Consider the following 57,671-nt stretch of genomic DNA (forward strand, 5'->3'; position numbering starts at 1 on the left):
AATTCGGCAGCCAGCGGACCTTCGCCGAAGATGACAAGCCGGGCAGGGCGGCCGGCGCGCAGGGCAGCGAAGGCCCGCAGCAAAGTCCGGTGGTCCTTGACCGGCACCAGGCGCCCGGCGGTGGCGATGACCGGGCCATATCCCATCGCTGCCAATTTTGCCTGCCAGGCATAGGAAGTCCCCTGCGGTGCTTCAGCCGGCGGCAGCGGGTTGCTGATGACCACGACCTTGGATTCGGGGAAGCCGCGGGCGATGATGTCACGGCCGACACCCGCCGAAACGGCGATGGCTTTGGTCGCGCGCGCTGCAACCAGCGCGGAAAGCCAGATCGCCAGCCTCGCGCCGAGGCCGCTCGCAGGCAGCGAGGCGGCGGCGTGGAAGCTTGGAAAGAATTTTGCGCGGCTTCTGGCCAACATGAGTGACAGCGCCATGACCAGATTGGCGAATTCCGGGGCACTATAGACCGCATCAGGATCAAGGCGGCGGAACAAATTTGCGCTTCGCACGATGCCTTTTAGCGTCGCCGACTTGGCGTAACCCTCGCCGCGCAAGAGAAGGCCGAAGTCGACCAGATGCACGGCGGCGGAGCGCAGCGCCGCGTTAGGCCCTTGCGCGTTCCAGGTAAAAAGCGTGACCTCGTGGCCACGCGACGCCATTTCATTTGCCATCAGGACGAAGACACGCTCGGCGCCGCCGCCTCGCAGGCTGGCGATGTGGAAAACGATGCGCTTCGCCATGCCTTGCTTCAGGCTCGGCTGGCAGCAAGGTCTGATCTGTTCGGCGGCCGGCGCATGTCGCGGATAATGCCCATGCCAATGGCCAGCAGCATGCCCAGGGCAAAGCCTGCGAACGCTCCTGCGCCTGCCACCAGGGCAGTGCGCGGGGGCCATGAGCGCCCTGGCGGGGGCACCGCGGTCGAAATCACCTGTACGTTTGTGGTGTCGATCTGCTCGCGCTCACTGATTTGGCGCGCACGTGACAGAAAGCTCTCATAGACCGCTCTCTTCGAGGCCGCATCGCGTTCAAGCTCACGCAGGGCGACTTCGGACTCGCTGTCGGTGAAAACGTTGCTCTTCAGATCGTTCATCCTGGCGTTGAGAGAGGCCAACGAGGCCCTGGCCTTGTCCAGGCTGGACTTTGCCGTTCCGACGGTGCGGGAGAACTCGGCTCGGAGTTGCGAGTTGACGGTCTCGAGCTCCGTCCTCAGCCTGACAATCGTCGGGTGGCGCGGACCGAAGGTCATCGACTGTGAGTCGATCTGCTGTCGCAGGCTGTTTGACCTGTCGCGCAGCGCCGCGAGCGCTTCCGAAACCGTGGGGTCGGGATTGGCCCCATTTATACCGGAGGCAACCAGGGCGTCGTAGCTTGCCTGCGCGGCGATCACGCGCGATTGCGCATCGACGATTTCGCCGTTGAGCTGCGTCATCGTCTGCGAACTGACGAGCTGGCCATTGCTGGAGGACAGGTTGTGGCTGCGCCTGTAGCTCTCGACCTTCTCTTCGGCTGCCTGGACGTCGCTCTTGAGTTGGCCAAGCCGGCTGTCGAGGGCAGCCGCGGCACGGCCGGCACCGGCAGCTTCGGCCTTGGCCAGTTCTTCCTGGAAGTTTTTGACTATGGCCTGCGAGATCAGGATCGCTTTGGCAGTGGTTTCCGCGGATACCGAGAGGGTTGTGACAAACGAGGTTGGGTCCGCAGCGGCGTTTACCCGGTCCGCCAGGTTCTTCAAGGCGATAAGCTTCGGGTCGGGCTTCGCCACCGCGCCAGACGTAGACGTGCTCCGGTCTGGATCGAAAAACTCTGGATCGTGAGTCAGATTCAGTTCGTCCACCACACGGGAAAGCACGTTGCCCGAGGTCAAGATGCGCTGCTTGCTGCGTGTGTTGAGCAGCTGGCTATCGACCTGGCCCGGTTGTGAGTAGAGGTCGTTTTCCACAACCTGCAAATTGGAGGGGTTGATGAGTACCTCTGTCGTGACGGTGTAACGCTGCTTGCTCAGCAATGCATAGGCGCCGCCGACAATGCCGCCGATTACCGCCAGCATGAACGCCAGGGCGAGACCGGCCCGCAGCCAGACGAACAGGCGTCGAAAATCGAGCTCGAGGAAATCGCCGATCTTGTCCAGGGTCACCGTCGCGACAGGCTCGGATGGTTGCGGCGTCACCGGTGCGGAGCTGCGCGCCGCGACTGGGTCATGCTGTTGCAGCATCGCCCTGCGCCGCGCATTGGCGATACGCTCGAACGCACTGTTATTGGAAGCCGTCGCGGAGATCGGGGGTGTGCCGGAACCGGCAGACATGGTGACAACCCTTGTTAAATCGTTACGCTTGGCCTGCTCTACAGAAACATCGTTAATATCTTATTTTCCAAGCTGGCCCATTTTGCCGTTCATCCCCCCTTCCGTCCGGCGGACGTTGAAGGGATTCGTTGCCCAGAATTTGGCGCGCATTCTTGCCGTCGCCCGATTTGCGTCCGCAACCGGTGAGTGATTTTCATGAAATCGGTAACGCGCACTTAACGGCGCGGTTGTATTGAAAAGATGGCAATGCCTTTTGAATGACATCTGAAGCACTGACCGCGACCTGCAGGATGGCGTCAGTCGCCTGCAATTGCAGGAGAGGAACGTGACGAAATTCTATTCGGTCCAGTATCTTCGCGCCTGCGCCGCTTTGTTGGTTCTGTTCGCGCACGCTTTTTCCTACCAGATCGGCATAGATAATCCGATTATCGTGACTGCGGGCCGCCTTGGTGTCATTCTGTTCTTCGTCATTAGCGGATTCATAATGGTCTATATTACGGGGAGCGGTCCCTTCTCTGCTCCAACCTTCCTGAAACGCCGAGCGATCCGGATCATCCCCCTCTACTGGCTTTTCACAAGCGTCGCCGCACTTCTGGCAGCTCTTGCACCAAGTCTCTTCCAGAAGACCGTCTTTACGTGGCCCCATTATCTCCAGTCGCTGTTCTTCGTTGTCCACCAAGCGCCGGAACGAGATGGCGTCAGCCCAATTTTGTCACTCGGCTGGACGCTCAATTATGAGGCCTATTTCTATATCGCATTCGCGGTGCTCGCATTCCTATCGGTGACCGCGCGCGCATTTGTGTTGACGGTCTTTTTCATTGCGATGTGGCTGGCCGGGCTGTTGATAGCTCCCACCAACCCTGTTCTCCAGTTCTATCTGAACGCTTCGCCGGTGGCCTTCGTCGTCGGCATGTGGATAGGCCGGCGCTATCTGGACGGCGGCTTTGCTTCCGACACACGCCATGTCTGGCTACTCGGCCCTATGGCCGCTGCAGGCGTGTTGCTTGCATTCGTCGATGACGGCACGCCGCTGATGAGCCAGATCAGCTTCGCGGGGCAGGTAATGTGGGCCGCCAGCCTGCTTCACCTTGGCCTCATTCTGGAACCGAAACTGAAGCACTGGAGCCTGCTCGAAGAGCTCGGCAACGCCTCCTACGCGCTTTACCTGTCGCATATCTTCGTGATCGGCGCCGTAGCCTACCTGGCCAGGCGCACCATCGGCTACGACCATCCGGCAACAGTGTTGCTGGTCTCGGTGGTCAGCATCGTGACTGCCTGCATAGCCAGCCTGGTGATCCACCAGATGATCGAGAAGCCGATTCTTCTCATTCTGAACGGCAGAAGGAAGGTTAGAGCCACATCGCTTCCTTACGCTGCCACGGGGAACAAATAAGGAGACCGTGCAAACGTCCGGGCATCGAACTTAACGGTTGTGGCAAACGCATGGCCCGGCATATTTTGACAACACACACGCCGCATCCGTTCGGCAGTCTCTTGAATGGATCTCGTGGCCGGAATGCCGTTTGAATACCTTCACTTGGAGGGGCCATGAGCTATCCTGCTGCCGCATCGGAACGATTGTTGTCCAGCCAGGCGCGCCGTCAAAACGCGTTGTCGCTGCTGTTTTTCCTATGCGCCGCATTCGCGTTCCTGCTGCGCTTTACGGTGTCGCCGCAGGTGATGAACATGGTCGTCGACTATACGGCCCAGGGAGGCTCGTTCTACGAGAAGCTGCATTTCGGCACTTACGCGATCTTCCTGCTGCTTGCTGTCGTTCTTTTCAGCCGACCGTTTCTGCTGCAGGGCGACGAAATTGGAATATTCAAGGCGTTGATGCGCTATTCGGTGCTGATGTTCGCGCTGGTGCCTTATCTGTTCATTACCGGCCGTGCGGGCTCCTCCGGGTTCATCATCGATACCTATCTGGTGGCCGGCGCCACAGGCCTGTTGATGCTGGCATTAAACGCGGAGTCGCGGCGGGCGCTGGGCGACGTAGTGCTTGGAATGGCCATCCTGAGCGCCGTGATCGGCACTATCGAAGCGGTGACTCAACATCGATTCCTGCCTTACGGCATCAACGAACTGCAGTTCAGGCCGATCGGCCTAGCGGCCCATCCGCTGTCACTAGGCGCGCTCTGCGCCACAGTCATCGGATTCGTACCGCTGACGCGCTGGCGCATATGGGTGCGGGTGGTGGCGATTTTCGTATTGGTCGTCGGTTGTGCTGCATCGGGCGCTCGCGCCGCGCTTCTGCTCGCTGCCGGAGAAATCCTCATTCTGCTGCTGTTCGTGCCTTGGCCGGGCCTGTCGCTCAAGTATGAGCGGCAGGCCAAATTTGTCGTGCTGATGTTCACTATGACAGGCGGCGCGGTGCTTGTTGCGATGCTGTTTGCTGGCGGTCTGCTGAACCGGTTCAGCAACACCATTTTCGACCAAAATTTTATGGCGCGGGTGACGATCTACCAGGTGTTCGGACTTGTCAGCTGGAAAGACATCCTGTTTGGCATGAACGGCGACGAACTCCTGGCGATCGTCAACGAGAAGCTGCATCTGCCGTTCATCGAGAGCGCGCCGGTGGTCATCGTCATGCTCTTCGGCCTGCCCATAGCCGTGCTCTTTACGGTGCTGATATTCTGGTTCGTTTTTCGGCTGCTGCGCGGGGCGCCGCTGCCCGCATGGATAGGCATCATCACCTTCCTGCTTGCTGCGCTGTCGAACAACGCGCTCTCATCAAAATCGCCTGAAATCGCGATTATTGTGGTGTTGCTGCTTGCCTATAGGAAGCAGCCCGATAGAGGCCAGCTCGAGAGCATGCCTTCGGCCGCTGCATCCCACCCAAACCCGGCCGGGTCTCGTTAAGCACGGACCTCGGATCCGGTCAGCCGGCGCTATCCACGACCTCGACATCGCCGGCGCGATTGAGCGTGTGGATACCCGCCCGCGCCCATGCCGGCCCCGGATCGATTGGGCGGGGCAGTTCAAAACGGACGTCGAAATCATTAAGCCGATCCAGCCGCATCAACCCCAGGCCACCGCCATAGGCTCTCGAGCCGTTTTGCACCGGCAGCAGCAAGGCGTCGCCCTGACGGATGAAAGCGCCGCCCGGCCGAGTGGCCGAGTGATCGACGGCGACGGGATTGAGCGCATGCGCTACCCAAGGCCCACGCAGCGCCGTGGCGGAATAGACGGTCATCGTGTCCGACGCGCTGCCGTGACCGAACCGCTCCGTCCCCAGCAACCAGAAGCGGCCGTCGGATTCTAGCAGCGTGGCGTCGTTGAAATCCCTGTCCGCGATCAGCACCGTATCGCGTACCCAGCGATCCGGAAACTGCACGGCACGGTAGAGCACCAGTTCGCGTGCCGTAGCGCTTTCAGGAATCATGAAAATTTCGCCGGAGTGGGCGAACACCTGCGGATATGACAGGTGATGCGCTTCCTCCAGCACCAACCTCGGCACGCCGAAAACGCCGTCGTCGCCAAGTTCAGCGACGGAAATCACGCCGCGGCCGGTGGCGTAGGGGAACTCCTCGACAAAAAGATAGTGGCGGCCGTCGCGTTCGAGAACGAACGGATCGGCGTAGAATCGCTGCCCGTCATCGGCAAGCACGGTGAACGGCTTGCCATCCAGCTGTCCGGTTTCGGCGACGCCTGGACCGTCGATCAGCCGGTAAGCAACCTGCCAATAGAAGGGGCGCCGGCCACGTCGCAGTTTTTGCACGGCACGGTCGACCAATCCCCTGCCGAAAAAGGGCAGATAGTGCCGGATAAATCCGCCTTTCTGCAGGGGTGGCGCCGGGCTCTCGGCAATCGGCGCAAGTTTGCCCGTGGAAAAGCGGGCGACACATTGGGCAATCAGGGAGATGGCGCCGGCGAGTAGCTCGTTGCTGCTGCGGGACAGCCAGAGCCGATCGCTGATCATCGGCCGCGCCCTGGCGATGGCAACGCCGTCGAGGCGGGCGGTGAGTTCGGGTAGCCGCCCGCTCGCCAGTATCTCGGTCATGCCTGCGGCAAAGCTGCTGCGGCCACAAAATTCGAGCGTCAGGACAGGCGTGCCCCGTCGTGCGGCGGTAGCGGTGAGATCGACTATAAGGTCGGCGGGGCCGGTATCGCCGGACGGCAACGGCTCGGAACGGCTTGCCAGTGAGGGGCCGAAGCGCCGGCCCTCGAGCGCCAGCACATTATCCATCCCGCGCGCGTTGGCTTCAGGCGTCGGCGCGCGGCAACTCGAGACAACGTGTCCAGCCGCGCTCAACCGCACCAGAAGCTCATTTTCCCAGCGCCGGGATGCGTCGGCGTGGCCGATGATTAAAATATTAGTCAATCCAATATATTCTTTTTCAAGACTACTGCCATAGACTATTTGTCAGCCCGACCTTTCACAAGAGTTAACCCGGGAGAACGCGGCCTTGGTTGTTAATCATATATTAAGAATTGAGATCACGAAGGCGTTTTCCGGCGCTATTATGGCTGTTGCGGACAATAGTCGGCATGTTTCGAGTGCTGCAGGCGGCCAGGATCAGCAATGAACGTCCTTTCACGTCCAAAACTGCCGTCCAGGCGGAAACTGCTGATCGTGTTCGGCACGAGGCCGGAGGCGCTCAAATGCTTTCCGGTGGCGCGCGCCGCCCTTGCTCATCCAGGCTTCATCACCGAAATATGCATCACCGCCCAGCATCGCGAGATGGTCGACCAGGTTGTCGAACTGACCGGCCTGCCGGTGCATCACGATCTCAACATCATGCAACCCGGCCAGTCGCTGTTCGACGTGACCTCGCGCGTGCTCTTGGGCATGGCCGAGGTGCTGGACAAGGCGAAGCCCGATATCGTCATGGTACAGGGCGACACCACCACGGCGATGGCCGCGGCTCTGGCTGCCTTCTACAAGCGCATCCCGGTCGCTCATGTCGAAGCAGGATTGCGCAGCCACAACATCAACTCGCCGTTTCCTGAAGAACTGAATCGCAAGATTGCCGGCGACATCGCCACCTGGCATTTTGCGCCGACCGTTCAGGCGCGCGACAACCTCATCGCCGAAGGAAAAGCCGAAAGCACTATCTTCGTGACCGGTAACACCGTGATCGACACGCTGTTGCATTTTTCAAGCGCGATCGATGCCGACAGGTTGATGAACGCGAAGCTCGCCGCCCGTTTCCCCTTCCTCGACTCTACGAAGAAAATGATCCTCGTCACCGGCCATCGCCGCGAGAATTTCGACGGCGGCATCCAGCGCATCTGTACGGCGTTGAAAGGATTGGCGGCGCGCGGAGACGTGCAGATCGTCTACCCTGTCCATCCAAACCCCAATGTGCGCTCGGTGGTCAACGCAGAGCTGGAAGGCGTGCCGAACATCCATCTGGTCGAGCCGCAGGACTATCTGCCGTTCCTGTATCTGCAGAAGCAGAGCTATCTGGTGCTTACCGATAGCGGCGGCGTGCAGGAAGAAGCGCCTTCGCTCGGCAAGCCGGTGCTGGTGATGCGCGAGAATACCGAGCGACCCGAGGGGATCGTGGCCGGCACCGCCCGCCTCGTCGGCACCGATGTCGAGAAAATCCTGTTCAACGCCAATCGCCTGCTCGACGATCAGGCTGCCTATCGCGGCATGGCGGAACGACACAACCCATATGGCGATGGCCGGGCCAGTAACCGGATTGTTGAGGAACTGCTGCATCATGGCTGAAATCAAAACCGTTTCCGTAATCGGCATGGGCTATATCGGCCTGCCGACCTGCGCCATTTTCGCCAGCCGAGGGCTCGACGTCATTGGCGTCGATGTGAACGGAGCGGTCGTCGAGAAAGTCAATCGCGGCGAAATCCACATCGTCGAGCCGGACCTTGACGGCCTGATCCAGAAGGTCGTGGCGAACGGCAAGCTCAAGGCCTACAGCACGCCGCAGCCGGCGGATGCGTATATCATCGCCGTGCCGACCCCGATGACCCACGACCATAGGCCGGACGTGACCTACGTACTGGCGGCGGCACGAAGCATCGCCCCGGTGCTGAAGCGGGGAGACCTTGTGGTGTTGGAATCGACATCGCCGGTCGGCACGACACGCATCATGAACGGGCTGCTTGCCGAGTTGCGGCCTGACCTCAAATTTCCTGTCCTGCATGACGAAGACGCCGATGTGCTGGTCGCCTATTCGCCCGAGCGCGTGCTGCCGGGAAAGGTGCTGACCGAGCTGATCAATAACGATCGCTCGATCGGCGGATTGTCCCGCAAATCGTCGGAACGGACCGCGGCACTCTATTCAACCTTCGTCACCGGCGACCTGTTCATGACGACGGCCGAAAGCGCTGAGCTGGTGAAACTTACCGAGAACGCGTTCCGCGACGTCAACATCGCCTTCGCCAATGAGCTTGCCGCAGTGTGTCAGGACCTGTCGCTCAATGTCTGGGAAGTGATCGATCTCGCCAATCGGCACCCTCGCGTGAACATCCTCCAGCCGAGCCCGGGCGTTGGCGGTCACTGCATTGCGGTCGATCCATATTTTATCATCGACGCCGCACCCAACAGCACGCGGCTGATGGCTTCCGCACGCCGGATCAATTCCGAGCGGCCCATGTCGGTGGTCAGGGATATCGAGGCTTTGCTCGACCCCTCCCGCAAGCAAACGATCGCCTGTCTTGGCCTCAGCTTCAAAGCCAATATCGACGATTTGCGCGAGAGCCCGGCCGTCGAGGTGGTGAAGCTTCTGTCCGATAACCCCAATGTGAAGATCATTGCGGCTGAACCCAACACAAATGCGCTGCCGCAGGAACTCGAGGGCAGGGGCATCGTGTTCACCGACGCACTTTCGGCCATCGACAAGTCCGATATCGTCGTCCTCCTGGTCGACCATCGGCAGTTCAATCTGGTCGACCCCGAAGCGCTCAAGGACAAGAAGCTCGTCGATACAAGGGGCCTATGGACCTGGCGCAAGGCACGCAAGCCCGACGCCCGTATCGAAGGCAAGAAACCAGAAGTCGCACAAGTGACGCTCGCAAGGGAGCAGGCTGCATGAACGCGCACGACCCGGCTTGGGCGCAGCATTCCCTGTTGGCATCACGGCGCCGGGAGTTCCTTGGCGCACCGATCCATGCGCTGACCATGGCCGAGACGCTGGCCATCGCCGACGAGGCGATGACCGTGCGGCGGCCGCTGCATCATGTGGTCGTGAATGTCGCCAAGCTGGTGACCATGCGCCAGAATGCCGAACTGCGCGAGGATGTTGCAGGGGCGGACGTGGTCAATGTCGACGGGATCGGCGTGCTTTGGGGCGCACGTCTGTGTGGCGTCGCGCTGCCCGAGCGGGTGGCGGGCGTCGACATCATGATCAATCTGCTGAGCCTCTGCGCGAAGCGTGGGTTCAGGCCCTATCTGCTGGGGGCCGAACAGCACGTTCTCGACGCGGTTGTAGCGAGACTTGCCAAGGACCATCCGAGCCTGGTCATAGCGGGGATGCGCAACGGCTATTTCAAGCCGGAGGATGAGGCCGGGATCGTCGCGGCGATCAACGCGTCGGGCGCCGACTGCCTGCTGGTGGCCATGCCGACACCGCGTAAGGAGCGATTTCTCAAGCGCTACCGCGACGAACTCGCCGCAAGCTTCGTGATGGGCGTGGGCGGCAGTTTCGATGTCTATGGCGGCAAGGTTGCCCGTGCGCCGAGGCTGATACAAGCAGCCGGCCTGGAGTGGCTGTTCCGCGTGGTCCAGGAGCCGCGACGCTTGTGGCGCCGCTACTACGACACCAACACTGCCTATGCCGGGCTGCTGTGCCGGGAGTTCTGGGAGCGTCGCTGGCGCCGAAACGCCGGTTTATAGGTTCGCGTTCACCCATAAAACAGGCGTTGGCCGTGGGAGCGACGTTCGAACTCCCGAGACTAAGGCCGTGACTTGGAAAACGGCGCTTAACATTGGGTTATCTGAGTGTCACGATCGTAGATGCCGGTCTCCGAATCATGGCCTCTCAAATATCAAGGTAAGCGCCCGCCTTGCGGCATGTTGCAGCCGGGGGCGCGTCACCCTTTCGGACTTAGATTACGGGTTTAGGATCGCGAAGGCTGTTCCAGGCCGGAGCGCTTTCCAACGCCGCATAGTTCCCCATTGCGATCTCCTGGACTATTTTCATTGGTGCTCCGCCAGCCGCGCGCGCAAGTGACCCGCCCACGCTTATCCGCCGTACGCCCGCCCCGGCAATCTGCTCAAACGTGAGACCGGAAACACCTTGGCCGAGGACATGATTGACCGGCACGCTGACAGAGCTGCAAATCTGCTCGAGAGACGCCAGATCCGGGACACCCGGCGCATACAGCACCTCAGCGCCAAGAACCTTCGAAGGCCTTTAGGCGGCGAATCGCCTCGTCGAGACCATACACGCCTTTACCCACCCCATCGGCGCGGGCGGTGAGCACGATGTCGTATTTTCGAGCAGCTGCAACCGCCGCCGCTACACGTGCCACCGCAGCATCAAAATCGCGTATTGGCTGGCCAGGCTTTGGTTGTCGATCTTCGATCGAAAGTCCAGCCAATCCCGCTTCGGCGGCAAGCCGGACGGTTTCAGCCACGCCTTCTGGTGTGTCTTCATAACAATCTTCCAAATCGGCAGTGACCGGCACGGTCGTCGAGGCGGCGATCTCGGCGGCATATGCCAAGCTTTCGTCGCGGCCGACTTCCTTTGCTCCGTCCTTCTTTCCCTTCAAGAAGGCGTAACCCGAAGATGTTGTCGCAAGCGCCCTAAAACCCGGACCAGCCATCATTCGCGCGCCGGCTACGTCCCATGGGTTTGGGATCAGGAAGCAGCCGGATTTATGAAGAACGCGAAATTGTTCAACCTTCTTGGATCGGGAAATCACGCTGCCCCCTCAGACTTGGAAAAAAAGCCGGGTTCGACTAAATGCCGATGATTGCAGCTTTTCAATCGTCCGTTTTTCCGCCGAGCGCGACGTGCGGACCACTATGGCGCCCCCTCTCATGACCCGAACACCCGGAGATTGAATGTCCGGTATGCAAGAGCCCGTCTCCGGCAAGGTACACCATGTGTTGTAAGCCTCGGAAATACCCGCTTACAGATCGCTTATGCGCCTACGCGATCCGTAGCCGCGCCCGCAGCTGGGCGAGGAATTGCGTCGCTGCCACAGGGTGGAATAGCGAGGTCAGCCCGAAGAAAACCGCAGCTCCGGCGGTGCCGCCGGCGATGAGCGAGAAGATTGCCGGCACATCGCCGGCCACCATGCTGGCAAGCTTGGCGGCCACCCCTGTGCTGAGCGAGATGATTGCCGAAACGCCAATGTCGCGCCACGGCACCGGCACCGGCGTGAGCCGTTCGCTGATGATGATGCAGGTTATGGAGCCCACCACCGAGCCGCCCGCAAGCGCCAAAGCGGCGCCGATCTCCGCCATCGAAGGGATCAATAGCAGAGACAATGCGATTGTTGCCGCCGAGCCGAAGAGATTGGCGATGATCAGCAGCCACGGCCGTTTGTGCGCGTGCACCACGACGCCATAGACGAAGCTGGTGAGGTTGGCACACAGCACGCTGAAGGCGATGATCGGAAACAGCAGGCCGAAGCGGCCGTGATATTGCGAGGGCAGCATGAGCTCAGTGATATCGCTGCTGAGCGCGACCAGCATAGCTGCAATCGGCAGGCAAAGCCGCATCATCAAGGCCATCAACTGCGATAGCAACCGACCCGATGCGGCGGGCCCGTCCTCGTCGAACCGGCTGACCACCTCGGGAAAGGCGCCCATGTTGATGGCGTTAGCGACCATGTCGATCGGTTGGCGGGCCAGCGCATAGGCTGCGGCGAAGATCGCCACAGCGCTGGCATCGTAATAGAACTTGAGGAACAGACGCTCCGCGCTGTTGAGCCCGAAGCCAACCAGCGCCATGATGATCAGCGGCACACCGAGCGCAAAGAAGTCTCTGTGGGTGAAGCGCGGCGGACCGGTAACGACGCGTCGGGATGCCATGATGCCCGCCACGATGCCGGCAATCAAGGCGCCGAGGCTCGAGCCGAGCGATACCGTCAGAAAGCTATCCTGGAAGATAAGGATGGCGCCGATCGGCAGCGCGAGTTGCAGCAGGGCACGCAGGGCTTCGAGCATCGAATAGACCGAGTGGCGCTGCTGCATCTGCAGCACCGTCAACGCGAAGCGGCTGATGGATCCGGCGACGAGATAGCCGCAGACCGCGATCGCGAACTCGACCCAGCGTTCCGGCACGACCACCGCCGACGCGCCTACCGATATGACCAGCGCCAGTGCCGTGGTGGCAAGCAACACCTGCCCGGCCAGCATCAGGCTGCCGCGGCTGACTTCGCCCTTGCCGCCAAGCCTGAGCAACGCGATGCGCAGCCAGTTGGTGACGGCAATGTCGGTCATTTCGCCGACGGTCACCACCAGAGTGAGCAGGCCATACTCGGTCTGGTCGATCAAACGCGTCACGACGACCAGCAGGAGCAACGCCGAGATTCGCGTCAGCAGGATCGCCGGAGCATAAATGAGCGTGGAACGGAGCAGCAAAGGCGTGTCCCTGGAAAATTCACCTTCGACTAGCCGCCGATTGGCGGAAAATCCAGCGCGATGACGGCGAAGGGTGAACAGATTCAGTTTGAACTAAAAGATTTGCCGTAAACCTTATCGGGAACGTTTGCTTTGCAGTTACCCGGTCTGTGTTATTTAGAGTACCATGTTGCAGCGCCTCATATCCGATCGAAAAATACATGTCCTGGTCGCGACGCCGTCGGGCGTTTCGGGCCAGGGCGGCATCGACCGCATCATGGGGGCGCTGAAGCAGGAGTTCGAACGGCAAGAAGTCACCGACATCGATGTGCGCTTCCTTGCCAGTCGTGGCTCGGGGCATGTCGGACTTTCGATCTTCTATATGCTCGGCTTTTGCTTGCGGATGCTTAAAGCGCGTCTGGCTGGACGCGCCGATGTCGTTCATATCAACATCTCAGTCTCCGGCAGCACCTATCGCAAGATGGTGATCGCCGCCTGCGCACGGCTGCTGTCGATACCCTATGTCCTGCATTTGCACGGGGCGCAGTATCAGACATTCTGGAAAGACGATCACGGGTTCATAAGCCGCCGTATCAAAGCTCTGTTCGAGCATGCCGATCGGGTGATCGTTTTGGGCAGGCTTTGGCGCGATTTCGTCGCCAACCGGGCGCCAGGCGCTGCCGGCAATATCGTGATCGTGCCCAATGCGACCGAAGTCCCGTCGCTGGCGCATGTCGGTGGCGGCGGCCACGTGCATATCCTGTTCCTGGGTCGTATCGGCGACCGCAAGGGCGTACCGCAATTGTTGGACGCGCTGCATCGCATGAACCCCGTCAAGAACTGGCGCGCCACGATTGCCGGCGATGGCGAAATCGATGCGGCACGGGCAAAATCGGCCGGGCTGGGGATCGCAGACCGGATCGCCTTTCCGGGTTGGGTGGGACCCGACGATGTCGCGTCGCTGATCTCTTTCGCGGATATTCTGGTTCTTCCCTCCTTCGCCGAAAACCTGCCTATGTCGGTGATCGAAGGCATGGCAGCCGGTTTGGCGGTGGTGGCAACCCCGGTTGGCGCGGTCGAAGACATAATTACCGACGGGCAATCCGGGCTGCTGGTGCCGCCAGGCGATGTTACTGCGTTGACCGACGCGCTGGGCCGCCTCGTGGAGAGCCCAGCACTGAGGGCGAGGCTTGGTGCCGGTGCCATGGCCGTGCATCGGGAACGGCTTGAACTCGCCCCGTTTGTCGGCGCAATCTGCGATGTCTGGCGGTCGGCGGCGTCAAGCCGTCAACCGGTCAAGCGCTGAGGCTGATGATCGCGGCGGCGCCTCAAGCCCGAATTCGCGGTGGAATATCTCCAAATTCAACAGCGCCCATATCAGCTTTTCGTGGTCTGCGGCACCCGTGGTGTGTTCCGAGACGATTTGATCAAGCTGTTTCGGGCTCAAATAGCTGCGAATGACGGAGTTAGGCGAGCAAAGGTGGTCGTGCACGTAGTTCCTCATCGACCCCCGAAACCAATCGGCGACGGGCACCTTGAATCCGATCTTGCGGCGGTTGAGAATTTCCTCCGGAAGTATGTTGGCCATGCTGCTGCGCAAGATCAGCTTACCCTTCCGCCAACCCACCTTGTAGCGATCGGGCAATTTGCTGACGAACGCAACCAGATCGCGATCGAGGAACGGCATTCTTCCTTCGATTGAACCGGCCATCATCATCCGGTCGCCTCGTTCCAGGAGATTGTCGGGCAACCACGATGTCTGATCGAAAAATAGCGCGCGGCGAAGATGGGATGCTGTCGCGCTTGAGGAAAACGGTAAGTTGTTGCGTCCATTGCGGCAATTGGCCGGCGCACCGATGAGGCGACTGTGTTCCTGCTCTGTCATGGCTCCAAACCAGGAGATCATCCGGGTGGCAAAGTCCCTTTCACCCGCGCTTCGGGCAAATGTATCGAACTTGGCCGATGCGCCAGGCATGGCACGTATCAAAGGGGCGAGGAGGTTGTTGTGGAGCAAGGCTGGAACGAGCGACCGGTAGATTCCAGCCAGTGACTCTGCGCGATGTTTGGGATACCCGCCGAGAACCTCGTCTGCCCCTTCACCTGTGAGCACCATCTTGACGTCCTGTGAGGCTCGCTCCGACATCAGGTAAATCGGAATGTCCGAACTTTGTGAAACGGGCGCCCCCAGATGGCGAATCAACTTCGGCAGGTGGTCAATCAGGTCGTCCGCTTCTATGACCAGTTCGCAATGATCGGTCTTGAAATGATCGGCGACGCGTCGGGCGAATGGAAGTTCACTATAGGCCGGTTCGCTGAAACCGACCGAAAATGTGCGGATGGGCTTGTCGCTGTGCTTGGTCATCAGGGCGACGATTGCTGACGAGTCGAGGCCTCCGGAGAGAAAGGCGCCGAAAGGTGCATCGCTGCGCATTCTGATCTCGACGGAATGGTCGAGCAGTTCCAGAAATCGTCGCTTGGCGGTTTCGTGGTCGATGTCCTCGGTCAGGTCCGTTTGATCTGGAGGCGTATAATAGCGCGTTTCCGTCACAGTCCCTTGCGACCAAACGGCATAGCTTCCGGGGTTGAGCTTGCGGATTTGTTTAAAAAGCGTGCGCGGTCCAGGCACGTAACGCCAGCGCAGGTACTCGTGCACAGCGTCCAAATCGAGTTGCTGCGCATTTGGCTGCGATGACAACAACGCGTTGATCTCTGAGGCAAAGGACAGCAGTTTTTCGCTCTGCATGAGGTAAAGGGGCTTTTTGCCGAACGGATCACGGGCGAGGATCAATTCGTGCCTCTGAGCATCCCAGAGCGCAAAAGCGAACATGCCGCTCAACCGTTCGAACATGGACAAGTGCCACTGATCATAAGCTCTGAGCAGCACCTCGGTATCGGAGCGCGTTCGAAAATGATGACCGAGGCCGATCAGTTCCTGGCGCAGCTCGATATAGTTGTATATTTCGCCGTTGAAAGTTATTCTGAGATGGCCGTCCTCGATATGCATCGGCTGATTTGACTCTGGCGCTAAGTCAATAATCGCCAGGCGGCGATGGACCAATGCCAATTGTTCCTCGCCAGTATTCAAGTCCAAGAACTCGATGCCTTCGGCATCGGGACCGCGATGCCGCAATGCATTTGACATTCTGGCGGCCCGCTCTTGTGGATTCTCGGCCCTTCGGCCGATCCACCCGGCAATTCCACACATTGTTCCCCCTAGGCGCGCGTATTCCTCACTCCAGTACAACAAATGTATTAAACACTTCGTGGCTAACAGATCGAGCCGCGAGGGAAAACTGCCACAGGCCGTTCTCGATCCAACCTGGCGTTGAGAGGATCGAAGTTGACGGCTGCTCATCCGCGACGAGAACTGACGGCAATTAGGGCAGGCCCAGTGCCTGCAGCATCTCCGGGTCGGGCACCGGGGGGCCATCGGGCCGGATGAGGCTCATCCCATAGCGATTGGAGAACTCCCAGACAGACCATGGGATCGCGAAGCGTTCGGCCTCTCGGCGCACCGCCTTGAGATAGCGCGAACGGTCGGCCTCGAAGGCGCCCATGCGGCCGTCCGCTGACATGAGGATAGCGCCGAATTCGCCCATGAAGAGCCGCCGGCTTGGAATGCCATGGCCTTCAGCCCAGTCGACGGCCTGACGAAAGCTCGTCTCGAGTTGGCTCTGCCCCCAGTTCTGCTCGAAATATTTCGCTACTGCTTCGCGCGCGGTGGCCATGTTCATCATCTGCTCGACCCTGCTCAAGCCGGCAGCTTCCATCCGCGCCCTAAGGGTTTCGGTCACCACTTCGGGTGTACTGCTGTCGGCAGGCCAGGGAAGTCCCGAAACAAAGCTGTTTGTGTCGTCGGGCCGCTGGTGGGTGAAGCTGTGCGGCTCATACATATGGAAGCTGTAATAGAGGTTTGGGTCATCAAAGCCGGGGCTGAGGTTGACCAGTCCGGCAATGCTGCCGCCGCAGGCGCCGGTCGCAACGATGGTGAGTTCGCTGCTGACCGCTCGAATGTCGTGGACGGTCCCCGCCATGATCCGCTGCCAGTCATCGCTGCCGCTTGGATCGCAAGGGTAATATGCTGGCTCGTTGTAAGGTTCGAGGGCGACTTTGTCGGTGCCTATCTTGACCAGCATGGCGGCGACCGCCACAACCATCTGGCGGTAGCCGGCGACGCCCTCGCTGTCGGCGCCGCCGTAGATCATCTCCATGCTGTAGTCCGGAACCTGAGTGACGCCATGCAGGTCGAAAACCACCTTGAGGCCGGTCGACGTGATCCGCTCGACGGCGGCGGCAAGTATGTCCAGCGCCTGCTGCCGCCTGGCGCCCCCGCTGGCAAGCAGAGGGCCGGGATCGACGCTCAGCCGGACGAAGTCGAAGCCCATCGATCGGATGTGGGCAAACACCTCCCCGGCCGGCCAATCGGTGAACGGCCTGCTTCCCGCAAGCCACTCCTTTTCGCTGCGATAGGGCGGCCAAACGTAGGTTCCGTCTTTCTCCACCGGCGACCAGTTGAGCCACTCATGCACGCCAACGCCGCGCTTGAGAGGGATGGGCGCTGCCTCGGCCGCCATAACCAAGGCGAGCACCCAGGCAACAACACACACCGCTTTTCTCATCGCTCTCTCCGCATGGTGCCGGAGATATTAACCGCAACGAACGGGAAAGAAGATTGCCGGCGCGCAGCTTTTCGACGGCATGGTATACAAGGACCGAAACGTTGACGGGGCGTGCATGAGAATCGGCTGGTACATCAACCGATTGCGCAGCATGGGACCGGCCGAGGTGTTGCACCGGCTGAGCGAGCAACGTCGAAGGATCGCGTCGCGCCGCCGCGATGATGGGTGGGAGCGCTATCCATCGCCGCAGTTGCACCCGGTGCTGCCGGGATTTCGCCACGCTGTGCTGGCAGCGACCGACGCTCAACGGCAAGCCATAGCGGCGGCCGCGCAAGAGACGCTTCAGGGCCGGTTTTCGGCACTCGGGCGGACATGGCCAAAGCGCGAGCCCGATGTTTTGTTTCCTGCTGAGCTTTGGCGTCTTGATCCGGTGACCGGCAGGCTTTGGCCTGGCTCCGAGGCTCATACTTTCGACATCGATTTTCGCCATGGCGGCGACCTTGGCGATATAAAATATGTCTGGGAAATCAACCGGCTGCAGCAATTGCCGCCACTGGCTGCACACCTGCTCCTCAGCGAGGACAATCGGTCCCGGAGGGCCATTGAGGTGGCAATCGGCAGTTGGCATTCCGCCAATCCGCCGTTCCGAGGCATTGGCTGGGCGTCCGGCATCGAGGTAGCGCTGCGAGCCATCAGCCTGATCGTCACCCTGGACCTCGTTGGCGACCGGCTTGACCCGACGACCCTGCGGAAAGCCGGTGAGATACTCGCGGCAAGCGCCTATTGGCTGCCGCGGTTTCCATCGCGATATTCCTCCGCCAACAACCATCTCGTCGCAGAATTGGCTGGCGAATATCTGGTCGGCCTGGCGCTCGGGGCCGAATCCGAAATCGCCCACGGCGCCCTCCTGAATGAGACGCACAAGCAGATACTCGCCGACGGCGCCGGTGCCGAGCAAACGCCGACCTACGCAGCCTTCAGCGCCGAACTCATCTTGCTGTGCGCCGCCGCGGCACGCCAGGCGGGAACGCCGTTTCCCCACGCTGTCGAAGCGCGTCTGGGTGCCTTCGCCAATTTCGTCGGCTGGCTGCCACTGAAAGCCGCCCGCTTCGGCGACGACGATGAGGGCCGCGTGCTGAAGCTGGGGGACGAGCCGAACTATATCCGATCCGTCGCGGCCGCCATCCAAAGCTTACTGGGGACGCCGGGCAACGCGCCGGGGCCCGACGACTTTCGTTCGCTTTTCTTTGGTGCGCCGTCGGGCCCGGCACCGGCGGTGCATGGCTTGCAGACATTCGCGCGAGGTGGGCTCTCCGTCTGGCGCGGAGCAATGAATGGCCGCGATGTCGAACTGACGTTCGACCATGGGCCGCTCGGCTATCTCTCGATAGCGGCGCACGGCCATGCCGACGCGCTGTCGCTCACCCTGTGCATCGACGGTGAGCCGGTGCTGGTCGATCCGGGCACCTGGCTCTACGGTTCGGGAGGCGCATGGCGCGACTGGTTCCGCTCCACGCCGGCGCACAACACGCTGAACATCGAGGGTAAAAACCAAAGCACCATCGCTGGGAATTTCAACTGGTCGCACAAGGCAGTTGCGACGCTGGTGGACAGCGAGCCTGGAACGCACTGGAGGCTGTGTGGCCGGCACGACGGCTATAGAAGCCGCTTCGGCGTCATGCATCAGCGCACTTTGGCGCGCCAGGCCGATGGCATCCTCATCACCGACCAACTGCTCAGCGGCAAGCATCAGTCCGAGATCGTCTTCCAACTGGCCGCCGGCCTCCATACCGACCGGCATGAAAACACCGTCACGGTATTGCGCGGCGACGAGGCGCTATTGGCCATCCGCTTTCCTGATGCCGCGCTCGATATCCGCGCCGGCGGTGACATGCCGGGGCAAGGCGGTTGGGTTTCACTGCGTTTTGGCACCAGGCAGCAAGCCGAACGCCTCGCCTGGCACGGTGAAGTGGGCGAAGCCGGAATCCATATCCATCTTGCCCCAATTCACCCGCCGCAACGGCAAAAACCGGCGCCAACGTAGAGTTGCCGGGCGAGTTCCAGCCGTATTCGACATTAATTACGTTTGGACATTTAGCGGTTTCGTTACCGTTGATCTGCTAGTCTCGCATCATCCAGCCTGCTTTGCCCGCTGCGCCCGCAACAGCCACTGGTTGCAGGCGGCGTAGCGGGTTTGGCGGGGATTTCGTGCTTTGCAATTCGCCCCAGGAGCCGCTGCAACGATGTTTTCCGAATTTGCCAGAGCGATTGTGGAAAAGCTTTCGAACGTCAATCTGACCACGCTCGGCCTGCTTCTCCTCACCGCACTGGGCAGCGCGGTGATCGCCTACTGGCGAACTGCCGAACATAAATCCCTCAGGGATTTTTTCGATTTCGCCTTCCCGGCGGAAGTCATCCTGCATCCGTCGGCGCGAGCCGACGCCCTGTTCTGGATCACGAAACGGGCGATGATGCCCTTCCTGCTCATTCCTGCCGGCGTCACCTTCGTCGTCGCGGTGGGCTACGGCACACGCGAGGCAATCGGCTGGCTCCTTAACATCCACGCGCCGCTTCTCGGCGGCCCGGCGGGACCAATGACGATCGTCATCTTCACCGCAACCATGCTGGTCGCCTATGATATTTCATACTACCTCTACCACGTCGCCCAGCACCGCTTCCCGTTCCTGTGGGAATTGCACAAGGTGCATCATTCGGCCGAGGTGATGGTGGGGATCACCAAGGACCGGGTTCATCCGCTGGACGATCTGATGAACCGTATGTGGGATGGCGTCATCCCGGGCATCTGCTTCGGCATCTGGAGCCTCATTGCACTCGATCCGGTAGAGGTCGCCATCTTCGGCATCAACGTCTACGTCATCCGCAACATCCTGATGATGGATTTTGTTCGCCATACGCATCTCAAGATCTCGTTCGGCCCATTGAACAACATCATCCTGTGTCCGCACTGGCACCAGGTGCATCACAGCATCGACCCACGTCATTATGACAAGAATTTCGGCCTGCTTTTTTCGTTCTGGGATCGTCTGTTCGGAACTCAGTTTGTCCCGGAGCCTGATGAAGACCTGAAATTTGGCCTGATCGATCGCGATGTGCGTGATTATCAGTCGCTCTTTGGGCTCTACATCCTGCCGCTCAAGAAGATGGCAAGGCATGTCATGCGACTGTTTCACAGGCGGCCCAATGTGGTCGCGCAGCCACAGGACAGTTCTCCTTCATGAACACCGTTGTTGCCATCGAGGTCCTAGGGGCGGAGCGCCTGGAAATCGTCCGTTCGGCGGATCGTCTGGCTGCGGTCGAAGCCGCTTGGATGGACCTTTGGCATCGTACCGACGGGCTGATCTTTCAAAGCCATGCCTGGATTTCGGCATGGTGGAGTACCGTACAACGCCGTGACCAGCGCGCGTTGCGGATCGGCCTGGTGTGGAAGGGCGAGAAACTCGTTGCCGTCGTTCCGCTGGCGATCGGCAGGCGCAGGGGGCTGCGGTTTCTCGAATGGGCGGCCGGCAGCTATACCGACTATGGAGATATTCTCGTTGCCCCGGACTGCTCGTTGTCGGCGCTGCAGGAGCTATGGAGCCAACTCTGCGATGCCGGTGGCTTCGATCTTGCCCTGATCAATCGTCTCTCACCGGATGCGGCGGCCCGCAAAATTTTCACGCCGGGAGCTTCCTGCGGCATCAGGCTTCGTCCGTTTCACCGAACGGAAGTCAGCTATCGCGTTGCCGGACAATGGGAAAGCGGAGCGGCATGGTTCGCGGATCAGTCGAAAAAGACGCGCCAGAACTATCGGCGCGGCATCAAAGTGCTGGAAGAAACCGGAGAGGTGAGATTTCGCCTGCTTGCCCCCGACGAGCCGCTGCAACCGGTACTGGAGCGCCTCGCGGCCTTGAAGCGGAAATGGCTGACCGAGCGCATGCGTGAATCAGACCTCTTCGAAGAGGGCGTGCCGGTACTCGCCGCGCTCGTCGATGCGTTGGCGCGCGCCGGCGTGCTGCATATCTTCGTCCTCGAATGCAATGGCGTGATGGTCGCGGTGTCGATCAACTTCGTCCAGCACGACGTGATGATGGCCTTCGTGACGACGTTCGATCCGGATTTCGGCCGGGCGTCGCCGGGTGTGATCCTGTTGATGGATTACGTGCAGTGGTCGATCGATCACGGCTTGAGCACGGTCGATTTCCTCTGTGGCGCAGAGTCGTTCAAACACAAATTCTCAACGCAGGCGGTTACGCTGGAATCCGTCATCGGGACGCGCACGGCACAGGGCGCGCTTGCATCTCTTGCCGATCGTGTCCTCCAGACCGTCAGGCATATGCGCGAGCGGTCATCGGCACCACCAGAGGGACGCGATACGCCCGCTCAAGCCGAAGCAGCCTTGGACTAGCGGGACGCTGGCAAAAAAGCTCAAATGAAGCGCGGTATTGGACCGTTTTGCGGCGTGGTGCGGTCGCCGAGGTCGAGGAAGATATCGTCGATGTAGCACCATCCCCAGCCTTCCGGCGGATCGTAGCCTTCGATGACGGGATGGCCGGTTGCCCGAAAATGCTTGGTGGCATGACGGTTGGGCGAGTCGTCGCAGCAGCCGACATGGCCGCATGTGCGGCAGAGCCGCAGATGCACCCACTGCGAACCGCTCTTCAGGCATTCCTCGCAGCCGAGCGCGCTCGGCGTCACGTCGCGAATGTCCCCGGCATGCCTGCATTCGTCCGCCATCATGCGCTCCTGGCCAGTTGAGGCGCCACGGCGAGACTGCCGCCTTGCGCGAGATATGCATGCAGCGCCGCAACCACCTGGGCACCTTCACCGACGGCAGCGGCGACGCGCTTGATCGAGCCAGCGCGCACGTCGCCGATGGCGAACACGCCGCTGCGGTTCGTCTCCAGCGCACCCGCTTGGCCAATGTCCGGCCCAGTGCGCACGAAGCCCTTCGCGTCCAACGCCAAGCCGCATTGCGCCAGCCAATCGGTGTTCGGATCGGCGCCGATGAACAGGAAGAGATGGTGGATCGGACGTGCTGTCTCCGTGTCGCGGTTGCGCCAGCGTACATTGCCAAGATTGCCGTCGTCGCCTTCCAGCGCCGTGATCTGCGTCTCAGCCAGCACCTCGATGTTCGGCTGTGCCCTGACGCGCTCCACCAGATAGCGCGACATGCTCGCATCCAGGCTGCTGCCGCGCGCCAGCAGCCATACCTTCTTCACATGCGCCGCCAGATAAACAGCAGCCTGGCCAGCCGAATTGCCGGCGCCGACCAGGGCCACCTCTTGCCCGGCGCAAAGCCGGGCTTCGATCGGCGAAGCCCAATAGTGCACGGAGGTTCCCTCGAATTGCGCCAGGTTTGCCATATCAAGGCGGCGATAGCGCGCTCCGCTGGCGATCACCACCGACCGTGCCCGCACGGTCTCCCCGCCGCCGACGGCGAGCGTGTAATGGGCGCCCGGCGTGTCGCTTGCACTGCCCAGCCGCTTCGCCTCGTCCGGTATCACCATTTCGACGCCGAATTTCTGCGCCTGATTGTAAGCGCGCGCCATCAGCGCCATTCCCGAAATGCCGGTCGGGAAGCCGAGATAGTTCTCGATGCGCGAGGAGGCGCCCGCCTGTCCACCAAAGGCACGGCAATCGAGCACGATCGTCGACAGCCCTTCGGAAGCCGCATAGACGGCCGCCGCGAGGCCGGCTGGTCCGGCGCCGACAATGGCCACGTCGTACAGCTTGTCGGCGTCGATCGGCCTCACCAGGCCGATGCAGCGGGCGAGCTCGTTCTCTCCGGGATTGAGCAGCAGCTTGCCGTTCGGGCAGAGCACGATCGGCAAATGGTGGATATCGACATGGAAGCGTTCGATCAGCGTCTTGGCGCAGGGATCGGTAGCGGAATCGAGAACCCGATGCGGCTGACCGCTGCGGGCTAGGAAACCTTGCAGCCGCAATACGTCACCGCTGTCGACCGGTCCGACAATGATCGGTCCGGCTGTGCCGCTCTCGAGCAGGCCGACACGGCGCAGGATCAGCGCCCGCATGATGCGCTCGCCGAGGTTTGCTTCCTGTACCATCAGGTCCCGCAGCCTTTGCGAGGCGATGACGAGCGCCTCGACCGGCTCGACCGCCTCCACATCCACCAGTGAGGGCCGGGCTGAAAGCTGCGCCAGCTCGCCGACGAAATTGCCCGCACCGTGCGTGACGATCGTTTCGCGCCGGCCGAAGCTGCCGCCCTGGATTATATCCACTTTGCCGGACAGGACCACGATCAGACCGGGCGCCAGCTCACCGGCTTTGACGATCTGTTCGCCTGCAGCATAGGACACGGCTTCGCCGAAACGGCCCATGCGGTCCAGGTCAGGTTCAGCCAGCGCGGGAAACATCTGATCGCGACGGGCAATGGAGATCGGATTGGCAGATTGAGACATGGTTCGAGCCTATCGCCGCTGTCCGACAGATTGAAGCGGTTTTTTGCGGCTTGCGGGCCGTAGGAACCTAACGCGCCTGTCGGTAAACGCTGCGCCCCTTCGCTTCGCATTTCACTGACAGCGGGCCGTGCGCCGGTGCCGTCGCGAGGTGCCTCACATTCCGTTGCATCTCCCTGATTTGTTTGATTTGCGTATTCCGGCAAACCCGACGCATGCTGCTTCGGCCGGCGCCTGTCTAAGCCGGCCAGGCCCGGCGCGCCGTCCTGTGTCAAACTCTCGGCCGCCGGGCTTCTGAACAGGAGAAACGGCCTGCGTCCGCTAGGCGGCTACCTGAAGCACGATCTTGCCGCGCGTATGCTGCTTCTCGAGCCGTTCCTCGGCTTTGGCGACGTCCTCGAGAGGATAGATTGCCTGCACGAACGGCCTGACCTTCCCGGCGTCGATGAGGCGGCTGATTTCGGCAAGCTGTGCTGCGTTCGGCTTGGTCAGATAGGAGACGCCGCGAGCCCGATGCTGGCGGGCCTTTTCCGCCGACGGTTCGGAAAGCGTTGAGACGAGCGTGCCGCCGGGTTTGAGCACGTCCCACGAGCGGTCCTGTGTTTCACCTGCTACTAGGTCGAAGACGAGGTTGACGTCCTCGACAACCTCCTCGAAGCGCTGGTTCTTGTAGTCGACCGCCTGGTCGGCGCCAAGCGCGCGGACGAAATTGAAATCCTGCGCGGAAACGGTCGTCGCGACGAAGGCGCCCGCAACCTTTGCAAACTGCACCGCCAGATGACCGACGCCGCCGGCGCCACCATGGATGAGGACCCGCTGCCCGGATTTGAGGCCGCCGTGATCGAAAAGGCCTTGCCACGCGGTAAGGCCCGCAAGCGGCACGGCGGCGGCTTCGGCGTGGTTTAAGCGTTGCGGCTTCGCCGCCGCCTCCGTTGCCTTGACGACGACATATTCGGCGTTGCCGCCGCGGTCGTTGCCGAGCATGGCATATAGCGGATCGCCCTTCTTCAGCGTATGGCCCGCGTGCCGCACAGTTCCACCACGCCGGATACGTCACGGCCGAGCGTGACGGGCAGATCCGCGCCCGAAGAGCCCTCGCGAACCTTGTAGTCGACGGGATTGACGCTTGCCGCGTAGACCTTGAGCGTGACCTCGTCGTCATGCGGCTGAGGCAACGGAACCGCGTCCAGCGAAAGAGCCTCCGGTCCACCAAAATCGTGGATACGGACGGCCTTCATGGTAATCATGGCTTGCTCCTCGTCGGTTTGCGGTCCAGTTCGCCTCTGAACAGTTTCACCGGCAGGCTGGCGTCTATCCGGCCGGCGGTTCGGTCGTGGCAAGGCCGGTCGACGGTGCGCCGTCAGTGTATCGTTTGCGAATGCTCGCCGCCGGGTTGCGAGATGCCGCTTAGCGCTTCACCGGCTGTCGCCGTCTCGCTGTTGGTGGCGAGGTCGCCCAGCGAAACGATGCCGACCAGGCGCTTGTCGCGATTAAGCACCGGCAACCGGCGCACTTTCAGATCAGCCATGTTGCGCAGAACATCCTCCGCGTCTTCGTCGTCGAAGCAATACCTGACCTCGGTGCTCATCACTTCCCGTACCTTGGCGTCAGGTGTCTTGCCTTGGGCGACGCCGCGGATTGCGATGTCGCGATCGGTTATCATGCCGACGAGCCGGTCGTTCTCGCCCACCGGCATCGCGCCGGCGTCGAGGCGACCCATCATTTCTGCCGCATCACGTAGGGTTTGCTGCGGACTGGCGATCTCGACGTCCTTTGTCATGCAGTTGCCAACTTTCATTTTAACCTCCGTTGGTTGCAGGCCCTGCCGCCAATTCCGTGATGGAAGGGTGAATGAGCGCCAGCGCAAAACGTTCCATGGCAAGACCCGTTTCGAGCGCTCCGCCAAATCACCCTTGCCATCCTCCACTCCGACCGCCCTTCAGGCGGTCGGCCCGGGAAAAGTCGGTTCCGAAGGAATTTCGGAAGGGGTGCCATGAGGAATCCCGATTGGCTCCTGGTCCGGCATTGGAATTGGATCCGGCGAGGGTGGGGGTACGCCTGGAGGTTCTCCCGGCGGAGTCTCCGGCGGGGCAGGCGGCCGGGCCGGCTCGGGATTGGGATTGTCCGGCAGTGGATTCGGGTTGTTCGGATCGGGATTGTCCATCGATCACTCCCCTGACATCTGTGGCCTGATCTCCGCTCAGAGTGGGTTGTCGCAGCGGCGATCAGGCTCTCTTGTCCTAAACCAAGGGGAAGCAAAAGCGTTCCCGATTCCGACGCCAAGCGCGGTGCGAATCTATCGGGCGGTTCCCAGGCTGGCATACATTCCGTTGGTGCGGAATTGCGTCGGGTTGATGCCGTAGAGGCGGCGGAAGACCTTCGAAAAATAATTGGCATCCTCGAAGCCGCACATGATGGCGACTTCCTTGACCGGCAGGAAATCGGCCTTCGTCAGCAACTTCGCCGCGCGCTGCAGTCGCTGCTGCAGCACGAATTCGGCGGGCGGAAGACCTTCACTCTCGGCGAAGCAGCGCGAGAAATGCGCGCGGCTCAGGCCGCTGATCTCGGCGAGATCGGCAACGCGGAGCGGCCTGTCGAGATTAGCCTTGATGTGATCGATGACCGGTTGCATGGCGCTCTTGTCGTCGGTGACGGCATGCGAGCCGAAGACATCGTCGTAGAGCGCCATGGCGGCTTCATAGGCGACAGCCGAGGCGGCTCCGGGCGAGACCGCGCCTGTGATCAGGCGTACGCTGCAATCCGCGAGATGATCGATCGTCGAGGGCTTCAGCCGAAGCACCGGACCGACGGCGGCAAGGATCGACTTGTGAATGCGCAGTGCCTCCTCGCCGTTCATCGATATCCAGAAGAATTCCCAGCGTTCGCCCCTGGCCAGCCAGTAACGGTGGTTGTGCGGCACGAGAACCAGCAACGTATCGCCCCTTTGCAGACGGTAGTTCCGGTTCTCGTAGCGCAATCGGCCGATGCCGCTGATCGTGTGCTGGAGCACGGTAAACGGCGTCTGGCCGCGCCTGCGCCCATCCCAGTCGTAGACCTCGTTCTCGCGCACTTCATAGCCCGTGCTTGTCGGCATGGTGTGCAGGCGCTGGCGGCCGCGCGGCAGCGATACCGTCCTGCCCGCCGGCCCGGCGTCGATCAAGTTCCGCAGCACAAAATTACCCCTAAAAGCATAATCCTTCTCTGGTCGCGTGCTGAATTAGGCGCATAATCCCTCGAGAAAAGCAAAAGAAACCGCGGTCAAAGAGCGGACGGGAGGAAGCGCCGGAGTCCAGCCTGCACGCCATGGCAGGCGGGCCAGGCCTGTTTTAGCCGCCTTTGCCCTAACATTCGATCAGGTCGAGGTGAGACTGATGAGTTTCAAGATCGCTATCATCGGTGCGGGAAGCGTCGGCTTCACCAAGAAGCTCTTCACCGACATTTTGTGCGTTCCTGAATTCAGGGATGTCGAATTCGCGCTGACCGATCTCAGCGAGCGCAATCTCCAGATGATCAAGTCGATCCTCGACAGGGTCGTCGAATTCAACAGGCTGCCGACCAGGGTTACAGCAACGACCGACCGCCGTGCTGCCCTCGAGGGTGCCCGCTACGTCATCAGCTGCGTTCGCGTCGGCGGTCTCGAAGCCTATGCCGACGACATCCGCATTCCGCTGAAGTATGGCATCGACCAATGCGTCGGCGACACGATTTGCGCCGGCGGCATCCTCTACGGCCAGCGCAACATTCCGGTGATCCTCGATTTCTGCAAGGATATCCTCGAAGTCGCCGAGCCTGGGGCGAAATTCCTGAACTATGCCAACCCGATGGCCATGAACACCTGGGCGGCGATCGAATATGGCAAGGTCGATACCGTCGGCCTCTGCCACGGCGTCCAGCACGGCGCCGACCAGATCGCCGAAGTGCTCGGCGCCAAGTCGCGCACCGAACTCGATTACATCTGCTCCGGCATCAATCACCAGACCTGGTTCATCGACCTGCGTCTCAACGGCCGCAAGATCGGTAAGGACGAGCTGGTTGCCGCCTTCGAGGCGCATCCGGTCTATTCGCAACAGGAAAAGCTGCGCATCGACGTCCTGAAGCGGTTCGGCGTTTATTCGACCGAAAGCAACGGCCATCTTTCCGAATACCTGCCCTGGTACCGCAAGCGGCCGGACGAAATCACCCGCTGGATCGACATGTCCGACTGGATCCACGGCGAGACCGGCGGCTACCTTCGCTATTCGACCGAAACGCGCAACTGGTTCGAAACCGAATTCCCGCAATTTCTGGAATCCGCCGCGAGGCCGATCGATCCTGCCAAGCGCTCCAACGAGCATGCCAGCCATATTCTCGAGGCGCTGGAGACGAACCGCGTTTATCGCGGTCATTTCAACGTCAAGAACAATGGCATCATCGCCAACCTGCCGCAGGATGCGATCGTCGAGTCGCCCGGCTTCGTCGATCGCTTCGGTATCAACATGGTGGCCGGCATCACGCTGCCGGAGGGCTGCGCCGCCACTTGCATTTCCTCGATCAACGTCCAGCGCATGTCGGTTCATGCGGCAATCTCCGGCGATATCGACCTGCTGAAGCTCGCGGTCCTGCACGACCCACTGGTCGGCGCGGTTTCGACCCCGGAAGAGGTTTGGCAAATGGTGGACGAGATGGTCGTCGCCCAGGCCCGCTGGCTGCCGCAATATGCCGATGCGGTGCCGGCCGCGAAGGAACGGCTTTCGAAATCCAGGGTCAAGACCCGAGAATGGGCCGGTGCGGCACGGCGCGACGTCCGTTCGATCGAGGAATTGCGTGCGGAAAAAACGGCTCTCAAGCAGGCCGTCTGAATTTCATCGGGACGGATTGCGGTAAAGTTTCGGAGGGATTTTCGGCGCCGCACCGTCTGCATAGCGTTCGAGGAGAAATGGAGCGGCGTCAACGCGCTCCTGAACAACAGGGAGGAGAGACGATGAGGAATTTTCGAAACATTGGCATTCTCGCAGGGCTGGCGCTTGGCGTCTCGGCCTCGGCGCTGAGCGCATATGCATCCGAGCCGACCGTGCCGCCGGTGCCCGCGCAATTTCCCGCCGAGGGAAAGATCAAATATGTCGCGCGCGACTCCATCCTGGAGTTCAAGGCACTTCCAGAATACCACGAACCCGATTGGGTCACCGACAAATACGTCAAGCCAGGCAAGCTGCCGCCGGTCAAGGACCGGCTCCCGAAGGAGCCGCTGGTCTTCAAGACCGGCAACATGCCGGACGGCGTCGGCGTCTACGGTGACACGATGCGCCATGTCATCGGCGGCCGGCCGGAGGGCTGGAACTACGGCGCGGGGCAGACGCAAGGCTGGGGCGGCATCGACATCGGCCTCTCCGAATGCCTTACGCGAACGGCCCCGCTTTTCCAGGTCGAAGCCAAGGACACCGAGCCGCTGCCGAACCTCGCCAGGGGCTGGGACTGGTCGAAGGACGGCCACACGCTGACGATGCATCTGGTCGAGGGCGCGAAATGGTCGGACGGCGTTCCGTTCAACGCCGACGATGTGATGTTCTACTGGGACGACGAGGTGATCGACCCCAATGTCTCGCCGCTGAACGGCGCCACGCAGGAGACCTTCGGCGTCGGCACGACGCTGAAGAAAATCGACGACTACACCGTCGAGTGGACCTTCAAGGACGCCTTTCCGAAGCAACACCTCTACGCCATGGCTTACGGCAAGTTCTGCCCCGGACCGTCGCACATCCTCAAGCCGCAGCATCCGAAATACTCGAAGAACACTTACGAGCAGTTCAAGAACGCGTTCCCGCCGGAATATATGAACATGCCCGTGATGGGTGCCTGGGTGCCGGTGGCATACCGCCCCGACGACATCATCGTCATGCGCCGTAATCCGTACTATTGGAAGGTCGACGAGAAGGGCAACCAACTGCCGTATCTCAATGAACTGCACTACAAATTATCGACCTGGGCCGACCGCGACGTTCAGGCGGTGTCGGGGGCGGCCGACATCTCCAATCTGGAGCAGCCGGAGAATTTCGTCGCCTCGCTGAAGCGGGCGGCGCAAAAGGACGCGCCGGCCCGGCTTGCCTTCGGTCCGCGGCTGATCGGCTATAATCTGCGGATGAACTTCTCCGCCAACGGCTGGGGCAATCCCGACGAGCGTGGGCAGGCGGTTCGCGAGCTGAACCGCAACGAGGATTTCCGCAAGGGCGTTACCATGGCGCTCGACCGCAAGGCGCTCGGCGACTCGCTGGTCAAGGGTCCGTTCACCGCCATCTATCCGGGCGGCTTCTCCTCGGGTACGAGCTTCTACGACCGGAAGTCGACGGTCTACTACCCCTTCGATCTCGAAGGCGCCAAGGCGGAACTCGCCAAGGCAGGCCTGAAGGACAGCGACGGCGACGGCTTCGTCAATTTTCCTGCCGGCACCGCCGGCGGAAAGAATGTCGAGATCGTGATGCTCGTCAACAATGACTACACCACCGACAAGAGCCTCGCGGAGGGCGTCGTCGGCCAGATGGAGAGGCTAGGTCTTCGCGTTGTCCTGAACGGGTTGAACGGCGTCCAGCGCGACGCGTCCATGTATTCTGGCCGTTTCGATTGGATGGTCAGGCGCAATGATGAGGAGCTCACCTCGGTCGTACAGAACACCGAGCAACTGGCGCCGATCGGCCCACGCACAAGCTGGAACCATCGCGCTCCGGAAAACGGCCAGGTCGATCTGATGCCGTTCGAGAAGGACCTCGTCGACATCGTCAACAAGTTCGTCTCGGCGCAGGACAACGACGAGCGCGCCAGCCTGATGAAGCAGTTCCAGAAGATCTCGACGCAACACGTCTATACCGTCGGGCTGACCGAATATCCCGGCGCGCTGATCATCAACAACCGCTTCTCCAATATCCCGCAGGGAACGCCGATCTTCATGTTCAACTGGGCCGAAGATTCGATCATTCGTGAAAGGGTCTGGGTCGCTGTCGACAAGCAGCAGAAATATGAACTGTTCCCCGAACAGCTTCCCGGAAAGCCCGGCGACAAGGGTCCGACGAACTGAGTTTCCTCCCCTGACTTGAAAATTCCCGGCCGCGCTGCTGGCGCGGCCGGGACAAAGCCAGCGGCAAGGGGATAACTGAAACCGAGCGAGGAGAGAAACGGCCGATGCTGCGATTTCTGCTTATGCGCATAGCATCCGCATTACCGGTTCTCGCCATTTTGAGCGTGGTTACCTTCGCGATCATCCAGGCCCCGCCGGGCAACTATGCCGACTACATCCGCTTGCAGCTCATCAACCAGGGTGGAGCCTCCTTTGCCGAGGCCGATGCGCAGGCGAAGGCTTATAGCGTGGAGCATGGCCTCGATAAGCCGGTTCCGCTCCAATACCTGAACTGGATCGCCGGCATCGTCACCCGCGGCGACTTCGGCTACAGCCTGTATTACAACAAGCCCGTCGCCGACGTGGTGGGCGAGCGGCTGCCGCGCACGCTGCTGCTTGCGCTTGTCTGCCATCTCTTGGCTTCGGTGCTGGGCATCGGCTTTGGCATCTGGGCGGCGACCAGACAGTACAGCTGGATCGACAGTACGCTGTCAGCGATTTCCTTCCTCGGCATGACGGTGCCGCGCTTCCTGATGGCGCTGATCATCGTCTACCTGCTGGTCTTCCAGTTCAATGTGTCCGAGATCGGCAGCTTCTTTTCGCCGCAATTTGGCGGGGCGCCGTGGTCCTGGGCGAAGTTCGTCGATCTCGTCCGGCATGTCTGGCCGGTTGTCGCCATCGCCACCTTTGGCGGGCTCGCCTACAACATGCGGGTGATGCGCGGCAATTTGCTCGACACGCTGAACGCGCAATATGTCGAAACCGCTCGCGCCAAGGGTCTCAGCGGTGGTGCGGTCGTGATGCGCCATGCGGTGCCCAATGCGCTGCATCCGCTGGTCATGTATCAGGGCGTGGTGCTGCCCTATATGCTGACCGGCGAGATCGAGACTGCGATCATCTTTGCCCTGCCGACCGTCGGCCCGGCGATCGTCGGTTCGATGGCGGTTGGCGACGTCTATGTCACGGCGACCTTCATGATGGTGCTGTCGGCGACGCTGATCGTCGGCAACATCATCGCCGACATGCTGCTCGTCATGCTCGATCCGCGTGTGCGCCAATATGCAGGGTCCTGAGATGCTTGTGTTCGAGCCCTCGCTGCCGCCACTTGCCGAGGAGCCGGCCAAGATCAAGCCGCGCGGCAATGAGAGCTACATCGCACTCGTCTGGCGCCGCCTGAAACGGTCCTGGACCGGCATGGCCGGGCTCATCCTGGTCGCGTTTCTGGTGCTGCTGGCGGTGTTTGCCGACTTCTTCGCACCGATGGATCCCAAGGTGACCGATGTCGGCTTCGCCCCGCCGCAGATGATGAGCTTCCATGACAAGGACGGCAACTTCGTCTTCCAGCCACGCGTCTATGCCCTGGCGGATTCGGAAGACCTCGACCCGGTTACCTTCCAACCCGTCGTCGGGCCGGACTACGACCATCCGCGGCTGCTCGGCTTCTTCGTCAAGGGAGCGGAGTACAGACTGCTCGGCCTGCTTCCCGCGAACCGGCACTTCTTCGGCTCGACCGACGGCCAGCCGGTGCACTTCCTTGGCACCGACAAATTCGGCCGCGATGTGCTGGCTCGTGCGATTTATGGTTCGCGCATCTCGTTGATGATCGCATTGACCGTGGTTTTCATCGTCACCGTGATCGGCACGACGGTCGGCATGGTGTCGGGTTATTTCGGCGGCACATTCGATGTCTGGGTCCAGCGCTTCGTCGAACTGGTGCTCGCATTTCCGCAATTGCCGCTTTATCTGGCGCTAACGTCGCTGGTTCCGGTGACGGCGCCGACAAATGTCTTCCTGGCCTTCGTGATCGTCGTCATGTCGGCGCTTGGCTGGGCGCAGATGTCGCGCGAGGTGCGCGGCAAGACCCTGGCGCTGGCGCGAATCGACTACGTCCGTGCGGCGATGGCGGTCGGCGCCACGGATGGCCGCATCATCATGCAGCACATTTTCCCAAACGTGATGAGCCACGTGATCGTTGCCGTCACATTGGCGATCCCCAGTGTCGTCCTGCTCGAATCCTTCCTCGGTTTTCTCGGCTTCGCGGTGAAGCCGCCACTGATCTCCTGGGGGCTGATGCTGCAAGACACCGCCACCTATTCGGTCATTGGCACCTATCCCTGGATCCTCTCGCCGGTCGGCTTCGTGCTTGTCACCGTCTTCGCGTTCAACGCGCTTGGCGACGGACTGCGCGATGCAGTCGATCCTTATTGACGTGACATGATGCAACACGCGCTCGTCAAATCTTTCGCACCGCCTGTCCGGCTCGACCATGATGGACGTTCGGAAAACCCGGTCATCGATGCCCGCAACATCGCCGTCGATTTCAAGGTCGAGCACGGCATGGTGGAAGCGGTCAAGGACATCTCCTTCCAGCTCTATCGCGGCGAGACGATCGCCATTGTCGGCGAGTCCGGATCGGGCAAGTCGGTGACGGCGCGCACCGTCATGGGACTGTTGTCGAAGCGTGCGGTCGTGTCGCCGAAATCGACCGTCGAATACAATGGGGCGAACATCCTGAAATTTTCCGAGCGTGCCCGGCGCAAACTGCGCGGCGACCGCATCTCGATGATCTTCCAGGAACCGATGAGTTCGCTCAACCCGATCTACACGATCGGCAGCCAGATCGTCGAGGCGATACGGGTGCATCGCAAGATGAGCCGCAGGCAGGCCGAGGCAAGGGCGCTCGAGCTGCTGCAGCAGGTGCAAATTCCTGAGCCCCAGGCGCGGCTGAAGCAGTATCCGCACCAGCTTTCCGGCGGTCAGCGCCAGCGTGTGATGATCGCCATGGCGCTGGCCAACGATCCGGACGTGCTGATCGCCGATGAGCCGACGACGGCGCTCGACGTGACGGTTCAGGCGCAAATCCTCAATCTCATCCGCAACCTGCAGAAGAAACTGCGCATGGCGGTGATCCTGATCACGCACGACCTGACCGTGGTGCGGCAGTTCTCCGACTATGTCTACGTCATGCAGCATGGGGAGATGCGCGAGCACAATGTGACGGAGAAGCTGTTCGCCAATCCGCAGCATCCCTACACATGCCACCTGCTTGCCTCCGAGCCGCGCGGCCAGGCAAATCCGTTGCCGGAAGGCGCCGACGTCATTCTTGAGGCCAAGGGTGTGCGCGTCTCCTTCATGCTGCGGCACGGCACGTTCATGAAGCCGGATCTGCGCGAACTTGTCGCCGTCGACAGCCTCAGCCTGACCCTCCGGCGGCACGAGACGCTGGGCCTCGTCGGCGAATCCGGATCGGGCAAGACCACGTTCGGCGAGGCGTTGCTCAGGCTCAACACCACGGACAGCGGCGAGATCTATTTCGATGGCCAGCCGATCCATGGCTGTTCGCGGGCGCAGATGCGGCCGCTGCGGTCGCGCATGCAGGTCGTCTTCCAGGACCCGTTCTCGTCGCTCAACCCGCGCATGACGATCGGCCAGATCATCGAGGAAGGGCTTGTCGTCAACCGCATCGGCGCCACGAGGAACGATCGGATCGAGCGGGTGCGCGAGGCACTGATCAGCGCCGGCATGCCGGGCGATATCCTGTCGCGCTTCCCGCACGAGTTTTCCGGCGGCCAGCGCCAGCGTATTGCGATTGCCCGCGCCGTCGCGCTCGAACCGGAATTCATCGTACTCGACGAGCCGACATCGGCGCTGGATCTCTCGGTCCAGGCGCAGATCATCGAACTGCTGCGCAAGCTGCAGCGCGAACGGGGCCTGAGCTACATCTTCATCTCGCACGATCTCAAAGTCGTGCGGGCGCTGTGCCATCGCGTCATCGTCATGCAGCACGGCCGGATCGTCGAAGAGGGGCCTGTCGACGAAGTCCTGTCCCATCCCAAAACCGCTTACACCGAACGGCTGGTCAAAGCCGCTTTCGAGGTAGCCTGATTGTTATGCCGGAGGTTATTGTGGCAAGAAATCCCAAGGTCGCTTTCATCGGAGCTGGCTCGACGGTGTTCATGAGGAACATCGTTGGTGACATATTGCAGCGTCCGGCTTTATCCGGCGCGACGATCGCACTGATGGACATCAATCCGCAAAGACTTGAAGAAAGTGCAATCGTCGTTGGCAAGTTGATCTCGACGCTTGGCGTAAAGGCCAAAGCCGAAACCTATTCGGACCAGCGCAAGGCGCTGGCGGGCGCCGATTTCGTCGTCGTCGCCTTCCAGATCGGCGGCTACGAGCCCTGCACGGTCACCGACTTCGAAGTTCCGAAGAAATACGGGCTGCGCCAGACCATCGCCGATACGCTCGGCGTCGGCGGCATCATGCGAGGCTTGAGAACCGTGCCGCATCTGTGGAAGATCTGCGAAGACATGCTCGCGGTCTGCCCGCAGGCTATCATGCTGCAATATGTCAACCCGATGGCGATCAACACCTGGGCGATCGCGGAGAAATACCCCGACATCAAGCAGGTCGGCCTCTGCCATTCGGTGCAAGGCACGGCAATGGAGCTGGCGCATGATCTCGACATTCCCTACGAGGAGATTCGCTATCGCTCGGCCGGCATCAATCACATGGCCTTCTACCTGAAGTTCGAGCATCGCCAGCCGGACGGCTCCTATCGCAACCTCTATCCGGATCTGCTGCGCGCCTATAGCGAAGGGCGGGCGCCGAAGCCGGGGTGGAACCCGCGCTGCCCGAACAAGGTGCGCTACGAGATGCTGAAGCGCCTCGGTTACTTCGTCACTGAAAGCTCCGAACATTTCGCGGAATACACGCCCTATTTCATCAAGGACGGGCGCGAAGATCTGATCGAGAAATTCGGTATCCCGCTCGACGAGTATCCGAAGCGCTGCATCGAGCAGATCGAACGCTGGAAGGGGCAAGCGGAAGCCTATCGCTCGGCTGACAAGATCGAAGTGGAGCAGTCGAAGGAATATGCGTCCTCGATCATGAATTCGGTCTGGACCGGCGAGCCGTCGGTGATCTACGGCAATGTCCGCAACAATGGCTGCATCACGTCATTGCCATATAATTGCGCGGCCGAGGTGCCGTGCCTCGTCGACGCCTCCGGCATTCAACCCACCTTCATCGGCGACCTGCCGGTGCAGCTTACTGCGCTAATCCGCACCAATATCAACGTCCAGGAGCTGACGGTCCAGGCGCTGATGACCGAGAACCGCGAGCACATCTATCACGCGGCGATGATGGACCCGCACACGGCGGCTGAGCTCGACCTCGACCAGATATGGTCGCTGGTCGATGATTTGCTGGTTGCGCATGGCGATTGGCTGCCGGCCTGGGCGCGCGGAGCGCGCAGCGTTCGGGCGGCCTGAGGCGCAGGGCTGTCTATTTCACTCGCCTATGCCGACCATAAAGCCCGCTTTGAAAGCGGCGCGGCGTTGCCGGCCGATGTCTCGAAATCGAAGAGCTTCTGCGTCACCAGTGCAGCCGCCCCTCTTGCCCAGGAATTGTCCTCCCAGTCCAGCAGCATTGGCGGTGCTTGTCGAAAGGTGTTTTGCCCGAGCATCACCCGCATCGGGCCAAACAGCGCGTCGCCAAACGATACCGCTTCACCGCCGACAACAATGACCTCCGGGTCGGTGATGTTGACAAGATTGGCGAGATGCCGGCCGATGCCACGTCCGGCTTCTTCGAGAATGGCGACGGCTCGCGGTTCGCGGTCTGCCAAGGCTTCCATAAGGGTCGCTTTGCAATCCGCTTCGTCGTGCCCGGTGGCTTCGCGCCATGTGCGCAGGATCGCCGGCTCGGCGTAATAGGCCATCAGGCAGCCGCGTTTTCCGCACTCGCAAAGGCGGCCGTTCTCCTCATAGGAGGTGTGACCGAATTTGCCGGCAGCACCGTTCGCACCGCGATAGAGTTTGCCTTCGAAGACGAGCGCACAGCCGATCCCGACGCCGATCGCCAGCACCGCCATATTGCGGTGCTGGCGTCCGAGGCCGAAGAGTTGCTGGGCAATGGCGTAGGCATTGGTGTCGTCCTCAAGCCACACGGGGACGTCCACCCGTTCGGCCAGCATCGGGCCAAGGGGAACGTTGTCCCAGTTATAGCGATTGCTGCGGATACACACGGCCTTCTGGTTGTCTATAACGCCAGGCATTGAAACGCCGATCCCGGCAAGCTTGGCGCCGGGCCGATCGACAATCGCAATCAGCTCCGGCACCGCCTTGGCCAACGCCTTTGTAATACGGTCGGGATCGCTGTCCGAGAGCTTGACGCGCATGGAACCCAGCGGATTGGTCGCAAGATCGGTGACCACGCATTCGACCGACCCGACCATCAGCTTGAAACCTATGGCGAGGCCGTTCGCGTAGTTGATATCCACCGGGATAGGGCGGCGCCCGGCCGAGCCCACGACTGTCTTGCCCTCGATCAGCAGGCCATCCTCGATGAGGTCCGCCACGACGAAGGTGACGGCCGCCGGACTGAGGCCGGTAACGGACGCTATGTCGGCCCGGCTGCGCGGACCCTCCTGCCGCAAGAGATTGAGGATCAGTCTCCGGTTCATCGCCCGGGTCGTGCTCGGGTCACCCTTGAGCTTCACGGATTATTCCTTAATTTTGTAATTTAATTATTGCCTCTCGATCAAACATATGCGTAAGTTTGCCCAACTGTTCAACACCCGAACCGATCGAGCAGGCGCTTGCGCCGCATATCTGCCGTTGCACCGGTTATGTCCGCTATTACGAGGCCGTTCGTGACGTGATCCTGAGCACGCCCGGGCTGGTACAGGGCTGAGGCGCGATGATGAGGCGCCCCTGGATATTCCGCCTGCCGCGCTTTCTAATTCTCGGTCTGGCGGTCACTGTGATCGCAGCGCTGGCGGTCTTCCTCGGCCTGTTCGAAAAGAGCGCCGTCAGCGCGGTGGTCGATAGGCCGTTGTCAGCCGAGGAGATGCAAAAATTGGCTCCGCAGGGCCGGTATCTTGCCCAGGCGGCCGATTGCGCCGCCTGTCATACGGCGCCGGGCGGCGCGCCCTTCGCCGGCGGTCTCGCCTTTGCCATGCCCTTCGGCACGCTCTACGCCTCCAACATTTCGCCGAACAAAGAGACCGGCATCGGCGCCTGGACCCGGGCCGACTTCCATCGAGCCGTCCGCGCCGGCGTCGGGGCGCATGGCCGGCATCTTTATCCGGCCATGCCCTATACGTCCTATCGGCGGCTCACGGAGGCAGATGTCGATGCGATCTACGCCTTCCTGATGACACGCGAGCCGATCCGGCAGGCGAATCGGGCGGGCAGCTTTCCGTTCCCCTATGTCCGCCGGTTCATGACCTTCTGGAACCTGATTAATCTTCCCTCCCGAACGGTTGCCGAGGACGCGGCCAAATCGCAGGACTGGCATCGCGGACGCTATCTGGTTGATGCACTCGGCCATTGCGGCGAATGCCACACGCCACGCGATTTCACCATGGCCACGATCCCGAGCCGATATCTCCAGGGCGCGCGGATCGACAATGTCGACGCACCGGACATCACCACGGCCAGTCTGGCGCGGTTCGGCTTCGACCGCGACGGTCTCGCCGCTTACATGCGCGCCGGGCTTGGGCCGGAGGGGGTGATGAGCTTCGGCATGTTCGACGTGGTGCACAATTCGACACGGCATCTGGACGAGGCGGACGCCAAGGCGATGGCGACCTATCTGATCGGCGAGGCGGCGTCCGCACCCGAACCCGGCAAGCCGTCTGCCGCGACCGAGGCTGCCGCCGGCCGACGCGTCTATGTCGAGGCCTGTTCCGGCTGTCATGGCCTGAACGGCGAAGGCACGCCGCATGTCGCGCCGGCAGTGACCACCAATGTGTCGCTGCGCCTGCCGAGCGCCCACAATTTGCTGGTAATCGTGCTGGACGGCCTTCCGGCTCGCATCTATCCGCACGGCGAAGCGCGGCAGGACATGCCGGGCTTTCGTGAACTGCTGACCGACCAGGAAGTCGTGGATCTCGGCAATTACTTGCGCGTCAAGTGGGGCGGGACCAGTCCCGACATTACGCCGCAAAGCGTCGCGGACGTGGCAAAACGAAACTGAGTAAGCCTGATCCTGGAAGTCGACCGGTATCGGCAGCTCACAGGCTGGTATCGCCATTGCCGTTGCTCACATTCGATGCCGGCAGCTACACTACCGTTTCGACCATCGAGATCGATGGCGGCATCTCGTTTCATCGTTGTGAGCGCCATGAATTTCGACATCCCCGTCCGCACCGAGGCCTTCCGCCGGATCGCCGATTTCGTCGAGCGCGAAATCCTGCCGCTCGAGGCAGACAAGGCTTCCTATGACGGCCATGGCAACATCGCGCTGCCGCTGCTCGAAACGCTGCGGCCAAAGGCGAAGGCGGCTGGCCTGTGGTGCCTGCAGTTGAAACCCGAGACTGGCGGGGCGGGCCTTTCCAAGGTGGATATAGCTGTCTGCTATGAGGCGATGAACCGCTCGATCTTCGGTCCGGTCGTGTTCAATTCCGCGGCTCCCGACGACGGCAACATGATGGTGCTGGAACGGTTGGGGACGCCGGAGCAGAAACAGAGATGGCTGAAGCCGATCGTCGATGGCAAGGTGCGCTCGGCTTTCGCAATGACGGAACCGCATCCGGGCGGCGGGTCGGACCCGTCGATGATCATGACCAGAGCCGAGCGGCGCGGCGACAGATATGTCGTCAGCGGCCGCAAATGGTTTATCACCGGGGCGCAAGAGGCGAGCCATTTCATCCTTGTCGCACGCACCTCGCACGATCCGCGTCACGGCCTTTCGGCCTTGCTGTTCCACAAGGACCAGCCGGGCTGGCGGATCCTGCGGCGCATCGAGATCATGGGACCGGAGGAACATGGCGGCCATTGCGAGCTGGAATTCGACGGGCTTGAAATCCCGGTCGAGGACGTGCTTGCCGGCGAAGGCAGCGGCCTCAGGGTTACCCAGGTCCGGCTCGGTCCAGCGCGGCTCACCCATTGCATGCGCTGGCTCGGCCTTTCCAAGCGCTGCATCGAAATCGCGCGCGCTTATGCCGCCGAGCGTAGCGGCTTCGGGCAGCTTTTGGCCGACCGCGAGAGTATCCAGCTGATGCTCGGCGACCTTGCCATGCGCATCGAGATCGGTCGCTTGCTGGTGATGAAGGCGGCCTGGGAGCTCGATCGCGGCGGCTTTGCCCGCAAGGAGGTCTCCATGGCCAAGATCCAGGTCGCCAACGTGCTGCATGACGCTGCCGACGTGGCGATCCAGATCAACGGCGCCCGTGGCTATTCGAAAGACACTGTACTCGAATGGATCTACCGCTACGCCCGCCAGGCTCGCCTGGTCGACGGCGCCGACGAGGTTCACAAGATGGTGCTCAACCGCTTCCTCAACGAGGAAGGTACAGGCTTCTGGCGCTGGCATGTCGAAGCCGGCACGCAAGATGACACAGGTCGCGGCGGGAACCGCTGAGCCGGCAATGAGGACGGATTTCGATCCAGCAAGCCTGCAGGATTTTCTGAGAGCGCATTTTGGCGATGGCCAGATGTCGCTTGAGCGGATCGTCGGCGGCCAATCCAACCCGACCTATTTCGTCGACTACGGCGGCCGCCGCATGGTGCTGCGCAAGAAACCTCCGGGACCGATCCTGCGCGGCGCTCATGCCGTCGATCGCGAATATCGGGTGATCGAAGCGCTAGCGGCGACAGAGGTGCCGGTGCCACGGCCGGTGCTCTTTCACGACGGCGACGAGCCGCTCGGCACGCCGTTCTATCTGATGCAGCGGCTTGACGGCCGGGTGTTCCACGATGGCTCGTTGCCGGGACTGGCGCCGGACGAGCGGCGCGGCATCTATTTTGGCATGGCCGAGGCGCTGGCAAAGCTGCACGCAGTGCGGCCGGAAGAGGTCGGGCTCGGCGATTATGGCCGTCCCGGGAACTATTTTGAACGACAGATCGCGCGCTGGACCAGACAGTTGCGGGAATCGCCGAGCGAGCGCATCACCGCGCTCGAAGCCGTCGCCGAATGGCTGCCGCGACATCTTCCGCCAGATGACGGCCACGTCTCGATCGCGCATGGCGACTTCCGTTTCGGCAATCTCATCTTCCATCCCGAGCGGCCCGAAGTGATCGGCATACTCGACTGGGAGTTATCGACGCTTGGCAATCCGCTTGCCGATCTCGGCTTCTGCTCGATGCCCTGGCATTCCTCGCCTGACGAATATGGCGGCATCCTCGGTCTCGATCAGGCAGCGCTCGGCATTCCGACACAGCGCGAATTCCTCGATCATTACTTCGCCCACGCGGTGCCGACGGCGCCGCTGCAGCGGTTCCATCTGGTGTTTGCCATGTTCCGCTTTGCGGTGATCTTCGTCGGCATCGCCGACCGCGTGCTGGCCGGCAGCGCGGTTGCGGCCGATGCGGCCGACGTGGCACCGCTGGCCGGCCGTTTTGCTGCACGCGCCATGGAAGTCATCGACGGCGCGCGGCCCTGGTGAGGAGAGGCTGGCAATCGGCTAAGCGAGCCGCACGCGATACGCGTTCAGTTCATTCGAACTTCCGGTTCCGCCAGCAGCGGAATCTCCAGGCCACGCCGCAAGCCGGTGGCGACGACCGACACCCTGAATTTTCCGGCGAGTGCCTTGTCGAAGATGGCGCCGACGATGATGTCGGCATCGTTGTCGACCTCCTCGCGGATGCGGGTAGCCGCTTCATCGACCTCGAACAGCGTCATGTCCATGCCGCCCGATATCGAGACAAGGACGCCCTTGGCGCCCATCATCGAAGCTTCGTCGAGCAGCGGGTTGGCGATTGCCGCTTCCGCCGCCTTCCTGGCACGGCCTTCTCCGGCGGCCTCGCCGGTTCCCATCATGGCGCGGCCCATGTCGCGCATCACCGACTTCACATCGGCGAAGTCGAGATTGATCAGCCCTTCCTTGACGATCAGATCGGTGATGCAGCCGACACCTGCATAGAGAACCCGGTCGGCCATGGCGAATGCGTCGGCGAACGTGGTTCTGGCGTCGGCGATCCTGAACAGGTTCTGGTTGGGGATGACGATGACGGTATCGGCGCTTTCGCGCAGGCGCTCGATGCCGTCATCGGCAGCGTGCATGCGGCGCCTGCCTTCGAAGACGAATGGCTTGGTGACGACGGCGACGGTCAGTATTCCAGCTGCCCGCGCTGCCTGCGCTATAACAGGCGCGGCACCTGTTCCGGTTCCACCTCCCATGCCGGCGGTCACGAAGCACATATGCGTTCCAGCAAGGTGATCCATGATCTCGTCGATGGATTCCACGGCCGCGGCACGGCCGACCTCGGGCAGGGACCCGGCCCCCAGACCTTCGGTGATATGAGCGCCCAACTGGATCAGCCTCGTTGCCTTCGACATGGCAAGGGCCTGGGCATCGGTGTTGGCGACGATGAATTCCGCGCCCTGCAGGCCTTCGGCGATCATGTTGTTGACGGCGTTGCCGCCGCCGCCGCCGACCCCGACGACGGTGATCTTAGGCCTCATCTCCGAGATTACCGGCCTCGTCGCGGTGTTCATTGCCGTTCTCCCTGGATACGCCGAGTGGTCGCTGGAAGCTTGTCCCGGGCGCACTGCGAAAACTTTGAACCGGGCAGTGCGAATCAGAACAGCCCAGAATGCAGGGAATCAGAGCGCGGAGCGGGCTGCAAGTGCGCGATGTGCCTCTTAGGCGACTTGCGCCTGAAAGTTCACGCAATGCGCCTCAGATCGTGGCGCGGGCGCCGCACGCTACAACTTCGGCGCGAGGCGCTGCGCGACATGATCGGCAATCGCCAGGCAGGAGGTCAGGCCGGGGCTTTCGATGCCGAACAGGTTGAGCAGGCTGTCCACGCCATGCACCGCCACGTCCTGGATGACGAAGTCGGCATTGGCCTCACCGGGACCGGACAGTTTTGGCCGGATGCCGCTATAGGCGGGCTGCAGGCTGCCATCGGCCAGGTCCGGCCAGTATTTGCGGATCTCGCTGTAGAAGCGCTCGCCACGAGCTGGATCGACGCGATAGTCGAGTTGATCAGTCCATTCGACGTCCGGCCCGAAGCGGGTGACGCCGTCGAGATCGAGCGTCAGATGAACACCGAGTCCGCCTGGTTCGGGTACTGGATAGATCAGCCGCGAGAAGGGCGCCCGGCCGGCCACCGAAAAATAATTGCCTTTGGCGTAATGGAGCTTTGGCACGAACTGCTGATCTAGCCCTTCAAGCGAGCGGGCAAGCGCTGCGGCGCTAAGCCCGGCCGCATTGACGAAGCGTGTGGTAGCGATCTCGAAGCGCTCGCCGCCGGTAGCGTCCACCGTGTCGAGCACGACGCGGCCCGCTTCGATGCGGCCGGCGGCGACGCGGGTGTTGAGGCTGAGTGCCGCCCCGTGCTCCTCGGCATCAGCCAGCAAGGCAAGCATCAGGGCATGGCTGTCGACGATCCCGGTGGCCGGCGACAGCAGCGCCGCCGTGCACTTGAGGCTGGGCTCCAGCGCATGTGCCTCGGCTTCGCGCAACGGCACCAGGTCGCCGGCGCCGCAAGCGCGCGCATTGGCCCGGATCGAGGCGAGCACCGGCTCCTGTTCGGCATTCGTAGCGACGATGAGCTTGCCGCAGCGCAAATGCGGGATCGCACGCTCGTCGCAGTAGCGATAGAGCCTTTCCCGGCCCGCCACGCAGAACCGGGCTTTCAGCGATCCAACTGGATAGTGGAGGCCGGCATGGATGACCTCGGAATTGCGCGAACTCGTCCCGGTGCCGATGGCGCTCTCGGCTTCCAGCACCAGCGTGTCGATGCCGCGCTGCGCCATCTCTCGCGCGATCGCCAGGCCAACGACGCCGGCGCCGACGACAATGCAGTCGACACGGTCCACGATCAGGTCAAGCCGAAGTTCTGCATGCGTCCATCCATCCGCTGGCCCTGTCGAAAGCGCTTGACACTATATCGTTCGAGAAAGATGCATCAAACCGCATAATGCACGGGGACCTGCCGAGCCGGACCGGCGGCGGAACTGTTTCTGCGTGCAGCACAGGAGCCGTCATGGACGCACGACCGAATTCGCCCGAAGCCCGCGACATAAGCTATCACATGCATGGCTACACCAACGCCCGCAAGCATCAGGAGGCAGGGCCGCTCGTCATCGAGAAGGGCGACGGCATCTATGTCGAGGACCTCGCCGGCAACCGCTATATCGAGGCGATGGCCGGGCTTTGGAGCGTCGCGGTCGGTTTTTCGGAGAGGCGGCTGGTCGATGCGGCGGTACGGCAAATGTCGAAGCTGCCTTACTATCACGACTTCGGCTCCAAATCGCATTCGCCGCTGATCGATCTCGCCGAGAGACTGGTGCAGATGGCGCCGGTGCCGATGAGCAAGGCGTATTTCACCAATTCCGGCTCCGAGGCCAACGATACGGCCATGAAGATGATCTGGTACCGGTCGAATGCGCTCGGCCAGCCGGCGCGCAAGAAGATCGTCAGCCGCAAGAAGGGCTATCACGGCGTCACCATTGCCTCGGCGAGCCTGACCGGACTGCCCAACAACCACATCTCGTTCGATCTGCCGATCGCCAATGTGCTGCATACCTCGACACCGCACCATTGGCGCGAGGCGCTGCCGGGTGAAAACGAAGAGCAGTTTTCGAGCCGGCTCGCCGACGAGCTGGAAAAGCTGATCCTGGCCGAAGGACCGGAAACCATCGCCGCCTTCTTCGGCGAACCGATCATGGGTGCTGGCGGCGTCATTGTTCCGCCTTCCGGCTACTGGGAAAAGATCCAGGCGGTGCTGTCGAGATACGACATCCTGCTGGTCGCCGACGAGGTGATCTGCGGCTTCGGCAGGACAGGTGAGATGTTCGGCTCGCAGACCTTCGGCATCAGGCCCGACATCATGGTGCTGTCGAAACAGATCTCTTCGTCCTATCTGCCGATCTCGGCCTTGCTGATCAACGACAAGGTGTTCCAGCCGATTGCCGACGAAAGCAATCGTATCGGCACCTTCGGCCACGGCTTCACCGGGGGCGGCCATCCTGTTGCGGCAGCGGTCGCGCTCGAGAACCTGAAGCTGATCGAGGAGCGCGACCTTGTCGGCAATGCGCGTGCGGTCGGCGCGCATATGCAGAAGCGGCTGCGCACGCTCGCTTCGCACCCGCTTGTCGGCGAGGTGCGCGGCATCGGCCTGATCGCGGCGGTCGAACTGGTCGGCGACAAGGCGAACAAGGCGCCGTGGGGGAAGACCGGTGAACTGGGCGGGCTCGTCAACGGCTTCATGCAGCAGAACGGCGTCATCTCGCGCAATATGGGCGATGCGCTGGCTTTCTGCCCGCCGCTGATCATCACCGAGCCGCAGGTCGACCAGGTGATCGACGCGTTTGAAAGATCGCTCGAGGCTGCCGTCAAGCAGGTCCGATCGCCAAGCTGATCGCGCTATTTAGCGATGCCGACCGCATCCGGCACGACGACCAGCTTGCCAACGAAATCCTTGGCGATGAAATCGGCTTGGGCGCGATGGAAATCGGACAGCTTGTAGACGCCGCCGACCAGCGGCCGGATCTTCTTCTCCTCGATGTAGCGCACGATGCGGCGGAAATCCGCCCGTGTGCCCTGGCTCGAGCCATGCAGTTGCAGCTGTTTCAGATACATGGTGCGCAGATCTAGCTGCACGACGGGGCCGGCAATTGCACCAGCCGTGGTGTAGCGGCCTTCCGGCCTCAAGATGCGCAGGAGGTCGTTGAAGATCGCGCCGCCGACCAGATCGGCGACGACGTCGATCGGCTGGCCCCCGGTCGCCGCGCGAACGGCGGCCGGCAGATCGGCAACGCCACGGGTGATCACCGCCTCGGCGCCGATATCACGCACCGCCTTTTCCTTGCCCTTGCCGGCAATGGCATAGGGAATGGCGCCGCGTGCCCGCGCCAGCTGCACGATGCCTGAGCCGACGCCGCCCGAGGCGCCGGTGACCAGCACCCGCTCGCCGGCTTTCAACGCGGCGCGTTCCAGCATCTGCTCGCCGGTGAGATAGGCGCAGCAGAAAGTGGCAAGCTCGACATCGGTCAGATCGGTATCGACGACATGGGCGTTTTCGGACGGTACTGCCTGGTATTCGGCATAGCCGCCGTCGCGGCCATGGCCCATATAGTCGATGTCGGCGAGTGAATCGTCGTCGCGATTGTAGATGGAGAAATCGACCATCACCCGCTCGCCGATGCGAGCCGGCGACACGCCGTCGCCGACGGCAACGATGTTGCCGACCGTGTCGGTGCCCTGGATGCGCGGGAAGGTCAGCGTATTGCCCTGTCGACGCCAGGTCGACACAGCGGCGGCATCCTCCTCAGTGCCATACGCGCCCTGTCGCACCCAGACATCGGTGTTGTTCATACCGCAAGCGGTGACCTTGACCAGCACCTCACCCGGGGCGGGCGAGGGTACTTTGACGTCGGTGCGGTAGACGAGCTTTTCCGGTCCGCCGTGCCCGATCAACTGCACGGCGGCCATGGTGGCGGGGATGGTCTTGGTCATGGCATTCATGTCGGTTCTTCAGATGTTGGCATGTCGGTTCTTCAGATGTTGGCAAACACGCTCTTCACCGCATCGGCCGTCTTGGAGACGACGATGTCTGCCTCTTCCCGCGTCAGGCAGAGCGGCGGCGCAAAACCGAGAATGTCGCCCTGCGGCATGGCGCGGCCGATGACGCCGCTTGCCGCAAGCGCGGTCGCGATCTGCGGACCGATCTTCTGCGAGGCATCGAAGAACACGCGATCGTTCTTGTCGGCGACGAACTCGATTGCCGCCAGCATGCCGTCGCCGCGCACCTCGCCGACGTTTTTGTGGCCACCGACGGCTTTCGTCAGCTCGGCGCGGAAATAGGCGCCGGTCTCGCCGGCGTTCCGTACCAGGTCCATCTCGTCGATCAGTTCCAGGTTGGCGACGCCGGCGGCGACGCAGATCGGATGCGCCGAATAGGTCCAGCCATGGCCGAGCGAGCCGAGCTTGTCGGAACCCTGCACCAGCACCTGCCAGACCTTGTCGGAGACGATGACTCCGGAGAGCGGCGCATAGGCCGAGGTCAGGCCTTTGGCGATGGTAATCAGGTCGGGCTTGATGCCGTAATGGTCGGAGCCGAACATGGTGCCCAGCCGGCCGAAGCCGGTGACGACCTCGTCGGCAACCAGCAGCACGTCGTACTTCTTCAGCACCGCCTGGATCTTCTCCCAGTAGCCGGCCGGCGGCGGCACGATGCCGCCGGTGCCGAGGATCGGCTCGCCGATGAAGGCGGCGACCGTTTCCGGCCCTTCGGCCAGGATCATCTCCTCGAGCTTGTCGGCGCAGTATTGCGAAAACTGCTCCTCGCTCAGCGAGCGGTCGGCGCGGAGGAAATAGTAGGGCGCCTCGGTGTGCAGGACCGGCGCACGCGGCAGGTCGAAGGCGTTGTGGAAAAGGTCGAGGCCGGTCAGCGATCCGGTCATGATGCCGGAGCCGTGATAACCGCGCCAGCGCGAGATGATCTTCTTCTTCTCGGGCCGGCCGAGCACGTTGTTGTAGTACCAGATCAGCTTGATGTTGGTTTCGTTGGCGTCGGAACCGGAGAGGCCGAAATAGACCCTCGACATGCCTTGCGGCGCGCGGTCGATGATCATCTTGGAAAGCGTGATCGATGCCTCGGTGCCGTGGCCGACATAGGCATGGTAATAGGCGAGGTTCTTGGCCTGTGCGGCGATGGCGTCGGCGATCTTCTGGCGGCCATAGCCGACATTGACGCAGTAGAGCCCGGCGAAGGCGTCGATGCTCTTCTTACCGGTATTGTCCCAGATGGTGACGCCTTCGCCACCGGCAATCACACGCGTCGGGCTCTCGCCACGCGCATGGGTGCCCATATGGGTCGAGGGATGGAAGAAGTGATCGCGATCCCAGGCGGCGAGTTCGTTTGACTGGTCGAGCATTTTTTTACTCCTGAGAAAAATGTGTCGGGCGCGGCTCACGCAACGTCGAGGCAGAGATATTTGAGATCGGTAAAGGCTTCGAGCCCGTGACGCGAGCCCTCGCGGCCGATGCCGGACTGCTTGACGCCGCCGAAGGGGATCGGCGCGCCGGTGATCTTGACGCGGTTGATGGCGACCATGCCATAGTCGAGCGCGCGACCCATGCGCAATTGCCTGCCGCCATTCTCAGTCACGACATAGGCAACCAGGCCGTATTCGGTGGCGTTGGCGCGGGCGATGACCTCGTCCTCGCTGTCGAAAGGCGTCACTGCCGCAACCGGACCGAAGGTCTCCTCGCGCATGATCAAAGCGTCGTCTCCAACGTCGGCAAGCACGGTCGGCTGGTAAAACAGCGGCCCGGCCGGATGGCGCTTGCCGCCGGTCAGGCAGCGCGCGCCTTTGGCGAGCGCATCGGCCACCTGCTCCTCGACCTTCTTGGCGGCGCGTTCATGCATCAAGGGTCCGATTTCGGTGTCGTCAGCCAGGCCATTGCCGGCCCGCAATGCCTGGACGCGTTTGGCGAAAGCAGCGCAGAACCGATCGTATAGCGGACGCTGGACATAGATGCGGTTGGCGGCGAGGCAGTCCTGGCCGGAGGTGGCGAATTTGGCGTCGACCGCGATGGCCACAGCCTTGTCGAAATCGGCGTCGGCGAAGACGATCAGCGGCGCATGACCGCCGAGCTCCATCACCAGACGCTTCATCGTCGGCGCACTCTGCGCGGCGATCAACCTGCCGACCTCGGTCGAGCCGGTGAAGCTCATGGCGCGAACGCGCGGGTCTTCGCACATCCGCCCAACGATGGTCGAAGCCTTGCCGGTGAGGACGTTGAACACGCCAGCCGGCAGGCCGGCACGTTCGCCAAGCTCGGCCAGCGCCAGTGCGGACAGCGGCGTTTCCGAGGAAGGGTGCGCGGCGATGGTACAGCCGGCGGCAAGAGCGGCAGCCGCCTTGCGGGTCAGCATGGCCGCTGGAAAATTCCACGGCGTGACCACGCCGACGACGCCGAGCGGCTCGCGCCGCACCATCATCTCCGCGCCCGGCAGATGACTGGTGACGCTTTCGGCGTTGAGGCGTTTGGTCTCCTCGGCATACCATTCGACAAAAGAGGCGGCGTAGTCTATCTCGCCGAGCGATTCCTTCAGCGGCTTGCCTTGTTCTAGCGTCATCAGCAGCGCCAGGTCATTTTTGGCGGCGATGATCAGATCGAACCATTTGCGCAAGATTTTCGAACGTTCCTGCGGCAGCAATGCGCGCCAGGCGGGAAAGGCGCGCGATGCCGCATCGATCGCCGACGTCGTCTGCCGGGCATCGAGCGCGGCAACGAAAGCGACGGTGGATCCGGTGGCCGGATCGGTCACCTCGAAACTCTCCGCGGTCTCGCTTGCCGTCCAGTGGCCATCGACATAGGCGAGTTCACGCAGCAGCCGTCGGTCGGCGAGGCGATCAAGCGCTTCATGGCGCTGCGAGCGGGCAAAATGTGCGGACATCATCGGGCTCCCGGTTCGGGTGACGCCGCAAGACTATCTCTGCCGCGCAAACAGAGAGGCTGTTTCGGTGCCTGCACGTAGAGAGATTGTCTCTATCGCATCGCCCGGGCAGACGATCTCTCCTGTATCAGGAAGATGCGGGCAGCAGATCGGCCACTGGCAGCACACTCTCCTCCTTCACCGTCTTGGTGACGATGTAGGTGAAATAGCGGTCTATGCCGATCTCGCGTTCGAGCAGAGTGTCAACCAGCCGCTGATAGGCGTCGATGTCGCGCGCCATCACCTTCAGCAGGTAATCGACGCCGCCACCGACAGACCAGCAGGCGACGATCTCGGGGATGTCGCGGATGACGCGCTCGAAACGGTCGAAATCGGCTTGGCGGTGGCTGGCCAGCGTCACCTCCATCAGCACGGTGGCGACCGGCGCGATGGCACGCATGGCGATCCTGGCGTGATAGCCGGAGACGATGCCGGCCTTTTCCAGCTTGCGCAGCCGCATCCAACACGGCGTCGGCGACAGGCCGACCTTCTCGGCCAGCGCCAGCTTGGTGATGCGCCCGTCGCGCTGGATGGCGTCGAGGATTTTCAGGTCGATCGGATCGAGTTTCGCTGCAGCCATGATCGTCCACTTCCAGTGCCGGACACCATGATGGCGCATTATTTCGATTGTCAATTGCACTGATTTCGATCTCTAATAAGTCATGACATTATGGCGACCAGATCCCGCTCTTATCCGGCGGCCGGCCTACCAATCGCTCGCCGACCAGTTCGCGCGGGCCATCCATGACGGGCGCCTGGCCAATGGCGCCCGGTTGCCGACGCACCGGCAGCTGGCCGACGATCTCAAACTTTCCGTGCAGACGGTCAGCCGCGCCTATGAGGAACTGATCCGCCGCGGGCTGGTGTCCGGCGAGGTCGGCCGCGGCAGCTTCGTGCAGACGCAGCGCCGCGAGCCGGAGCCGCCCTATTTGCCGGAGCGGCTGGGTGAGGTCATCGACCTCTCTATCCTGAAGCCGGTCTGCGAACCGATGCATCTGGAGCGGCTGAAGCAGGCGCTGGGCTGGCTCGCCGAAAACCTGCCGTCGAGCTCGGCGCTGTCGTTCAGGCCGAACATGGTGTTCCCGCGCCACCGCGCGGTGGGTGTCGAGTGGCTACGCTTCTGCGGCCTCGACGCGTCGCCGCAGAACATCAGCCTGACCAACGGCGCCACCGCAGGGATGACAGTGGCGCTGATGAGCGTGGCGCCGCCCGGTTCGACCGTCGCCACCGAGGCGATCGGCCATCACACACTGATCCCGCTGGCGCGTTATCTCGGTTTCAACCTCGAGGGTTTGCCGATCGACGACAATGGCCTGATCCCGGAAGCGCTGGACGAGGCCTGCCGGCTGTCGGACATCCGCGCGGTGTTCGTGCAGCCCTCGGTGATCAACCCTACGGCGACGCTGATGGACGCCGCCCGGCGCGAACAGATTGCCGCCGTTGCGCGCAGGCATGACATCGCCATTATCGAAAACGACGTCCTCGGCCCGCTGGTCGAGGACCGGCCGCCGCCGGTCGCGGCGTTTGCACCCGAGCGCACGCTCTACGTCACCTCCTTCACCAAGATCGTGGTGCCGGGCCTGCGCATCGGCTATCTCGCGGCACCCGATCGTTATGTCGCCGCGGTTGCCAACCGCCACCTCGTCTCGAACTGGATGGCGACGCCGCTGGTGGCCGAGATCGCCACCAAATGGGTGACCGACGGCACCGCGATGGAACTCGTTCGATGGCAGCGGATGGCTTTGCGGCGGCGTCTGGACATCGCCGCCGAGGCGCTCGCCGGAGTGGACTATCGGGCTCATCGCGACGGGCTGCATGTCTGGCTGCAACTGCCCGATGATCGCGGCGAGGAAGGCTTTGTTTCCCAGGCCCGCCTGCAGGGCGTGGCGATCGCGCCCGGCACGTCGTTTCGCATTTCGCAGATGCCTTGGCATCCAGCCGTGCGGATTTCGCTGGGCTCGACCACGGAGGGGGAACTGCGTGCCGGTCTCGGCGTTGTCACCAAGCTTCTGCTCGGCGATCCCGAGCATCTCCTGCTTGCGATCTAGGCAACAATTGGCGGGGAATTGTGCGGAGTCCGAAATATTGTCATGATATTATTTTCTTGATTGACATGATTTGCCGCGATCCGCATCGTTAAAGGTACAGCTTCTCCAGCACGGGAAATTCATTGTCGGCGCCCATCATCAAGATCGACGGCATTTCGAAAAGCTTCGGCACCTTCAAGGTGCTGGATGGCCTCTCGATGCAAGTCATGCCCGGCGAGAAGCTGGCGCTGATCGGCCCGTCGGGTTCGGGCAAGACGACGATCCTGCGCATCCTGATGACGCTCGAGCGCATTGACAGCGGCCACATCCAGGTCGACGGCGAGCAGTTGTACCATATGGAGCGCAACGGCCGGCTGCTGACGGCGGATGAACGGCATTTGGCAAAGATGCGCCAGAAGATCGGCATGGTCTTCCAACTGTTCAATCTGTTTCCGCACAAATGCGTCATCGACAATGTGACGCTGGCACCGATGCTGACCAAAGCCATGCCGCGGGCCGCCGCCGAAAAGCGGGCGATGGAGCTGCTCGACATGGTCGGCATGGTCGACAAGGCCAAGGCGATGCCGGCGCAGCTTTCCGGCGGCCAGAAGCAGCGCGTCGCGATTGCCCGGGCGCTGGCGCTGTCGCCGAAGATCATGCTGTTCGACGAGGTCACCTCGGCGCTCGACCCGGAACTCGTCGACGAGGTGCTCAACGTCATGCGCAAGCTCGCCGCCGAGACCGATATGACCATGCTGCTGGTCACCCACGAGATGGGTTTCGCCCATGACTTCGCCGACCGGGTGCTGTTCTTCGATCGCGGCAGAATAGTCGAGGAAGGCAAGCCCGACGAGATTTTCCGCCATCCCAAACAGGAGCGTACGCAAGGTTTCCTGAAGAAGATCATTGCGGCCGGACATCGGGTCTGACTGCCATGCGAGGCGGCGACGCCTCAAGCAAGCCAAGAAGACAGACAAACAAGGAGTTGGGAACAATGAAGAAATTTGCCATTTTGGCCGGCGTCGCCGGTATTGCGCTGACGGCGGTGCTGGCCGCCTCGACGACCGGCTCGGCCGATGACAGCAAGCTCGAAGAGCTCAAGGCGCAAGGCTTTGCCCGCGTCGCCATCGCCAACGAGCCGCCCTATACGGCGGTTGCCGCCGACGGCAAGGTCTCGGGTGCGGCGCCTGACGTTGCCCGTGAAATCTTCAAACGCCTTGGCGTCAACGACATCGTCGCCTCTATCTCGGAATATGGTGCCATGATCCCCGGCTTGCAGGCCGGCCGTTTCGACGTCGTCACCGCCGGCCTGTTCATGAAGCCGGAACGTTGTGCTGCGGTCGCCTATTCGGAACCGGTGCTGTGCGACGCCGAGGCGATGCTGGTGAAGAAGGGCAACCCGAAGGGCTTCAAGAGCTACGAGGACGTCGCCAAGGACACCAGCGCGACGATCGGCGCACCCGGTGGCGGCACAGAGGAAAAGCTGGCGCTCACCGCAGGTGTGCCGCGCGAGCGCGTCATCGTCGTGCCGGACGGCCAGAGCGGCCTGAAGATGCTGCAGGACGGCCGCATCGATGCCTATTCACTGCCAGTGCTGTCGATCAACGACCTGGTCAAGAAAGCCAATGATCCGAACCTCGAAGTCATCGCGCCGGTGGTCGGTGCGCCGGTCTATTGCGATGGCGCGGCCTTCAAAAAGGGCGACGAAGCGCTACGTGATGCCTATGATGTCGAGCTGGCGAAACTGAAGAAGTCCGGCGAGTTCGCCAAGATCATCGAACCCTACGGCTTCTCGGCGGCGGCGGCGATGTCGACGAGCCGCGACAAGCTCTGCTCGGCGAAGTAGGCGCGTTCTTCCTTCTCCCCGTTGACGGGGAGAAGGTGGCCCGAAGGGCCGGATGAGGGGCGACGCCCAGCTTTTGACAGATTGGCTCTGCCCCTCATCTGCCTGCCGGCATCTTCTCCCCGTGAACGGGGAGAAGGACGCTGAAGTGATCGCCTCGCCAAATATTCAATGCGGAGCCCTTTCGACCAATGACCCAATGGTCCGGCTATTTCGGCCTGATTTTGCAAGGAGCGCTTGTCACCATCGAGCTGACGCTGATGGGGTCGGTGCTGGCCTTGATCATGGCCTTTCTTGCCGGGCTGGGGCGGCTGTCGCGGTTTTTTGTGCTACGCGCGCTGGCCACCGCCTATATCGAGTTCTTCCGCGGCACCTCGATCTTCGTGCAGCTGTTCTGGGCCTATTTCGTGCTGCCTTTCGCCGGCATCTCGCTGACGCCGCTGCAGGCCGGCGTGCTGGCGCTGGGCCTGAATGTCGGGGCCTATGCGGCGGAAGTGGTGCGCGGCGCCATCAAGTCGATCGGCCGCGAACAATACGAGGCCTGCACCGCGCTCAATCTCGGCCGCTGGCAAGCCATGCGCCATATCATCCTGCCACAGGCACTGCTGGTGATGCTGCCGACCTTCGGCAACAACGCCATTGAATTGCTCAAGGCCACCGCCGTCGTCTCGCTGATCTCGCTTGCCGACCTGACCTTCCAGGCGCAGGTGGTGCGCTCGCAGACCGGCAACACGCTGGTGCCGTTCAGCACCATTCTCGTCATCTATTTCGTGCTGGCGCTACTCATCTCATGGGGCGTGCGGTCGCTGGAACGCCGCATGGCGCGCGGCCTCGACGGGGTGCGCGTCTGATGGATCGGGCTCTGTAATGGAATGGGATTGGGATTTTGTCCGGCAGATCCTGCCGACGCTGATCCAGGGGGTGAAGATCACCATCCTGGCGACGCTGCTCGGCTCGGTGCTGGCGGCCATCGTTGGGCTGGGCATCGCGTTGGCGCGCCGTTCGCCGAACAGGGCTCTGTCGCGCACGATCGGCTTCCTTGCCGAGTTCATCCGCGGCACGCCGCTATTGGTGCAGCTCTATTTCATCTTCTACGTGCTGCCGGATTTCGGCGTCCTGTTGCCGCCGCTGGTGGCGGGCGTCATCGGTCTCGGGCTGCATTACGGCACCTACACAGCCGAGGTCTACCGCGCCGGCATCGATAATGTGCCGCGCGGCCAATGGGAAGCGGCCAAGGCCTGCAATCTGAACGCCACGCAGACCTGGACGCACATCATCATGCCGCAGGCGATCCCGCCGATGATCCCGGCGCTTGCCAATTATTTCATCGCCATGTTCAAAGAGACGCCGCTGCTGTCGGCGATCACCGTGCTGGAACTGATGAACCAGGCCAAGAGCGTCGCCAATACCTATTATCGGTATATCGAACCGATCACCTTGGTCGGCGCCTTCTTCCTCGCCATCAGCCTGTTCTCGGTGGTGCTGCTGCGCTGGCTGGAACACCGTTATGGGCGGATCGAACGATGAGCGCTGCACCCGATATCCGCCTGCGCTCGGCCCGTCCAGCGCTCGATGCACGTCCGCTGGAAAAGCGGGTCGGCCTGATTATCCTTGCCACCGACCATACGAGCGAACCGGATTTTCACCGCATGGTGGCAAGCGATCGTATCGGCGTCTATGTCGCGCGTATTCCCTACGCCAACCCGACGACGCCGGAGAATTTGCGCAAGATGCAGCCGTCACTGACGGCGGGCGCGGCCCTGATCCTTCCTGACGAACCGCTCGATGCGATCTGCTATTCCTGCACCTCGGCCTCCGTCGTGATCGGCGATGCCGAAATCGAGGCGGCGGTGAAGGCCGCGAAACCCGGCGCGCCGGTGGTGACGCCGCCGATGGCCGGAGTGCGCGGCCTGAAGGCGCTGGGCGCCAGGACAATCAGCATCCTCACCCCCTATACGGTCGAGACGAGCCGGCCAATGGCGGCCTATTTCGCGGCACACGGTTTCGAGATCGCCAGCTTCACTTGCCTCGGCTTCGAGGATGACCGCGAGATGGCGCGGATTGCGCCGAAATCCTTGGTCGATCTGGCCCGCGAGGCGACGGCCCCGCAGGCCGACGCGCTGTTCGTGTCCTGCACGGCGCTGCGGTCGGCGCTGGCAGTTGTCGGTATGGAAGAAGCCATCGGCCGTCCCGTCGTCACCAGCAACCAGGCGACAGCCTGGAATTGCCTGCGGCTTTGCGGCGACGACGAGCCACGCCCCGAATTCGGCCGCCTGATGACGCTGCCGTTGAACTGATTGCAGAGCCATGACCACGTCCAGGATAAGCCTCTCCGACATCCGCGCCGCACGCGAGCGCATCGCAGGCAAGGTCGAGCGCACGCCGACCGTCACTTCCCCGAGTCTTTCCCAACACTTGGACGCTCCTGTTTATCTCAAGCTCGAACATCGGCAGACCACCGGCGCCTTCAAGTTGCGCGGTGCCTCGAACGCTATCGCCTCGTTGACAGAAGAGGAGAGCGCGCGCGGCGTCGTCGCGGCCTCGACCGGCAACCATGGCCGGGCGCTTGCCTATGCCGCTCGACTGCAAGGCATCCACGCGACGATCTGCATGTCGCGGCTGGTGCCTGAGAACAAGCTCGAGGAAATCCGTCGGCTCGGCGCCGAGATCCGCATCGTCGGCAACAGCCAGGACGATGCGCAGCGGGAGGTCGAACGGCTGGTCGCGGAAGAGGGGCTGATCATGCTGCCGCCTTTCGATCATCCTGCGGTCGTTGCCGGGCAAGGAACACTTGGGCTGGAGATCATGGAACAAGTTGCGGACGCCGCGCTGGTGTTGGTGCCGCTTTCCGGCGGTGGGCTGGCGGCTGGCGTTGCCGCTGCCGTCAAGGGCGTCAGCCCGGCAACGAGGGTCATCGGCGTTTCGATGGCGCGCGGTGCGGCGATGAAGGCAAGCCTCGACGCCGGGCATCCGGTGTCGGTCGAGGAACTGCCGACGCTGGCCGACTCGCTCGGCGGCGGCATTGGGCTCGACAACCGGCTGACCTTCGCCATGTGCCGTGATCTGCTCGATGATGTGATCCTGCTCAGCGAGGACGAGATCGCCGCCGGCATCCGCCATGCTTATGAGCAGGAGCGCGAGATCGTCGAAGGCGCCGGCGCGGTCGGCATTGCGGCTGTGCTTGCCGGCAAGGTCGGGGCGAACGGCCCGACGGTGCTCGTGCTGTCCGGCCGCAACATCGACATGACACTGCACCGCAAGATCATTTGCGGCGAAGCAATTGCGGAGAGCGCAGCATGAGCCGGATGACGATCCTCACCGAAGCTGAATTGCGCAAGATCGTGAAGCTCGATCTCGATGCCGTCGCCTGTGTCGAGAACGCGTTTCGCGCGCTCGCCACCTTGCCAGTGGCGATGCCGCCAATCCTGCGGCTCGACATTCCCGAGCATCGCGGCGAGGTCGATGTCAAGACCGCCTATGTGCCGGGCATCGACGGTTTTGCGATCAAGATCAGCCCCGGCTTTTTCGATAATCCGAAGCTCGGCCTGCCTAGCGTCAACGGCATGATGGTGCTGCTGTCGGCGAAGACCGGGCTGGTCGAGGCGCTGCTGCTCGACAATGGCTATCTCACCGACATCCGCACGGCGGCGGCCGGCGCGGTCGCCGCCAAACATCTGTCGCGTCCGGACTCCTCCGTTGCCGCAATCTTCGGCGCCGGTGTTCAGGCCGGACTGCAGCTCGAGGCGCTGATGCTGGTGCGGTCGATCACCGAGGCTCGGATCTGGGCAAGGGATGCCGCCAAGGCCGAAGCCGCGGCGGACGCATTGTCCGAAAGACTGGGCATCGCCGTTCACGCCGAGCCGGACGCGGCAAAGGCTGCGGCCGATGCCGACATCATCGTCACCACGACGCCGTCGACCGAGCCGCTGATCAAGGCCGGCTTCGTCTCCGCCGGCCAGCACATCACCGCGATGGGCTCGGACGCGGAGCACAAGAACGAGATCGCGCCGGCGATCCTGCGCATGGCCGACCTCTACGTCGCCGACAGTGCGAAACAGACGCGGCTCCTGGGCGAACTGCACCATGCCATCGTGGCGGGCGTGATGGCGGCCGATGCCGAGATCACCGAGCTTGGCCACATCATCGCCGGCGAAAGGCATGGCCGGCGTTCGGACAGCGACATCACCATTGCCGATCTGACCGGCACCGGCGTGCAGGACACGGCGATCGCCACGCTCGCCCGCGACCGTGCGCGTGCAGCCAAGACCGGTACGATTTTCGAAAGCTGATACCGGCCGCAAGGCCCAACAAACGAGGACCAAGAACAATGCAGCCTAATTTGAAATTCTCGCGCGGCGAATATGCGGAGCGCCTCGCCAAGACGCGGAAGGCGATGGAGGCCAAGGGCGTCGATCTGCTTGTTGTCAGCGATCCGTCCAACATGGCCTGGCTGACCGGCTATGACGGCTGGTCGTTCTACGTACACCAGGCGGTCG

Annotated in this window: 49 protein-coding genes (2 of these 49 cut by a window edge); 28 read left to right on the forward strand and 21 right to left on the reverse strand. The window is 62.1% G+C overall.

Annotated elements, in window-relative coordinates:
* Both NKH05_RS14125 and NKH05_RS14130 read right to left on the reverse strand, forming a co-directional pair.
* On the reverse strand, positions 1 to 737 hold the 5' portion of the coding sequence (locus NKH05_RS14125) for a glycosyltransferase (RefSeq protein ID WP_352494488.1). It extends 370 nt beyond the left edge of the window; only the first 737 of its 1,107 coding nucleotides appear in the window; its start codon is at positions 735 to 737; the stop codon falls past the left edge of the window.
* An 8-nt stretch (positions 738 to 745) separates the two neighbouring features.
* Positions 746 to 2,296 carry a GumC family protein gene (locus NKH05_RS14130; RefSeq protein ID WP_352484053.1) on the reverse strand — a complete coding sequence of 517 codons (1,551 nt, stop codon included), beginning with the start codon at positions 2,294 to 2,296 and terminating at the stop codon, positions 746 to 748.
* A 325-nt stretch (positions 2,297 to 2,621) separates the two neighbouring features.
* Between NKH05_RS14130 and NKH05_RS14135 the strand changes: the two genes are divergently transcribed.
* Together NKH05_RS14135 and NKH05_RS14140 are read left to right on the forward strand one after the other, a co-directional pair.
* Positions 2,622 to 3,689 carry an acyltransferase family protein gene (locus NKH05_RS14135; RefSeq protein WP_023720700.1) on the forward strand — a complete coding sequence of 356 codons (1,068 nt, stop codon included), beginning with the start codon at positions 2,622 to 2,624 and terminating at the stop codon, positions 3,687 to 3,689.
* A gap of 218 nt (positions 3,690 to 3,907) precedes the next feature.
* A complete protein-coding gene (locus tag NKH05_RS14140) occupies positions 3,908 to 5,155 on the forward strand; it encodes a VpsF family polysaccharide biosynthesis protein (RefSeq protein ID WP_245278650.1) in 1,248 nt (415 codons plus the stop codon).
* A 19-nt stretch (positions 5,156 to 5,174) separates the two neighbouring features.
* On the opposite strand, the gene NKH05_RS14145 is transcribed toward NKH05_RS14140, so the two are convergent.
* Positions 5,175 to 6,482 (reverse strand): glucosamine inositolphosphorylceramide transferase family protein, encoded by a 1,308-nt coding sequence (locus NKH05_RS14145; RefSeq protein WP_352494486.1) that lies wholly within the window; start codon positions 6,480 to 6,482, stop codon positions 5,175 to 5,177.
* Positions 6,483 to 6,818: 336 nt separating this feature from the next.
* On the opposite strand from NKH05_RS14145, the gene wecB reads away from it, so the two are divergent.
* From wecB to NKH05_RS14160, 3 genes are read left to right on the forward strand one after another with little or no spacing between them, the layout of a single operon-like run.
* The gene (gene wecB, locus NKH05_RS14150; RefSeq protein WP_023720696.1) at positions 6,819 to 7,973 is read left to right on the forward strand and encodes a non-hydrolyzing UDP-N-acetylglucosamine 2-epimerase; all 1,155 of its coding nucleotides are present in this window, start codon (positions 6,819 to 6,821) and stop codon (positions 7,971 to 7,973) included.
* The gene (gene wecC, locus NKH05_RS14155; RefSeq protein WP_352484049.1) at positions 7,966 to 9,297 is read left to right on the forward strand and encodes a UDP-N-acetyl-D-mannosamine dehydrogenase; all 1,332 of its coding nucleotides are present in this window, start codon (positions 7,966 to 7,968) and stop codon (positions 9,295 to 9,297) included. The genes wecB and wecC overlap by 8 nt, the downstream gene beginning before the upstream one ends.
* A complete protein-coding gene (locus NKH05_RS14160; RefSeq protein ID WP_023720694.1) occupies positions 9,294 to 10,097 on the forward strand; it encodes a WecB/TagA/CpsF family glycosyltransferase in 804 nt (267 codons plus the stop codon). The genes wecC and NKH05_RS14160 overlap by 4 nt, the downstream gene beginning before the upstream one ends.
* A 211-nt stretch (positions 10,098 to 10,308) precedes the next feature.
* Here NKH05_RS14160 and NKH05_RS14165 read toward each other — a convergent pair whose 3' ends face one another.
* The 3 genes from NKH05_RS14165 to NKH05_RS14175 all read right to left on the reverse strand — a co-directional run bounded on the left by NKH05_RS14165 (position 10,309) and on the right by NKH05_RS14175 (position 12,797).
* Entirely contained in the window at positions 10,309 to 10,590 is a 282-nt protein-coding gene (locus NKH05_RS14165; protein ID WP_352855756.1) for an isocitrate lyase/phosphoenolpyruvate mutase family protein, read from the reverse strand.
* Between the two features lies 1 nt (position 10,591).
* The gene (locus tag NKH05_RS14170) at positions 10,592 to 11,128 is read right to left on the reverse strand and encodes an isocitrate lyase/phosphoenolpyruvate mutase family protein (protein WP_353025578.1); all 537 of its coding nucleotides are present in this window, start codon (positions 11,126 to 11,128) and stop codon (positions 10,592 to 10,594) included.
* Positions 11,129 to 11,357: 229 nt separating this feature from the next.
* Positions 11,358 to 12,797, reverse strand: coding sequence for a lipopolysaccharide biosynthesis protein (locus NKH05_RS14175; protein WP_023720692.1), 1,440 nt, complete (start codon positions 12,795 to 12,797; stop codon positions 11,358 to 11,360).
* A gap of 166 nt (positions 12,798 to 12,963) precedes the next feature.
* On the opposite strand from NKH05_RS14175, the gene NKH05_RS14180 reads away from it, so the two are divergent.
* Positions 12,964 to 14,082 (forward strand): glycosyltransferase family 4 protein, encoded by a 1,119-nt coding sequence (locus NKH05_RS14180; protein WP_352844703.1) that lies wholly within the window; start codon positions 12,964 to 12,966, stop codon positions 14,080 to 14,082.
* Here the strand turns inward: NKH05_RS14180 and asnB are convergent.
* Together asnB and NKH05_RS14190 are read right to left on the reverse strand one after the other, a co-directional pair.
* On the reverse strand, positions 14,056 to 15,981 hold the full coding sequence (asnB, locus tag NKH05_RS14185; RefSeq protein WP_353025580.1) for an asparagine synthase (glutamine-hydrolyzing): 1,926 nt from the start codon (positions 15,979 to 15,981) through the stop codon (positions 14,056 to 14,058). The genes NKH05_RS14180 and asnB overlap by 27 nt on opposite strands.
* Positions 15,982 to 16,153: 172 nt before the next feature.
* A complete protein-coding gene (locus tag NKH05_RS14190) occupies positions 16,154 to 17,395 on the reverse strand; it encodes a glycoside hydrolase family 5 protein (RefSeq protein ID WP_353025581.1) in 1,242 nt (413 codons plus the stop codon).
* A 115-nt stretch (positions 17,396 to 17,510) separates the two neighbouring features.
* On the opposite strand from NKH05_RS14190, the gene NKH05_RS14195 reads away from it, so the two are divergent.
* From NKH05_RS14195 to NKH05_RS14205, 3 genes are all read left to right on the forward strand, one after another.
* Positions 17,511 to 19,439 (forward strand): heparinase II/III family protein, encoded by a 1,929-nt coding sequence (locus NKH05_RS14195; protein WP_031194489.1) that lies wholly within the window; start codon positions 17,511 to 17,513, stop codon positions 19,437 to 19,439.
* A 199-nt stretch (positions 19,440 to 19,638) separates the two neighbouring features.
* On the forward strand, positions 19,639 to 20,634 hold the full coding sequence (locus tag NKH05_RS14200; RefSeq protein WP_352855750.1) for a sterol desaturase family protein: 996 nt from the start codon (positions 19,639 to 19,641) through the stop codon (positions 20,632 to 20,634).
* Between the two features lie 185 nt (positions 20,635 to 20,819).
* The gene (locus NKH05_RS14205; RefSeq protein WP_353025583.1) at positions 20,820 to 21,800 is read left to right on the forward strand and encodes a GNAT family N-acetyltransferase; all 981 of its coding nucleotides are present in this window, start codon (positions 20,820 to 20,822) and stop codon (positions 21,798 to 21,800) included.
* 20 nt (positions 21,801 to 21,820) lie between these two features.
* Here the strand turns inward: NKH05_RS14205 and NKH05_RS14210 are convergent, their stop codons facing one another.
* The 6 genes from NKH05_RS14210 to NKH05_RS14235 all read right to left on the reverse strand — a co-directional run bounded on the left by NKH05_RS14210 (position 21,821) and on the right by NKH05_RS14235 (position 26,908).
* Complete coding sequence (locus tag NKH05_RS14210; protein ID WP_352484042.1) at positions 21,821 to 22,132, reverse strand: UBP-type zinc finger domain-containing protein; 312 nt, start codon at positions 22,130 to 22,132, stop codon at positions 21,821 to 21,823.
* Positions 22,129 to 23,817, reverse strand: a complete 1,689-nt coding sequence (locus tag NKH05_RS14215) for an FAD-dependent oxidoreductase (RefSeq protein ID WP_352484041.1) — start codon at positions 23,815 to 23,817, stop codon at positions 22,129 to 22,131. Before NKH05_RS14215 ends, NKH05_RS14210 begins: the two co-directional genes overlap by 4 nt.
* Positions 23,818 to 24,135: 318 nt before the next feature.
* Entirely contained in the window at positions 24,136 to 24,846 is a 711-nt protein-coding gene (locus tag NKH05_RS14220) for an NADP-dependent oxidoreductase (protein WP_352855746.1), read from the reverse strand.
* Positions 24,822 to 25,061, reverse strand: coding sequence for an alcohol dehydrogenase catalytic domain-containing protein (locus tag NKH05_RS14225; RefSeq protein ID WP_352484039.1), 240 nt, complete (start codon positions 25,059 to 25,061; stop codon positions 24,822 to 24,824). Before NKH05_RS14225 ends, NKH05_RS14220 begins: the two co-directional genes overlap by 25 nt.
* 113 nt (positions 25,062 to 25,174) lie before the next feature.
* Positions 25,175 to 25,612 carry a CBS domain-containing protein gene (locus NKH05_RS14230; RefSeq protein ID WP_023720681.1) on the reverse strand — a complete coding sequence of 146 codons (438 nt, stop codon included), beginning with the start codon at positions 25,610 to 25,612 and terminating at the stop codon, positions 25,175 to 25,177.
* Positions 25,613 to 26,110: 498 nt separating this feature from the next.
* Positions 26,111 to 26,908 carry a helix-turn-helix domain-containing protein gene (locus NKH05_RS14235; RefSeq protein WP_084642854.1) on the reverse strand — a complete coding sequence of 266 codons (798 nt, stop codon included), beginning with the start codon at positions 26,906 to 26,908 and terminating at the stop codon, positions 26,111 to 26,113.
* A 277-nt stretch (positions 26,909 to 27,185) separates the two neighbouring features.
* On the opposite strand from NKH05_RS14235, the gene NKH05_RS14240 reads away from it, so the two are divergent.
* The 6 genes from NKH05_RS14240 (at position 27,186) to NKH05_RS14265 (ending at position 36,174) form a co-directional block, all read left to right on the forward strand.
* Entirely contained in the window at positions 27,186 to 28,652 is a 1,467-nt protein-coding gene (locus NKH05_RS14240; RefSeq protein WP_023720679.1) for an alpha-glucosidase/alpha-galactosidase, read from the forward strand.
* A gap of 122 nt (positions 28,653 to 28,774) precedes the next feature.
* Complete coding sequence (locus NKH05_RS14245; RefSeq protein ID WP_023720678.1) at positions 28,775 to 30,859, forward strand: ABC transporter substrate-binding protein; 2,085 nt, start codon at positions 28,775 to 28,777, stop codon at positions 30,857 to 30,859.
* 104 nt (positions 30,860 to 30,963) lie between these two features.
* Positions 30,964 to 31,971 (forward strand): ABC transporter permease, encoded by a 1,008-nt coding sequence (locus tag NKH05_RS14250; protein WP_031194486.1) that lies wholly within the window; start codon positions 30,964 to 30,966, stop codon positions 31,969 to 31,971.
* 1 nt (position 31,972) lies between these two features.
* A complete protein-coding gene (locus tag NKH05_RS14255; protein WP_031194485.1) occupies positions 31,973 to 33,106 on the forward strand; it encodes an ABC transporter permease in 1,134 nt (377 codons plus the stop codon).
* Positions 33,107 to 33,115: 9 nt separating this feature from the next.
* The gene (locus NKH05_RS14260; RefSeq protein ID WP_352639489.1) at positions 33,116 to 34,783 is read left to right on the forward strand and encodes an ABC transporter ATP-binding protein; all 1,668 of its coding nucleotides are present in this window, start codon (positions 33,116 to 33,118) and stop codon (positions 34,781 to 34,783) included.
* Between the two features lie 20 nt (positions 34,784 to 34,803).
* A complete protein-coding gene (locus NKH05_RS14265) occupies positions 34,804 to 36,174 on the forward strand; it encodes an alpha-glucosidase/alpha-galactosidase (protein ID WP_352639423.1) in 1,371 nt (456 codons plus the stop codon).
* A 26-nt stretch (positions 36,175 to 36,200) separates the two neighbouring features.
* Here the strand turns inward: NKH05_RS14265 and NKH05_RS14270 are convergent, their stop codons facing one another.
* Positions 36,201 to 37,403: an ROK family transcriptional regulator gene (locus NKH05_RS14270; protein ID WP_023720673.1), complete on the reverse strand. Its 1,203-nt coding sequence runs from the start codon at positions 37,401 to 37,403 to the stop codon at positions 36,201 to 36,203.
* Between the two features lie 200 nt (positions 37,404 to 37,603).
* On the opposite strand from NKH05_RS14270, the gene NKH05_RS14275 reads away from it, so the two are divergent.
* The 3 genes from NKH05_RS14275 to NKH05_RS14285 all read left to right on the forward strand — a co-directional run bounded on the left by NKH05_RS14275 (position 37,604) and on the right by NKH05_RS14285 (position 41,294).
* Entirely contained in the window at positions 37,604 to 38,884 is a 1,281-nt protein-coding gene (locus tag NKH05_RS14275) for a cytochrome c (RefSeq protein WP_352855742.1), read from the forward strand.
* A gap of 147 nt (positions 38,885 to 39,031) precedes the next feature.
* Positions 39,032 to 40,270, forward strand: a complete 1,239-nt coding sequence (locus NKH05_RS14280) for an acyl-CoA dehydrogenase family protein (RefSeq protein ID WP_353025621.1) — start codon at positions 39,032 to 39,034, stop codon at positions 40,268 to 40,270.
* A 7-nt stretch (positions 40,271 to 40,277) separates the two neighbouring features.
* Entirely contained in the window at positions 40,278 to 41,294 is a 1,017-nt protein-coding gene (locus tag NKH05_RS14285) for a phosphotransferase family protein (RefSeq protein WP_352855740.1), read from the forward strand.
* A gap of 44 nt (positions 41,295 to 41,338) precedes the next feature.
* Here NKH05_RS14285 and ftsZ read toward each other — a convergent pair whose 3' ends face one another.
* On the reverse strand, positions 41,339 to 42,346 hold the full coding sequence (gene ftsZ / locus NKH05_RS14290; RefSeq protein ID WP_352484034.1) for a cell division protein FtsZ: 1,008 nt from the start codon (positions 42,344 to 42,346) through the stop codon (positions 41,339 to 41,341).
* A gap of 210 nt (positions 42,347 to 42,556) precedes the next feature.
* Positions 42,557 to 43,675, reverse strand: coding sequence for an NAD(P)/FAD-dependent oxidoreductase (locus NKH05_RS14295; protein ID WP_352484033.1), 1,119 nt, complete (start codon positions 43,673 to 43,675; stop codon positions 42,557 to 42,559).
* A 167-nt stretch (positions 43,676 to 43,842) separates the two neighbouring features.
* On the opposite strand from NKH05_RS14295, the gene NKH05_RS14300 reads away from it, so the two are divergent.
* Positions 43,843 to 45,219 carry an aspartate aminotransferase family protein gene (locus tag NKH05_RS14300; RefSeq protein WP_352484032.1) on the forward strand — a complete coding sequence of 459 codons (1,377 nt, stop codon included), beginning with the start codon at positions 43,843 to 43,845 and terminating at the stop codon, positions 45,217 to 45,219.
* Between the two features lie 5 nt (positions 45,220 to 45,224).
* Here NKH05_RS14300 and NKH05_RS14305 read toward each other — a convergent pair whose 3' ends face one another.
* The 4 genes from NKH05_RS14305 to NKH05_RS14320 form a co-directional block, all read right to left on the reverse strand.
* Positions 45,225 to 46,325 carry an alcohol dehydrogenase family protein gene (locus NKH05_RS14305; RefSeq protein WP_352484031.1) on the reverse strand — a complete coding sequence of 367 codons (1,101 nt, stop codon included), beginning with the start codon at positions 46,323 to 46,325 and terminating at the stop codon, positions 45,225 to 45,227.
* Positions 46,326 to 46,357: 32 nt separating this feature from the next.
* Positions 46,358 to 47,737, reverse strand: coding sequence for an aspartate aminotransferase family protein (locus tag NKH05_RS14310; RefSeq protein WP_352855738.1), 1,380 nt, complete (start codon positions 47,735 to 47,737; stop codon positions 46,358 to 46,360).
* A 35-nt stretch (positions 47,738 to 47,772) separates the two neighbouring features.
* The gene (locus tag NKH05_RS14315; RefSeq protein WP_352484029.1) at positions 47,773 to 49,266 is read right to left on the reverse strand and encodes an NAD-dependent succinate-semialdehyde dehydrogenase; all 1,494 of its coding nucleotides are present in this window, start codon (positions 49,264 to 49,266) and stop codon (positions 47,773 to 47,775) included.
* Positions 49,267 to 49,393: 127 nt separating this feature from the next.
* Positions 49,394 to 49,885: an Lrp/AsnC family transcriptional regulator gene (locus NKH05_RS14320; protein ID WP_352484028.1), complete on the reverse strand. Its 492-nt coding sequence runs from the start codon at positions 49,883 to 49,885 to the stop codon at positions 49,394 to 49,396.
* Between the two features lie 82 nt (positions 49,886 to 49,967).
* Here NKH05_RS14320 and ehuR point away from each other — a divergent pair, with 82 nt between their 5' ends.
* The 9 genes from ehuR to doeA form a co-directional block, all read left to right on the forward strand.
* Positions 49,968 to 51,353: a MocR-like ectoine utilization transcription factor EhuR gene (gene ehuR / locus NKH05_RS14325; RefSeq protein ID WP_352484027.1), complete on the forward strand. Its 1,386-nt coding sequence runs from the start codon at positions 49,968 to 49,970 to the stop codon at positions 51,351 to 51,353.
* A 122-nt stretch (positions 51,354 to 51,475) separates the two neighbouring features.
* A complete protein-coding gene (gene ehuA / locus NKH05_RS14330) occupies positions 51,476 to 52,261 on the forward strand; it encodes an ectoine/hydroxyectoine ABC transporter ATP-binding protein EhuA (RefSeq protein WP_023720656.1) in 786 nt (261 codons plus the stop codon).
* A 65-nt stretch (positions 52,262 to 52,326) separates the two neighbouring features.
* Positions 52,327 to 53,178: an ectoine/hydroxyectoine ABC transporter substrate-binding protein EhuB gene (gene ehuB / locus NKH05_RS14335; protein WP_352484026.1), complete on the forward strand. Its 852-nt coding sequence runs from the start codon at positions 52,327 to 52,329 to the stop codon at positions 53,176 to 53,178.
* 188 nt (positions 53,179 to 53,366) lie between these two features.
* Complete coding sequence (gene ehuC, locus NKH05_RS14340) at positions 53,367 to 54,026, forward strand: ectoine/hydroxyectoine ABC transporter permease subunit EhuC (protein WP_023720654.1); 660 nt, start codon at positions 53,367 to 53,369, stop codon at positions 54,024 to 54,026.
* A 16-nt stretch (positions 54,027 to 54,042) separates the two neighbouring features.
* Positions 54,043 to 54,702, forward strand: coding sequence for an ectoine/hydroxyectoine ABC transporter permease subunit EhuD (gene ehuD, locus NKH05_RS14345; RefSeq protein ID WP_023720653.1), 660 nt, complete (start codon positions 54,043 to 54,045; stop codon positions 54,700 to 54,702).
* Positions 54,699 to 55,472, forward strand: coding sequence for an ectoine utilization protein EutA (gene eutA / locus NKH05_RS14350; RefSeq protein WP_352484025.1), 774 nt, complete (start codon positions 54,699 to 54,701; stop codon positions 55,470 to 55,472). Before ehuD ends, eutA begins: the two co-directional genes overlap by 4 nt.
* Before the next feature lie 10 nt (positions 55,473 to 55,482).
* Positions 55,483 to 56,475, forward strand: a complete 993-nt coding sequence (gene eutB, locus NKH05_RS14355; protein ID WP_352484024.1) for a hydroxyectoine utilization dehydratase EutB — start codon at positions 55,483 to 55,485, stop codon at positions 56,473 to 56,475.
* Positions 56,472 to 57,464 (forward strand): cyclodeaminase, encoded by a 993-nt coding sequence (locus NKH05_RS14360; protein ID WP_352494462.1) that lies wholly within the window; start codon positions 56,472 to 56,474, stop codon positions 57,462 to 57,464. Before eutB ends, NKH05_RS14360 begins: the two co-directional genes overlap by 4 nt.
* A 38-nt stretch (positions 57,465 to 57,502) precedes the next feature.
* On the forward strand, positions 57,503 to 57,671 hold the 5' end (the start) of the coding sequence (doeA, locus tag NKH05_RS14365; protein ID WP_352494461.1) for an ectoine hydrolase DoeA. It continues 1,010 nt past the right edge of the window; the window shows 169 of its 1,179 coding nt (coding positions 1–169); its start codon is at positions 57,503 to 57,505; the stop codon falls past the right edge of the window.

Origin of the sequence: Mesorhizobium sp. M1399 (assembly GCF_040317735.1) — a bacterium.
Lineage (GTDB): Bacteria > Pseudomonadota > Alphaproteobacteria > Rhizobiales > Rhizobiaceae > Mesorhizobium.

Coding starts and splice junctions, on each gene's coding strand:
- NKH05_RS14130 (WP_352484053.1), bottom strand. CDS start 2,296: ATGTCTGCCGGTTCCGGCACACCCCCGATCTCCGCGACGGCTTCCAAT.
- NKH05_RS14145 (WP_352494486.1), bottom strand. CDS start 6,482: ATGGATAATGTGCTGGCGCTCGAGGGCCGGCGCTTCGGCCCCTCACTG.
- wecB (WP_023720696.1), top strand. CDS start 6,819: ATGAACGTCCTTTCACGTCCAAAACTGCCGTCCAGGCGGAAACTGCTG.
- wecC (WP_352484049.1), top strand. CDS start 7,966: ATGGCTGAAATCAAAACCGTTTCCGTAATCGGCATGGGCTATATCGGC.
- NKH05_RS14160 (WP_023720694.1), top strand. CDS start 9,294: ATGAACGCGCACGACCCGGCTTGGGCGCAGCATTCCCTGTTGGCATCA.
- NKH05_RS14180 (WP_352844703.1), top strand. CDS start 12,964: ATGTTGCAGCGCCTCATATCCGATCGAAAAATACATGTCCTGGTCGCG.
- asnB (WP_353025580.1), bottom strand. CDS start 15,981: ATGTGTGGAATTGCCGGGTGGATCGGCCGAAGGGCCGAGAATCCACAA.
- NKH05_RS14190 (WP_353025581.1), bottom strand. CDS start 17,395: ATGAGAAAAGCGGTGTGTGTTGTTGCCTGGGTGCTCGCCTTGGTTATG.
- NKH05_RS14195 (WP_031194489.1), top strand. CDS start 17,511: ATGAGAATCGGCTGGTACATCAACCGATTGCGCAGCATGGGACCGGCC.
- NKH05_RS14200 (WP_352855750.1), top strand. CDS start 19,639: ATGTTTTCCGAATTTGCCAGAGCGATTGTGGAAAAGCTTTCGAACGTC.
- NKH05_RS14210 (WP_352484042.1), bottom strand. CDS start 22,132: ATGATGGCGGACGAATGCAGGCATGCCGGGGACATTCGCGACGTGACG.
- NKH05_RS14215 (WP_352484041.1), bottom strand. CDS start 23,817: ATGTCTCAATCTGCCAATCCGATCTCCATTGCCCGTCGCGATCAGATG.
- NKH05_RS14225 (WP_352484039.1), bottom strand. CDS start 25,061: ATGATTACCATGAAGGCCGTCCGTATCCACGATTTTGGTGGACCGGAG.
- NKH05_RS14230 (WP_023720681.1), bottom strand. CDS start 25,612: ATGAAAGTTGGCAACTGCATGACAAAGGACGTCGAGATCGCCAGTCCG.
- NKH05_RS14235 (WP_084642854.1), bottom strand. CDS start 26,908: ATGCCGACAAGCACGGGCTATGAAGTGCGCGAGAACGAGGTCTACGAC.
- NKH05_RS14240 (WP_023720679.1), top strand. CDS start 27,186: ATGAGTTTCAAGATCGCTATCATCGGTGCGGGAAGCGTCGGCTTCACC.
- NKH05_RS14245 (WP_023720678.1), top strand. CDS start 28,775: ATGAGGAATTTTCGAAACATTGGCATTCTCGCAGGGCTGGCGCTTGGC.
- NKH05_RS14250 (WP_031194486.1), top strand. CDS start 30,964: ATGCTGCGATTTCTGCTTATGCGCATAGCATCCGCATTACCGGTTCTC.
- NKH05_RS14255 (WP_031194485.1), top strand. CDS start 31,973: ATGCTTGTGTTCGAGCCCTCGCTGCCGCCACTTGCCGAGGAGCCGGCC.
- NKH05_RS14260 (WP_352639489.1), top strand. CDS start 33,116: ATGCAACACGCGCTCGTCAAATCTTTCGCACCGCCTGTCCGGCTCGAC.
- NKH05_RS14275 (WP_352855742.1), top strand. CDS start 37,604: ATGATGAGGCGCCCCTGGATATTCCGCCTGCCGCGCTTTCTAATTCTC.
- NKH05_RS14280 (WP_353025621.1), top strand. CDS start 39,032: ATGAATTTCGACATCCCCGTCCGCACCGAGGCCTTCCGCCGGATCGCC.
- NKH05_RS14285 (WP_352855740.1), top strand. CDS start 40,278: ATGAGGACGGATTTCGATCCAGCAAGCCTGCAGGATTTTCTGAGAGCG.
- ftsZ (WP_352484034.1), bottom strand. CDS start 42,346: ATGAACACCGCGACGAGGCCGGTAATCTCGGAGATGAGGCCTAAGATC.
- NKH05_RS14300 (WP_352484032.1), top strand. CDS start 43,843: ATGGACGCACGACCGAATTCGCCCGAAGCCCGCGACATAAGCTATCAC.
- NKH05_RS14305 (WP_352484031.1), bottom strand. CDS start 46,325: ATGAATGCCATGACCAAGACCATCCCCGCCACCATGGCCGCCGTGCAG.
- NKH05_RS14310 (WP_352855738.1), bottom strand. CDS start 47,737: ATGCTCGACCAGTCAAACGAACTCGCCGCCTGGGATCGCGATCACTTC.
- NKH05_RS14315 (WP_352484029.1), bottom strand. CDS start 49,266: ATGTCCGCACATTTTGCCCGCTCGCAGCGCCATGAAGCGCTTGATCGC.
- NKH05_RS14320 (WP_352484028.1), bottom strand. CDS start 49,885: ATGGCTGCAGCGAAACTCGATCCGATCGACCTGAAAATCCTCGACGCC.
- ehuR (WP_352484027.1), top strand. CDS start 49,968: ATGACATTATGGCGACCAGATCCCGCTCTTATCCGGCGGCCGGCCTAC.
- ehuB (WP_352484026.1), top strand. CDS start 52,327: ATGAAGAAATTTGCCATTTTGGCCGGCGTCGCCGGTATTGCGCTGACG.
- ehuC (WP_023720654.1), top strand. CDS start 53,367: ATGACCCAATGGTCCGGCTATTTCGGCCTGATTTTGCAAGGAGCGCTT.
- ehuD (WP_023720653.1), top strand. CDS start 54,043: ATGGAATGGGATTGGGATTTTGTCCGGCAGATCCTGCCGACGCTGATC.
- eutA (WP_352484025.1), top strand. CDS start 54,699: ATGAGCGCTGCACCCGATATCCGCCTGCGCTCGGCCCGTCCAGCGCTC.
- eutB (WP_352484024.1), top strand. CDS start 55,483: ATGACCACGTCCAGGATAAGCCTCTCCGACATCCGCGCCGCACGCGAG.
- NKH05_RS14360 (WP_352494462.1), top strand. CDS start 56,472: ATGAGCCGGATGACGATCCTCACCGAAGCTGAATTGCGCAAGATCGTG.